Source organism: Paenarthrobacter sp. PAE-2 (assembly GCF_026013155.1).
Taxonomy (GTDB): domain Bacteria; phylum Actinomycetota; class Actinomycetes; order Actinomycetales; family Micrococcaceae; genus Arthrobacter; species Arthrobacter ureafaciens.
Window position 1 is genome coordinate 1 of sequence record NZ_JAPDNV010000013.1, and the last position, 55,964, is coordinate 55,964.

At 62.9% G+C, this 55,964-nt stretch carries 55 protein-coding genes, 1 tRNA gene, 1 pseudogene and 1 riboswitch (1 of these 58 running past the window's edge); of the genes and pseudogenes, 13 read left to right on the forward strand and 44 right to left on the reverse strand.

From position 1 onward, the window contains the following. The 7 genes and pseudogenes from OCL88_RS10190 to OCL88_RS10220 all read right to left on the reverse strand — a co-directional run. Window positions 1-191 (reverse strand): annotated as a pseudogene (locus OCL88_RS10190) (pyridoxal 5'-phosphate synthase lyase subunit PdxS); the annotation flags it as partial. Window positions 192-402: 211 nt separating this feature from the next. Further along, window positions 403-1,029 carry a phosphatidylinositol phosphate synthase gene (gene pgsA, locus OCL88_RS10195; RefSeq protein WP_264962428.1) on the reverse strand — a complete coding sequence of 209 codons (627 nt, stop codon included), beginning with the start codon at window positions 1,027-1,029 and terminating at the stop codon, window positions 403-405. Window positions 1,030-1,033: 4 nt separating this feature from the next. Further along, a complete protein-coding gene (locus tag OCL88_RS10200; RefSeq protein ID WP_021470638.1) occupies window positions 1,034-1,612 on the reverse strand; it encodes an HIT family protein in 579 nt (192 codons plus the stop codon). A 19-nt stretch (window positions 1,613-1,631) separates the two neighbouring features. Continuing rightward, complete coding sequence (thrS, locus tag OCL88_RS10205; RefSeq protein WP_021470639.1) at window positions 1,632-3,641, reverse strand: threonine--tRNA ligase; 2,010 nt, start codon at window positions 3,639-3,641, stop codon at window positions 1,632-1,634. 131 nt (window positions 3,642-3,772) lie between these two features. Beyond that, window positions 3,773-7,300 carry a DNA polymerase III subunit alpha gene (locus OCL88_RS10210; RefSeq protein WP_264962429.1) on the reverse strand — a complete coding sequence of 1,176 codons (3,528 nt, stop codon included), beginning with the start codon at window positions 7,298-7,300 and terminating at the stop codon, window positions 3,773-3,775. Window positions 7,301-7,303: 3 nt separating this feature from the next. Beyond that, a complete protein-coding gene (locus tag OCL88_RS10215; protein ID WP_021470641.1) occupies window positions 7,304-7,672 on the reverse strand; it encodes a DUF6504 family protein in 369 nt (122 codons plus the stop codon). 89 nt (window positions 7,673-7,761) lie between these two features. After that, complete coding sequence (locus OCL88_RS10220) at window positions 7,762-8,817, reverse strand: FAD-dependent monooxygenase (RefSeq protein ID WP_264962430.1); 1,056 nt, start codon at window positions 8,815-8,817, stop codon at window positions 7,762-7,764. 58 nt (window positions 8,818-8,875) lie between these two features. Between OCL88_RS10220 and OCL88_RS10225 the strand changes: the two genes are divergently transcribed. Continuing rightward, a complete protein-coding gene (locus OCL88_RS10225) occupies window positions 8,876-9,415 on the forward strand; it encodes a TetR/AcrR family transcriptional regulator (RefSeq protein ID WP_264962431.1) in 540 nt (179 codons plus the stop codon). Between the two features lie 46 nt (window positions 9,416-9,461). Beyond that, entirely contained in the window at window positions 9,462-9,860 is a 399-nt protein-coding gene (locus OCL88_RS10230; protein WP_264962432.1) for a hypothetical protein, read from the forward strand. An 11-nt stretch (window positions 9,861-9,871) separates the two neighbouring features. Here OCL88_RS10230 and OCL88_RS10235 read toward each other — a convergent pair whose 3' ends face one another. Next, window positions 9,872-10,636: an SOS response-associated peptidase gene (locus OCL88_RS10235; protein WP_413775459.1), complete on the reverse strand. Its 765-nt coding sequence runs from the start codon at window positions 10,634-10,636 to the stop codon at window positions 9,872-9,874. Between the two features lie 164 nt (window positions 10,637-10,800). Between OCL88_RS10235 and OCL88_RS10240 the strand changes: the two genes are divergently transcribed. The 3 genes from OCL88_RS10240 to OCL88_RS10250 all read left to right on the forward strand — a co-directional run bounded on the left by OCL88_RS10240 (window position 10,801) and on the right by OCL88_RS10250 (window position 12,980). Beyond that, window positions 10,801-11,058, forward strand: a complete 258-nt coding sequence (locus OCL88_RS10240; RefSeq protein ID WP_021470646.1) for a mycoredoxin — start codon at window positions 10,801-10,803, stop codon at window positions 11,056-11,058. Window positions 11,059-11,226: 168 nt separating this feature from the next. Continuing rightward, on the forward strand, window positions 11,227-12,312 hold the full coding sequence (locus tag OCL88_RS10245; RefSeq protein ID WP_031215982.1) for an S-(hydroxymethyl)mycothiol dehydrogenase: 1,086 nt from the start codon (window positions 11,227-11,229) through the stop codon (window positions 12,310-12,312). Beyond that, window positions 12,309-12,980 (forward strand): MBL fold metallo-hydrolase, encoded by a 672-nt coding sequence (locus OCL88_RS10250; protein ID WP_264962433.1) that lies wholly within the window; start codon window positions 12,309-12,311, stop codon window positions 12,978-12,980. The genes OCL88_RS10245 and OCL88_RS10250 overlap by 4 nt, the downstream gene beginning before the upstream one ends. Before the next feature lie 6 nt (window positions 12,981-12,986). Here the strand turns inward: OCL88_RS10250 and OCL88_RS10255 are convergent, their stop codons facing one another. From OCL88_RS10255 to OCL88_RS10265, 3 genes are all read right to left on the reverse strand, one after another. After that, window positions 12,987-15,314: an FdhF/YdeP family oxidoreductase gene (locus tag OCL88_RS10255; RefSeq protein WP_264962434.1), complete on the reverse strand. Its 2,328-nt coding sequence runs from the start codon at window positions 15,312-15,314 to the stop codon at window positions 12,987-12,989. 61 nt (window positions 15,315-15,375) lie between these two features. After that, window positions 15,376-16,134: a biotin/lipoate A/B protein ligase family protein gene (locus OCL88_RS10260; RefSeq protein WP_264962435.1), complete on the reverse strand. Its 759-nt coding sequence runs from the start codon at window positions 16,132-16,134 to the stop codon at window positions 15,376-15,378. Continuing rightward, window positions 16,134-16,937: a thioesterase family protein gene (locus tag OCL88_RS10265; RefSeq protein WP_264962436.1), complete on the reverse strand. Its 804-nt coding sequence runs from the start codon at window positions 16,935-16,937 to the stop codon at window positions 16,134-16,136. Before OCL88_RS10265 ends, OCL88_RS10260 begins: the two co-directional genes overlap by 1 nt. A 132-nt stretch (window positions 16,938-17,069) precedes the next feature. On the opposite strand from OCL88_RS10265, the gene OCL88_RS10270 reads away from it, so the two are divergent. Beyond that, entirely contained in the window at window positions 17,070-18,056 is a 987-nt protein-coding gene (locus tag OCL88_RS10270) for a hypothetical protein (RefSeq protein ID WP_264962437.1), read from the forward strand. Here OCL88_RS10270 and OCL88_RS10275 read toward each other — a convergent pair. Beyond that, window positions 18,053-19,564, reverse strand: a complete 1,512-nt coding sequence (locus tag OCL88_RS10275; protein WP_264962438.1) for an FAD-dependent oxidoreductase — start codon at window positions 19,562-19,564, stop codon at window positions 18,053-18,055. The genes OCL88_RS10270 and OCL88_RS10275 overlap by 4 nt on opposite strands. Before the next feature lie 81 nt (window positions 19,565-19,645). Next, a complete protein-coding gene (locus OCL88_RS10280; protein ID WP_264962439.1) occupies window positions 19,646-20,137 on the reverse strand; it encodes a DNA alkylation repair protein in 492 nt (163 codons plus the stop codon). Window positions 20,138-20,197: 60 nt separating this feature from the next. Between OCL88_RS10280 and OCL88_RS10285 the strand changes: the two genes are divergently transcribed. Beyond that, complete coding sequence (locus OCL88_RS10285) at window positions 20,198-21,289, forward strand: PDDEXK nuclease domain-containing protein (protein ID WP_264962440.1); 1,092 nt, start codon at window positions 20,198-20,200, stop codon at window positions 21,287-21,289. 25 nt (window positions 21,290-21,314) lie between these two features. Here the strand turns inward: OCL88_RS10285 and OCL88_RS10290 are convergent, their stop codons facing one another. Then, a complete protein-coding gene (locus tag OCL88_RS10290; protein WP_264962441.1) occupies window positions 21,315-21,629 on the reverse strand; it encodes a hypothetical protein in 315 nt (104 codons plus the stop codon). A gap of 86 nt (window positions 21,630-21,715) precedes the next feature. Between OCL88_RS10290 and OCL88_RS10295 the strand changes: the two genes are divergently transcribed. After that, window positions 21,716-23,053, forward strand: a complete 1,338-nt coding sequence (locus tag OCL88_RS10295; RefSeq protein WP_264962442.1) for an HNH endonuclease — start codon at window positions 21,716-21,718, stop codon at window positions 23,051-23,053. Here OCL88_RS10295 and OCL88_RS10300 read toward each other — a convergent pair. From OCL88_RS10300 to nrdH, 6 genes are all read right to left on the reverse strand, one after another. Next, window positions 23,022-23,363, reverse strand: coding sequence for a YciI family protein (locus OCL88_RS10300; protein WP_264962443.1), 342 nt, complete (start codon window positions 23,361-23,363; stop codon window positions 23,022-23,024). The two genes, OCL88_RS10295 and OCL88_RS10300, sit on opposite strands and share 32 nt — an antisense overlap. Before the next feature lie 80 nt (window positions 23,364-23,443). Continuing rightward, the gene (gene nrdF / locus OCL88_RS10305; RefSeq protein WP_062096967.1) at window positions 23,444-24,418 is read right to left on the reverse strand and encodes a class 1b ribonucleoside-diphosphate reductase subunit beta; all 975 of its coding nucleotides are present in this window, start codon (window positions 24,416-24,418) and stop codon (window positions 23,444-23,446) included. Next, window positions 24,415-25,179, reverse strand: a complete 765-nt coding sequence (locus OCL88_RS10310; RefSeq protein ID WP_264962444.1) for an NUMOD3 domain-containing DNA-binding protein — start codon at window positions 25,177-25,179, stop codon at window positions 24,415-24,417. Before OCL88_RS10310 ends, nrdF begins: the two co-directional genes overlap by 4 nt. Before the next feature lie 45 nt (window positions 25,180-25,224). Next, the gene (nrdE, locus tag OCL88_RS10315; protein ID WP_264962487.1) at window positions 25,225-27,366 is read right to left on the reverse strand and encodes a class 1b ribonucleoside-diphosphate reductase subunit alpha; all 2,142 of its coding nucleotides are present in this window, start codon (window positions 27,364-27,366) and stop codon (window positions 25,225-25,227) included. Window positions 27,367-27,377: 11 nt separating this feature from the next. Further along, window positions 27,378-27,848: a class Ib ribonucleoside-diphosphate reductase assembly flavoprotein NrdI gene (gene nrdI / locus OCL88_RS10320; RefSeq protein ID WP_264962445.1), complete on the reverse strand. Its 471-nt coding sequence runs from the start codon at window positions 27,846-27,848 to the stop codon at window positions 27,378-27,380. A gap of 61 nt (window positions 27,849-27,909) precedes the next feature. Beyond that, window positions 27,910-28,155 (reverse strand): glutaredoxin-like protein NrdH, encoded by a 246-nt coding sequence (nrdH, locus tag OCL88_RS10325; protein ID WP_031215987.1) that lies wholly within the window; start codon window positions 28,153-28,155, stop codon window positions 27,910-27,912. A gap of 393 nt (window positions 28,156-28,548) precedes the next feature. On the opposite strand from nrdH, the gene OCL88_RS10330 reads away from it, so the two are divergent. Next, complete coding sequence (locus OCL88_RS10330) at window positions 28,549-29,514, forward strand: LysR family transcriptional regulator (RefSeq protein ID WP_021470663.1); 966 nt, start codon at window positions 28,549-28,551, stop codon at window positions 29,512-29,514. Window positions 29,515-29,566: 52 nt separating this feature from the next. Then, on the forward strand, window positions 29,567-30,070 hold the full coding sequence (locus tag OCL88_RS10335) for a DUF2004 domain-containing protein (protein WP_217376100.1): 504 nt from the start codon (window positions 29,567-29,569) through the stop codon (window positions 30,068-30,070). A 23-nt stretch (window positions 30,071-30,093) separates the two neighbouring features. Here the strand turns inward: OCL88_RS10335 and OCL88_RS10340 are convergent, their stop codons facing one another. The 7 genes from OCL88_RS10340 to OCL88_RS10370 all read right to left on the reverse strand — a co-directional run bounded on the left by OCL88_RS10340 (window position 30,094) and on the right by OCL88_RS10370 (window position 36,457). After that, complete coding sequence (locus OCL88_RS10340; protein WP_264962446.1) at window positions 30,094-31,083, reverse strand: methylenetetrahydrofolate reductase; 990 nt, start codon at window positions 31,081-31,083, stop codon at window positions 30,094-30,096. Between the two features lie 352 nt (window positions 31,084-31,435). After that, the gene (locus OCL88_RS10345; protein WP_264962447.1) at window positions 31,436-32,173 is read right to left on the reverse strand and encodes a hypothetical protein; all 738 of its coding nucleotides are present in this window, start codon (window positions 32,171-32,173) and stop codon (window positions 31,436-31,438) included. After that, a complete protein-coding gene (locus tag OCL88_RS10350; RefSeq protein WP_264962448.1) occupies window positions 32,170-33,108 on the reverse strand; it encodes a vWA domain-containing protein in 939 nt (312 codons plus the stop codon). Before OCL88_RS10350 ends, OCL88_RS10345 begins: the two co-directional genes overlap by 4 nt. Continuing rightward, complete coding sequence (locus tag OCL88_RS10355) at window positions 33,105-34,106, reverse strand: vWA domain-containing protein (RefSeq protein WP_264962449.1); 1,002 nt, start codon at window positions 34,104-34,106, stop codon at window positions 33,105-33,107. The genes OCL88_RS10350 and OCL88_RS10355 overlap by 4 nt, the downstream gene beginning before the upstream one ends. Beyond that, window positions 34,097-34,552: a hypothetical protein gene (locus tag OCL88_RS10360; protein WP_264962450.1), complete on the reverse strand. Its 456-nt coding sequence runs from the start codon at window positions 34,550-34,552 to the stop codon at window positions 34,097-34,099. Before OCL88_RS10360 ends, OCL88_RS10355 begins: the two co-directional genes overlap by 10 nt. Continuing rightward, window positions 34,542-35,438 carry a DUF58 domain-containing protein gene (locus OCL88_RS10365; RefSeq protein ID WP_264962451.1) on the reverse strand — a complete coding sequence of 299 codons (897 nt, stop codon included), beginning with the start codon at window positions 35,436-35,438 and terminating at the stop codon, window positions 34,542-34,544. The genes OCL88_RS10360 and OCL88_RS10365 overlap by 11 nt, the downstream gene beginning before the upstream one ends. Window positions 35,439-35,449: 11 nt before the next feature. Continuing rightward, window positions 35,450-36,457 carry an AAA family ATPase gene (locus OCL88_RS10370; protein ID WP_062096974.1) on the reverse strand — a complete coding sequence of 336 codons (1,008 nt, stop codon included), beginning with the start codon at window positions 36,455-36,457 and terminating at the stop codon, window positions 35,450-35,452. Between the two features lie 152 nt (window positions 36,458-36,609). Between OCL88_RS10370 and OCL88_RS10375 the strand changes: the two genes are divergently transcribed. Further along, window positions 36,610-36,813, forward strand: a complete 204-nt coding sequence (locus OCL88_RS10375) for a hypothetical protein (protein ID WP_370583580.1) — start codon at window positions 36,610-36,612, stop codon at window positions 36,811-36,813. Between the two features lie 22 nt (window positions 36,814-36,835). Here OCL88_RS10375 and OCL88_RS10380 read toward each other — a convergent pair whose 3' ends face one another. Together OCL88_RS10380 and OCL88_RS10385 are read right to left on the reverse strand one after the other, a co-directional pair. Next, window positions 36,836-38,086 carry an ROK family transcriptional regulator gene (locus tag OCL88_RS10380; protein ID WP_031215991.1) on the reverse strand — a complete coding sequence of 417 codons (1,251 nt, stop codon included), beginning with the start codon at window positions 38,084-38,086 and terminating at the stop codon, window positions 36,836-36,838. A gap of 181 nt (window positions 38,087-38,267) precedes the next feature. After that, window positions 38,268-39,428 carry a class I SAM-dependent methyltransferase gene (locus tag OCL88_RS10385; protein WP_264962452.1) on the reverse strand — a complete coding sequence of 387 codons (1,161 nt, stop codon included), beginning with the start codon at window positions 39,426-39,428 and terminating at the stop codon, window positions 38,268-38,270. 193 nt (window positions 39,429-39,621) lie between these two features. Between OCL88_RS10385 and OCL88_RS10390 the strand changes: the two genes are divergently transcribed. Next, window positions 39,622-39,999 (forward strand): cupin domain-containing protein, encoded by a 378-nt coding sequence (locus OCL88_RS10390; protein WP_264962453.1) that lies wholly within the window; start codon window positions 39,622-39,624, stop codon window positions 39,997-39,999. 69 nt (window positions 40,000-40,068) lie between these two features. Here OCL88_RS10390 and OCL88_RS10395 read toward each other — a convergent pair. The 12 genes from OCL88_RS10395 to OCL88_RS10450 form a co-directional block, all read right to left on the reverse strand. Further along, window positions 40,069-40,141 (reverse strand) — tRNA-Ala (locus tag OCL88_RS10395). A 113-nt stretch (window positions 40,142-40,254) separates the two neighbouring features. After that, a complete protein-coding gene (gene rsfS / locus OCL88_RS10400) occupies window positions 40,255-40,662 on the reverse strand; it encodes a ribosome silencing factor (RefSeq protein ID WP_264962454.1) in 408 nt (135 codons plus the stop codon). A 60-nt stretch (window positions 40,663-40,722) separates the two neighbouring features. Further along, on the reverse strand, window positions 40,723-42,294 hold the full coding sequence (locus OCL88_RS10405) for a hypothetical protein (protein WP_264962455.1): 1,572 nt from the start codon (window positions 42,292-42,294) through the stop codon (window positions 40,723-40,725). Window positions 42,295-42,301: 7 nt separating this feature from the next. Next, on the reverse strand, window positions 42,302-42,925 hold the full coding sequence (gene nadD, locus OCL88_RS10410) for a nicotinate-nucleotide adenylyltransferase (protein ID WP_021470678.1): 624 nt from the start codon (window positions 42,923-42,925) through the stop codon (window positions 42,302-42,304). A 55-nt stretch (window positions 42,926-42,980) separates the two neighbouring features. Beyond that, window positions 42,981-43,217: a hypothetical protein gene (locus OCL88_RS10415; protein ID WP_021470679.1), complete on the reverse strand. Its 237-nt coding sequence runs from the start codon at window positions 43,215-43,217 to the stop codon at window positions 42,981-42,983. A gap of 82 nt (window positions 43,218-43,299) precedes the next feature. Continuing rightward, a complete protein-coding gene (locus tag OCL88_RS10420) occupies window positions 43,300-44,664 on the reverse strand; it encodes a glutamate-5-semialdehyde dehydrogenase (RefSeq protein ID WP_264962456.1) in 1,365 nt (454 codons plus the stop codon). After that, on the reverse strand, window positions 44,661-45,839 hold the full coding sequence (gene proB / locus OCL88_RS10425) for a glutamate 5-kinase (RefSeq protein WP_021470681.1): 1,179 nt from the start codon (window positions 45,837-45,839) through the stop codon (window positions 44,661-44,663). The genes OCL88_RS10420 and proB overlap by 4 nt, the downstream gene beginning before the upstream one ends. Then, window positions 45,829-47,415: a GTPase ObgE gene (gene obgE / locus OCL88_RS10430; protein ID WP_021470682.1), complete on the reverse strand. Its 1,587-nt coding sequence runs from the start codon at window positions 47,413-47,415 to the stop codon at window positions 45,829-45,831. The genes proB and obgE overlap by 11 nt, the downstream gene beginning before the upstream one ends. Window positions 47,416-47,548: 133 nt before the next feature. Then, entirely contained in the window at window positions 47,549-47,812 is a 264-nt protein-coding gene (gene rpmA, locus OCL88_RS10435) for a 50S ribosomal protein L27 (protein WP_021470683.1), read from the reverse strand. Window positions 47,813-47,870: 58 nt separating this feature from the next. After that, window positions 47,871-48,179: a 50S ribosomal protein L21 gene (gene rplU, locus OCL88_RS10440; RefSeq protein ID WP_021470684.1), complete on the reverse strand. Its 309-nt coding sequence runs from the start codon at window positions 48,177-48,179 to the stop codon at window positions 47,871-47,873. A gap of 343 nt (window positions 48,180-48,522) precedes the next feature. Next, complete coding sequence (gene thiD / locus OCL88_RS10445) at window positions 48,523-50,043, reverse strand: bifunctional hydroxymethylpyrimidine kinase/phosphomethylpyrimidine kinase (RefSeq protein ID WP_264962457.1); 1,521 nt, start codon at window positions 50,041-50,043, stop codon at window positions 48,523-48,525. Next, window positions 50,034-50,132, reverse strand: a riboswitch (TPP riboswitch). Its footprint overlaps the gene before it by 10 nt. 151 nt (window positions 50,133-50,283) lie before the next feature. After that, a complete protein-coding gene (locus tag OCL88_RS10450) occupies window positions 50,284-53,655 on the reverse strand; it encodes a ribonuclease E/G (protein WP_264962458.1) in 3,372 nt (1,123 codons plus the stop codon). Window positions 53,656-54,131: 476 nt separating this feature from the next. Between OCL88_RS10450 and OCL88_RS10455 the strand changes: the two genes are divergently transcribed. Then, window positions 54,132-54,803 carry a vitamin K epoxide reductase family protein gene (locus tag OCL88_RS10455; protein WP_264962459.1) on the forward strand — a complete coding sequence of 224 codons (672 nt, stop codon included), beginning with the start codon at window positions 54,132-54,134 and terminating at the stop codon, window positions 54,801-54,803. A gap of 93 nt (window positions 54,804-54,896) precedes the next feature. On the opposite strand, the gene ndk is transcribed toward OCL88_RS10455, so the two are convergent. The 3 genes in view from ndk to OCL88_RS10470 are tightly spaced (at most 42 nt apart) and all read right to left on the reverse strand, a layout consistent with a single transcriptional unit that may run on beyond the window. Then, window positions 54,897-55,313 carry a nucleoside-diphosphate kinase gene (gene ndk / locus OCL88_RS10460; RefSeq protein WP_021470688.1) on the reverse strand — a complete coding sequence of 139 codons (417 nt, stop codon included), beginning with the start codon at window positions 55,311-55,313 and terminating at the stop codon, window positions 54,897-54,899. A 42-nt stretch (window positions 55,314-55,355) separates the two neighbouring features. Next, window positions 55,356-55,808: a DUF4233 domain-containing protein gene (locus OCL88_RS10465; protein WP_264962460.1), complete on the reverse strand. Its 453-nt coding sequence runs from the start codon at window positions 55,806-55,808 to the stop codon at window positions 55,356-55,358. A 2-nt stretch (window positions 55,809-55,810) separates the two neighbouring features. Next, window positions 55,811-55,964, reverse strand: the 3' end of a protein-coding gene (locus OCL88_RS10470; protein ID WP_062096983.1) for a bifunctional folylpolyglutamate synthase/dihydrofolate synthase. 1,208 nt of this gene lie beyond the right edge of the window; 154 of the gene's 1,362 nt are visible here — the last part of the coding sequence; the start codon falls outside the window, past its right edge; the stop codon is at window positions 55,811-55,813.

Sequence of the window (55,964 nt, forward strand, 5' to 3'; positions counted from 1 at the left end):
GCAGGAACACGCTCAAGGGCCATCACGGCGACGGCGCCGGCGTCCTCGGCAATACGGGCCTGCTCGACGTTAACGACGTCCATGATGACGCCGCCCTTGAGCATCTCAGCCATACCCCGCTTAACGCGGTTGCTGCCCGTGACGCTGTTCGCGGACGAACCGGCTTCGTTGCTTACATCTGGTGTAGACACAAAAACCCCTATGGGTAGATAAACGACCTTCTGACCGGCAGCACACAGCAGAGGACCGCAATCAGCGCACACCGGGTTTTCAGGTCAAGGTGACCAAGTACTAGTAATACTAGTCGCACCACGCAGGCGCGCAGTACTTGTATTACCCGGCAGGATCGCCTTAATGGGGCTTCAGCAGGACAGCTGCACAAAAGCCGCAGGCAAGGTCTGGTCAGATGCCAGTTCCCTTGGTGTCGGCCAGCGCTTGCCTGTGAACTGCGGCCATCCTCTGGACGATCGTGATAACGCTTGCAATGGCAAGCAGGACCAAGGTGGCGAAGAGAACCACCTGCGGTAAACCCAGTCCCGTCAAACCGGTGACCAGGAGGACTGAAGCCAACCTTTCAGCCCGCTCGGCGATGCCCACGCTGGCGCTGTACCCGAGCGACTCGGCCTTGGCCCTGACGTAGGAAACCACCATTCCCAGCACAAGGCAGATGACCGCGGCGAAGCCGATGGCGGGATCGCCGCCACCTGTGAAGAACCAGATGGTGATGCCGGCGAAGATCGCGCCGTCGGCCAGCCGGTCGAGGCTGGAGTCCAGGAAGTTGCCCCATCCACCGCTCCTGCCGTGAAGCCGCGCCATGATCCCGTCCACGACGTCGGAGAAGGCAAAGATTGCGATCATCAGCGACCCCCACCACAGATGCCCCAGGGGATAAAGGACCAGGCCGCCGAAAATGACGCCTGCGGTGCCGACAATTGTCACGGCGTCGGGCGATACGCCCATCTTGAGGAGCCAACGGGCGATGGGAGTGAAGAGTGATGTGAAGAAACCGCGCGCATGCCTATTGAGCATTCGACTACCCTGGCCAGGCTTCGGCCACGAGCTTGCGGACTTCATCGAGAGTCTGCGTGATGGCCTTGGTTTGGGCAATGATCGGGAAGAAGTTCCCGTCTCCGCCCCATCGTGGAACCACGTGCTGGTGCAAGTGCGCGGCAATGCCGGCCCCGCCGGTCACGCCCTGGTTCATGCCCAGGTTGAATCCGCTCGGGTTGGAAACCTTCCGCAGTACACGCATTGCCGTCTGGGTAAGCTCTGCGAACTCTGCTGTTTCTTCAACAGTGATGTCCGTGTAGTCAGGCACGTGACGATAGGGGCAGACCAGCAAGTGCCCCGGATTATAGGGAAAAAGGTTGAGCACGACGTAGCACGTCTTGCCCCTGTAGACGATGAGCGATTCCTCATCCGAACGCGTTGGACCAACACAGAAGGGGCAGTCATCCTTGTTCTTGAACTGGTCCTGCCCACCCTTGATGTAGGCCATGCGGTGCGGAGTCCACAGGCGCTGGAAAGCGTCCGGGACGCCGGCGAGCCCAAACTCGTCGGTTACGTTTGAGTCGCCGGGGTACCCGGCTTCCGCGCCTGTGTTCTCCTGCACCGTATCTACATCCGTTCCGTTAGCTCTCGCGGTTCTTCACGGCGTCGACGATCCTGCGGACAGCCTCAGCCACCGGCACGCCGTTGTCCTGGCTGCCGTCACGGAAGCGGAAGGACACGGCGCCGGCCTCGGCGTCCTCGCCACCTGCGATGAGGACAAAGGGAATTTTGTCCTTGCTGGCCGTACGGATTTTCTTCGGGAAGCGATCCGACGAGATATCAACCTCTGCCCGGATGCCGGCAGCCTTCAACTGGTCAACGACGTCGAACATGTAGTCGTTGAAAGCTTCGGCCACGGGAATACCTACTACCTGGACCGGAGCCAGCCACGCCGGGAAAGCGCCGGCGTAGTGTTCCGTGAGCACGCCCATGAAGCGTTCAACCGAGCCGAACAGTGCCCGGTGGATCATCACAGGACGCTGGCGGGTACCGTCGGCGGCCTGGTACTCGAGTTCGAACCGCTCGGGGAGGTTGAAGTCCAGCTGGATGGTGGACATCTGCCAGGTACGTCCCAAGGCGTCCTTGGCCTGGACGGAGATCTTGGGGCCGTAGAAAGCTGCTCCCCCGGGATCCGGCACCAGTTCCAGACCTGAGGCTTCGGCAACCTCTGCAAGGGTCCGGGTTGCTTCTTCCCAAGTGGCGTCGTCTCCAACGAACTTTTCCTCGTTCTTGGTGGAAAGTTCCAGGTAGAAGTCGTCAAGGCCGTAGTCCTTGAGGAGGCCCAGGACGAAGTTCAGGGTGGTGGTGAGTTCGTCCTTCATCTGCTCGCGGGTGCAGTAGATGTGGGCGTCGTCCTGTGTCATGCCACGGACGCGGGTCAAGCCGTGCACGACACCGGATTTCTCGTACCGGTACACGGAGCCGAACTCGAACAGCCGCAGCGGCAGTTCCCGGTAGGACCGGCCGCGGGAACGGAAGATCAGGTTGTGCATGGGGCAGTTCATCGGCTTCAGGTAGTAGTCCTGGGCCGGCTTGCGGACTGTTCCATCCTCATTGAGTTCGGCATCCACCTGCATGGCCGGGAACATGCCGTCCTTGTACCAGTCCAGGTGACCGGATACTTCGTAGAGGTGTCCCTTGGTGATGTGCGGGGTGTAGACGAACTCATAGCCGGACTCCACGTGCCGCTGGCGCGAGTAATCCTCCATGGCCTTGCGGATGATTCCGCCCTTCGGGTGGAAAACGGGCAGGCCGGAGCCGAGCTCGTCCGGGAAGGAGAAAAGATCCAGTTCCACGCCAAGCTTGCGGTGGTCGCGGCGCTCCGCCTCCGCAATGCGTTCCTGGTATGCCTTCAGCGCATCCTTGGTGGGCCACGCCGTTCCGTAAATGCGCTGGAGCTGCTGGTTGTTCTGGTTTCCCAACCAGTAAGCGGAAGAGGAACGGGTCAGCGCGAAAGCGTTCGAGATCAGCTTGGTGTTGGGAAGGTGCGGACCACGGCAGAGATCGCACCAGACGGTATCGCCGCTCTTGCGGTCCACGTTGTCGTAAATGGTGATGTCGCCTGCGCCGACCTCGACGTTGACGCCTTCGGCGGAGTCGCCGGCGTCGTTCTTTTTTCCGAGCAGTTCAAGCTTGTAGGGCTCGTTGGCCATGGCTTGGCGGGCTTCTTCTTCGGTGACCACGCGGCGGACGAACTTCTGGTTCTGGTTGATGATCTTTTGCATCATCTTTTCCAGCTGGCGCAGGTCTTCCGGAGTGAACGGTTCAGCGACGTCGAAGTCGAAGTAGAAACCGTCGGTGATGTAGGGGCCGATGCCGAGCTTGGCATCGGGCCGCAGCTGCTGCACAGCCTGGGCCATGACGTGGGCGGTGGAGTGGCGGAGGACATTGAGGCCATCAGGGGACTCGATGGTGACGCCCTCGACGCTGGCGCCGTCCGCGAGGGGCTGGTCAAGGTCCTTGAGCACACCGTCAACACGGGCTACAACAACATCGCGGCGCTCGAAGAAGAGTTCCGCGCCTGTAGTCCCCTCCGTCACCTTGGTCTCTTCGCCATCGACGATGAGGGTGATCTGCTGGGCATCTGACACGGGTGTCTCCTATTCATAGTGAAGGCTTCATAGCTTGTGGCGTACGGGGACCACAGCCAGCCATCGTCAATCGTATCGGTTCCCGTCGAGGGCGGCCAAAGCAGCACGCCGGTCCCGGAACCAACTGCCGTTCAGCTTCCAAGACCCGTAATGGCAAGGTTTCGACTGATGCCGTCAAGCGGCCCTGGCAGGAATCTTTCCCGTGGATCAACGACGCCGGAACCTGGCTTTTCGGGGAACGGCAGGGTTTCGGGGTGGCTCAGGTCCCAGGCTTTGGTGGCACTGAGGCTGATCCCCTTGGGTCCCGTCCTTCGTGTTGTTCCGCGGATCAGCAACAACCTGGTACCGAACAGGAGGGGTCCTGACTCTTCCTGGGCCTCATGGAAGAAGACGCTGTCAATGCAACCTGTGCCGTCATCAATACTGATGAACACCACACGCCTTCCTCCCCGCATGGGTGGCGTTTGGGTTGCGACCCGGACCCCGGCCACCAGGACTTCCGTACCGTTCCGCAGCCCCAGGAGCTTGTCCGCCGTGGTTACTCCCAGTATGTCCAGTAATGGCCTGTGGCTCTCCATCAAGTGCTCGCTGACGTCCACGGCCATCAGGTCCAATTCAGCGCGGACATTGTCCACCAATGTTGGTGCAGGCAATGCCGCCGGCAGGTTCCGGAGCTCCACATCACCCAGGGGAAGAGCCAACTGCCCGTCGATGACCTTGGGCTTTTTGGCGGGGGAACTTTGCAGGGCCTGCAGATGCTGCACCAGATCGGCCCGGTTGGCCCGGCTCCCCGAATCCTTATGGAGATGGTCGAAGGCACCCAATTGGGCCAGCCTCTTGATGTTGGGCTTGCTGATCCTGGCCCGCGTCCGGAGATCCGCTAACGAATCGAAGGGCTGGCCCGCCACGATCCGCTTCAGCTCCGCACCGGACAAGCCGTAGATTCCGGTCAGGCTCAAGCGGATCCCCAGCCTGCCGGCCTGGGGACCTTCCTGGATTCGTTCAACGCGATACTCAGCCTGGCTTCTGTTGATGTCCAAGGGAAGGATGGGAATGCCGAGTCTCCTGGCCTCTGAAACCAACAGCCGTTTCGGATACATCCCGGGATCGTGTTCCCACAGGCCGGCAAGGAAGGCTTCCGGATGGTGGGCTTTCAGCCACGCTGATTGGTAGGTGGGTACCGCAAAAGCGGCTCCATGCGCCTTGCAGAACCCAAAACTTCCGAAGGCTTTCAGCGTCCCCCAGACCTTGTCCACTACGTCCGGGGAATACTTTTTGATGGCTTCCTTCCGGAAATAGGCTTCAACTCCGGGTTCCCGGGCCTCATCCCCCAACGCCCGGCGGAACTCGTCAGCCATGGCCAGTCCGCATCCCGTCATGACGTCGAAGGTCTTCAGGATTTGCTCATGGAAGACCGTCACGCCGTGGGTTTCCTCAAGAACCGGCTTCAAATCAGGATGCGGGTAGGACTCGGGGGCAAAGCCGTGCCGGTGTTCAAGGAAGGGCCGGACCATATCCGATTTCATGGGCCCGGGCCTGAACAATGAGATATCGATGATGAGGTCGTTGAATTCCCGGGGTGCCATCTTTCCGATGAGTTCGCGTTGCCCCGGAGACTCGATCTGGAAGCAGCCCAGAGTATGGGTGCTCCGGATCAATTCGAAGGTTGCCTCATCATCGAAAGGTACGGCGTTGAGGTCGATTCTGCCGTCGCTGGAAATGTAGTCCGGACCTTCACCCCCAGGTCCTGTTTGATGGCCGCCTGCGGCAACGACTTCCGCCTTTCCGGGATGGATCCTGATGACTTCGCGCACTGCAAACGCCATGGCGCTTTGCATCCGGACACCCAGGACATCCAGCTTCAGCATGCCCATGGGGTCCATGTCGTGTTTATCGAACTGGCTCATCGGCAGACCGAGTCCGCTCGGCTGAACGGGTGTCCTGTCCAGGAGTCCGGCGTCTCCCAGGATCACGCCGCAGGGATGCATGGAGATGTGCCGGGGCAAGCGGTCCAAACGCTCGGTGAGGTCCACCAGCAAATCCAGCTGTTGGTTCGTGTCCAGGGAGCCGTGGTCCCTGCCGGCCTCGATTCGTTGTGCAAACTGGCGCAATTCCGGCTTTTCAATCAATGCTTCCCTGAATTTTCGGGCAGAGAATCTCCACAGCTGTTTGGCGATTTCCCCGACTTCGCCTTCATCCATTCCCAAGGCCATCCCGGCATCCCGGACGGCTCCACGGGCACGGTATCCGTTCTGCATGCTCATCAGGGTCACCCGTTCGGACCCAAACCGGTCAAAGATCTTTCGGTAGACGTTATGGCGTTCGGCGCTTTCCACGTCTATGTCAATGTCCGGCAGGGTGGACCGGTGGCCTGAGAGGAAACGCTCGAAAATGAGGTCGTGACGGAGCGGATCCACCTGACTGATGTCAATGAGGTAGTTGACCAGGCTCGATGCTCCTGAACCGCGTGCTGCCACGCGAACTCCCATGTCCAGGATCATCTTTGAAACTTCGGCGACAGTGAGGAAGTAGGAGGCAAAACCCAACGTGGCGATGATCCTGAGCTCGTGTTCCAACCGCGAGCGCATCTTTTCATGGGCCTTGCCGGTGATTCCCGGATAGCGTCGGCCGATTCCTGCTTCACAGCGTCTGGCCAGTTCGATCATGGGGTCTTGGTCTATGCCAATGATGGAGGCTTCGGGCACCACCGGTTTCTTCCAGCCCATGTCCTGCACCGGATCGATCCTGCATTTGTCTGCGAGCGCCTCGGTGTTGGCAAGGAGCTTGGCCAGTTCGGCGCTTCCTTGCCCTGAGGAGGACATGTTTTCCTTGCCGAGTTTCATCATGTCCCCGGCGGGTTTGAGCCATCCCTGCCCTGTTGGTTGAAGCTGGGGTGTTGGTTGAAGCCGGGGTGCTTCGAATAGTTCGGGAAGTGATTTCAGGGTTCGGGCAGAGTCCAGGACATCTGCCGTTGCTGCGCCGTCGAGTGCGCAGTAGCGGACGGCGTTGGTGAGGATGGCGGGGATGTTGTATTCGAGCGCGAGTTTGAGCATGCGGACGGCGTGGGAGGTGCTGAGGGGTTCTCCCGGGGGGCTGAGGTGGGAGACGGTTTCGGCGACGATGGTGCCTTGGGGCATGGCGTCTATCCATTGTTTGAAGAGGGTCCGGGGGCGCAGGTATTTCCTGCCGCCCATGGCTTTGCCAACGTCCGAATCGGGGCCTATCAGGACAGTGAGGACAGGCTTGAGTGTCTGAGGGTCCAGGGTCCTTGAGGCGAGTTCTGCCCTGGTGACTGCCACGGGGACTGTTCCTCCGGCTTTTCCGGAGGTCCGGGAATGGGCATCGGAGATGAGGCGGCAGAGGGCACGGTAGCCGGCGCCTTGGTTGTGGCCGTGGGCGAGTACTACCACCCTGCCGGCTGTTTGGGTTCGGTGGTCGCCGTCGTCATCGAGGATGGCGAGGTCGACGCCGACGATGGGGTCGATGCCTGCATCCATGCATGCTTTGAGATGTTTGATGGTTCCGTAGAGGCCGTCGCGGTCAGTGCAGGCGAGGGCGGTGGCGCCGTAGGCGGCTGCTGCTTGGGCAAGTTCCTCGGGCCAGGAGACGCCGTAGTGGGCGCTGAAGGCTGTTGAGACGTGGAGGTGGGTGAAGCTCAAGGGTCAGGCCGCTTCCTCGGGTTCCGCTGCACTGCTTGGTGCGGCGTCGTGGATGCGGATGACCCGCCATCGGCCGCTTCCTAGGTGGCGGACGAGGTCGAGGGTGATGTTTTTTACGGTGTCTTCCGGTTGCCTGCCGGGGTGGGTCCCCGAGTGTGGGGCCGGCACCAGTTGGACGCGCCAGATTTCGTGGTCCACGAGCCCGGCTCCTGTGCCCAGTGGCGCCCGGGTCTCTTCGAGCCACCATTGGCGTCTTTCATACCAGCGGGAGGGTTCTGCACAGACCTGGTAGTCGCGGCCTTGCCATCTGACGTCCTGTGGTTGGCCATCCTCAGTGCAGATGACGTTTACGGACTCGCTGAACAGTCCCATGTGCACGCTCCTTACACCGCAAGACAGATAACCGTTATTCGAAAGTATGTTCGAATAATAGCTAGTTTACGACGCCGGAACGGCAAAACCTACTCAGGGGTTGGCACCTTCTTCCGCCTTGTGGCGACTCGTCGTCCTGCGCTTTTGAGCAAGAGGTCCCGCAGCGGATGCATGGTTTCTGCGAGCGCCACCCTCCCCATCAGCGATGATGCGATCCGAAGTTGCTGGGTGGGCAGTACTCGTTGCTTGTTGTAGGCCGCAAGCGCTTGTTTGCGGGGCAGTTCGTTGAGGAGCCTTCCCAGGGTGACTGCGTCGACCAGGGCTTCGCAGGCTCCCCTGCCAAGGTTCGGCGTCATGGCGTGGGCGGCATCCCCCAGCAGCACGATGCCTTCCTTGGCGTAGCGGGCCATCGGCGGGGTTGTCCAGATTCTTTGGGCGAGGGATGTTTCGGGGGTTGCCTCCCTAAGGACGTGCTGCACCGCCGGCGAATGGTATTGGAAGATGTGCCTGGTCAATGCCAGGGCTTCTTCCACGTCAACTTGGTCAGGCCCGAGGCCGGACCGGAAGGAGGCGTACCAGTTGGTCCCCGATCCCGTGGGGGCGAGCCCGAAGAGCGTGCCGCTCCCCCAGTATTCTCCGACGTCGGACGGTGACGGCTGGGAGGGGATGACACCCCTGACGGCCAGGAATGGCGTGGGACGTGCTTGGGTGCGGCTTCCCCAGGCTTTCCGGCGAATGATGCTGTGGACTCCGTCGGCGCCCACCAGCAGCGCGCCGTTGTTCGGCAGCTCTGCCACTTTTCCGGTGATTCGGGTGACCGACGGCGGAACAGCGGAGTCAAGCATGCGGAGCAGGCCGGGCCGTGAGATGCCCATGAGCACGTTGCCTTGCATGGCGAGCATGGGATGGCCCGAGGGGTCGCGGAGGGCGCCTGAAGCCAGCCGGGCTCCTGCCGCCTTCAGCGTTTCCAGCAACCCGAGTTCCGCCAAAGCCGCTTGGGCGCCGGACCACATGGCCAGGGTTGTTCCCACGCCGGGCAGTTCGGGCCGTTGCTCGTGGATGGTGACGTCGAACCGTCCGGGATCAAGCCGGGCCGCGAGTGCCAAACCGGCAATTCCACCCCCAATGATGTCCACTTTTTCCATGGCCACACTCTACTACTACATTTGTAGTAACACCATGGTTCAAGGCTAGACTTCGACCATGCCGGACCGACGCACCGAAATAGCCGACGCCGCCGTGGCAATCGTCGCGGCCAAGGGCCTCAAAGGCCTCACCCACAGGGCAGTTGACGCCCAAGCGGGCCTCGCCGTCGGAACCACGTCCAACTATTTCCGCAGCCGCGCCGCCTTGGTGGCTGCCGCCGTCGATCATGTGGAAGCGCGCGACGCCCGGCTCCTGCGGGATCAAGGAATGGAACGGCTCCCGACGACGGTGCCGGAGTTGGCAGACCAACTCGCCGGCGCGGTCCTGGCGCTTGCCGGTGAACACGCCGATCTGACCCGGGCAAGGTTCGCTTTTGCCCTGGACCGTCCCGAGGTCGTCTCCGCCGGTCACGAACGCATGGTTTCCGGCCTGGAGCACCTGCTCCAGGCGATGGGACTGCACGATGCGAGATCCCGGGCAGAAGCTGTTGCCGATTACAGTGACGGCTTGGCATTGCATCTGCTGACGGCCCGGCACGGACAGGAAATGGAGCGTTCAACCGTGGCGGACAACGTCCGGCGCCTTCTGGAAGGATGACCTGCAAGGGGTGGACGCAAGCCGGTCCGCAGAGCAACATGGTGGCATGAGCACCCAAGACGCACTCCTGAAGCAGGTCAGCATCACCGCCACGGACCAAAACCTGGTGGCGCGTTTCGAACTGGACGGCAACGTCCCTGATTCCGGCGCCTACGTCGTGGGACTGGTAGCCGCCAACGAAGACTACTCCAATCAGCGAAGGCTGGGCATCGAATTCATGAATGGTGAGGCGATCTCGTTCTTCTCCTTCAACCACGCCCTGAGCGCGGAGGAAAACTACGACATCAAAGGTGTGGAACATTCGGGAAACGTGATTACCGGAAGTTTTCCGGCCTCCGCCATCCAAGGGCTTCCCAAAGGGCATGTGATGACTGCCTTCAGTGAAGCCGACGGGCGTGACTTCCAGTCCGGCGTACCCGTCAAGGAAGAGTTCCAGGAAGCCTAAAAGGGCAGTACTCAGAAAAGCGCTTGGACCGGTTCGATAAGTTCCGGTGAGTTGTTTCGGACATTTCCGACGGCGGCGCCCACCGCATCCAGCGTCCAGTCCGCTGCGGCATCATGGGCGCGGAAGCGGACCATCCGGACGAGTTCTTCAGCGTCTTTTTCCTTGGGATCCAACCAGGCTTCCATTGTGTCTTTGCTCATGGGCAACGGGACCCGGTCATGAAGTGCCGTCAATTCATCGAAAACGGAAGCACTGCGCCGCGTTCGCGCTGATTCCGCCGTCGGGGTGTCTGCGGTGATGATCGACATCGACAGCAGCCACCGTGCGGGATCGTCTTCGGGCAGCGACTGATCCCGCCACCACTCATACAGGCCGGCGAAGACCACGCCCCCGCCGTTTCCGGGGTGGACATAGTAGGGCTGCTTGTTCTTGCCCTCGCCCTTTTTCCATTCGTAGTAGCCATCGGCAGGCACTGCGCAACGCCTGGCAACCGCAGCCTTGCGGAATGACGGTTTCTCAAGGAGGGTCTCGCTGCGGGCGTTGATCAGGCGGGCGCCGCCCTTGGCATCCTTCGCCCACGACGGCACCAAGCCCCACTTCGCCACATGCAGCTGGCGCTTGACGGACTCCTCCACCACGCGTTCCAGAACGATCGGGACCGTGTCCGTCGGAGCAACGTTCCATGACTTTTCGAGGGCGACTTCCTTCTCCAGTTCGGCGTCGAACTCGGCCAGAAGGTCACCCACGGCACGGGCCATGACATAGCGTCCACACATGCCACTCAGTCTGCCTTGTCCACGCCCCGCACACCAGCACCGCAGCCGGAGCTGCCCCGTCCGTAACCGGCGTTCGCACGGAGCCGGGAATTATTCGCCGTCACGTTACCGTTGATACCAACGAACCAACCAGCGTGAAAACGACCAATACCTAGGAGAGCTCTGTGGATTTCACCCCCGACTCCGGCACCATCACCATGTTCTCGACCACTTGGTGCGGATACTGCAACCGCCTGAAGAAGCAGCTTGACGCCAAGGGCATCGGCTACACCGAGATCAACATCGAGGAAGTCGAAGGCACCGCCGAACTCGTCGAGCAGCTCAACGGAGGCAACCGCACTGTCCCCACCGTTCTCTTCCCTGACGGCACTGCCGCCACCAACCCTTCAGCTGCCGAAGTCGAAAACCGCCTCGCGGCCTAAAGCCCGCCAGTCGTTGGCCGCGTAGGACCACGCAACAGGCCCGCCACGGAACAATCCCTTCCCTGTCTGCCACGTGTGATAGACAGAATGGGAATCCGTAGCGGGCCTTGCTGCATTAACGTGCCGCATGGGACAGGCTCGCGCTCCGCCAGTCCGAAGGGAATGTTCATGGTCCACGCAGTCAAAGGCGTCGTCGTACGCTCAAAAGGGGCGCCCGCAACCCTCGAAACCGTCCTGGTCCCCGAACCCGGGCCCGGAGAAGCCCTGGTGGACATCCTGACCAGCGGCGTCTGCCACACAGACCTGCACTACAAGCTCGGCGGCATCAGCGATGATTTCCCGTTCCTGCTCGGCCACGAAGCAACCGGCGTAGTCAGCGCCGTCGGCCCCGACGTCACCGACGTCGCACCCGGTGACCGCGTCGTCCTGAACTGGCGGGCCGTCTGCGGCAACTGCCGGGCCTGCAAGCGCGGCGAGCCCCAGTACTGCTTCAACACGCACAATGCCACCCGGAAGATGACCCTCGAGGACGGCACGGAACTCTCTCCCGCCCTGGGCATCGGCGCCTTCATCGAAAAGACCCTCGTGGCCGCAGGCCAGTGCACCAAAGTAGACCCCGACGCCGATCCCGCCGCCGTCGGACTGCTCGGCTGCGGCGTCATGGCCGGCTTGGGCGCGGCACTGAACACCGGCGGCGTCAAGCGCGGCGACTCGGTGGCCGTCATCGGGTGCGGTGGTGTTGGCGTTGCCGCCATCGCCGGTGCCGCGCTTGCCGGGGCCACAACAATCATCGCCGTGGACATCGACCCCAAGAAGCTCGAACGCGCCAAGGACCTCGGCGCAACCCACACCGTGGACTCATCGGCAGGGGACCCCGTGGAAGAAATCCGGGCCCTGACCGGCGGCTTCGGCGCGGATGTCGTCATCGACGCCGTCGGACGCCCCGAAACCTACAAGCAGGCCTTCTACGCCCGCGACCTCGCCGGAACAGTCGTCCTGGTAGGCGTTCCCACCCCGGAGATGAAGCTCGAACTCCCATTGCTGGACGTCTTCGGCAGGGGCGGATCCCTCAAGTCCTCCTGGTACGGGGACTGCCTGCCCTCCCGCGACTTCCCCATGCTGGTGGACCTCTACAAGCAAGGCAAGCTCGACCTCGACGCCTTCGTCACCGAACGCATCACCATCAACCAGGTGGAAGAGGCGTTCGACAAGATGCACGAGGGCGCCGTCCTGCGATCGGTGGTGGAACTGTGACGTCCGGAAGCAACGTCAGGATCGACCGCGTCGTCACCTCAGGTACTTTCTCCCTGGACGGGGGAACCTGGGAGGTGGATAACAACGTCTGGATCATTGGCAACGACACCGAGTGCCTCGTCATCGATCCGGCCCACAACCCCGCCGAAATCGCAGAGGCCGTCAATGGCCGGAAGGTCACCGCGATCCTCCTGACCCACGGCCACGACGACCACATCCGCTACGCCGGAGAATTCCGCGAGCTGGTCAAGGCACCTGTCCACCTGCACCGGGACGACTGGATGCTGTGGCACGCGGTTTTCCCCGACCAGGACCCTGACAAGGCGATCGAGGACGGTGAGGAGTTCACTGTTGCCGGTGCCACCCTGAAGGCTCTCCACACTCCGGGCCATTCCCCCGGATCGGTGTCGTTCCTCCTCCCGGGCCACGGAAAACCGACTGAAGCAGGAGCGAGCGTCAACACTGTTTTCAGCGGAGACACCCTCTTCCAAGGTGGTCCCGGCGCTACCGGACGGTCCTACAGCGATTTCCCCACCATCATCGAATCCATCCGGACACGGCTCCTCTCCCTTCCTGAGGACACCGTCGTTCTGACCGGCCACGGCGAGTCCACCAGCATCGGCGCCGAAAAGCCGCACCTGGACGAATGGATCGCACGGGGTCACTAGCCCCCATCACGTCCGGAGGCCGGCTGCTGCTCCAAACACCGGGGCGGCAGCCGGCTCCAGCCGGATAATCACCGACTTGGAAGCCGGGGTGTTGCTGCCCTCGGCCGTCGACTCCAAGGGCACAAGCACGTTGGCCTCCGGGTAGTAGGCCGTCGCGCAACCCCTGGCACTGGGGTACGCCACCAAACGCAACCCGCGCAGCACACGGTCAACGCCGTCGTCGGCTTCGCTGTGAACGTCAACGTACGCGCCATCCGCGAAACCCAACTCCGCCAAATCCCCGGGATTGACCATCAACACCATGCGCCCCTTCTTGATGCCCCGGTACCGGTCATTCATGGTGTAGGTGGTGGTGTTGAACTGGTCATGGGCACGGACCGTTTGCAGCATCAGCCGCCCCTGGGGCACCGTGATGGTTTCCAAGGCGTTCACCGTGAACATCGCCTTGCCTGTGGCGGTGGGAAAGGTCCGGCTGTCCCGCGGCCCATGTGGAAGGACAAACCCGTCCACCGCGCGGATCCTCGTGTTGAAGTTTTCGAAGCCGGGCACAACGTGGGAAATGTGTTCCCTGACGGAGTCGTAGTCCCGCCGCATGCCGGCCCAATCAACCGGCACTTTGCCGCCCAAAACCGCCTCGGCCATCCTGGTGACGATCGCAACTTCGGACAGGACCTGTTCCCCGATCGGCGCCAGCCGGCCCGCGGAACGATGGACTGCGCACACCGTGTCCTCGACCGTGACGAACTGCTCCACTCCGCCCTGTACATCGATTTCCGTACGCCCCAAGGCAGGGAGAATCAGGGCCTGCTCCCCCGTCACAGCGTGGGAACGGTTCAGCTTGGTGGAAATCTGCACTGACAGCCGCGTCTTCCGCACAGCGTCCTCGGCTACCTCAGTGTCCGAGATCGCATGGACCAGGTTCCCGCCCAAAGCCACCAGCACCCTGATGCTGCCATCCCGCATGCCTTTAATGCTGTCCACCGAATCCACCCCGGGTTTCCGTGGCGGTTCGAATCCGAACTCCTCCTCCAGCGCGTCCAGGAACCAGGCAGGCATTTTCTCCCAGATGCCCATGGTCCTGTCACCCTGGACGTTGCTGTGACCGCGGATGGGTGAAGGACCGGCTCCGGGCTTACCGATGTTTCCGCGGAGCAGCAGGAGGTTGATGATTTCCTTAATGGTCGCAACGGCCTTCTTGTGCTGCGTCAAGCCCATGGCCCACGTGATGATCACCCGCTCAGCCCGGATGTATCTCTGTGCCAACTCGTCGATCTCTGCGCTCGTCAGCCCTGTGGCAACCAGGACGTCCTCTTCCCGCAATGCCGCCAACTGGGCGGCGAAACCCACAAAACCGCTGCAGTGACGGTCAATGAAAGCGCGGTCGAGCACCGTCCCGGGTGCCGCTCGTTCAGCATCCAGGACGCGCTTGGAAACGGCCTGCAACAACGCCATATCACCGGCAAGCCGGATTTGCAGGAACTGGTCGGCCAAATCCGTCCCCCTGCCCATGAGCCCAAGGGGCTTCTGCGGATTACGGAAGTTGATCAAGCCTGCTTCGGGCAAAGGATTGACCGCAACAATCGATGCACCCGCACGCTTTGCCTCCTCCAGCGCGGTCAACATCCGCGGATGGCAGGTCCCCGGATTCTGGCCCAATATGATGATCAGGTCCGACTTCGCAAAGTCCGTGTAGGTGATGGCTGACTTACCCACGCCGATGGTCTCCCCCATGGCCACGCCGGTGGATTCGTGGCACATGTTGGAACAGTCCGGAAGGTTATTCGTCCCAAAAGCGCGGACAAAGAGCTGGTACAAGAACGCAGCTTCGTTACTGGTCCTGCCACTCGTATAAAAGGTGGCTTGGTCCGGATGATCCAGGCCGTTGAGCTCCCGGGCAATGACCTTGAAAGCTTCGTCCCAGGAGACTGGAACATAATGGTCCGAGCCGGCCGCCTTGAAAACCGGCTCAACCAGCCTGCCCTGCTGGCCCAGCCAATACTCAGACCGTGTCTCCAAGGAAGCCAAGGAATTCTCTCCCCAGAACGAAGAAGGAATCCTCAGGGGTTCGGCCTCCCAGCCGATGGCTTTGGCCCCGTTTTCGCAAAACTCGGCGGCTTTCCGTTCCGGCGGATCGGGCCAGGCGCAGCTCATGCAATCAAAGCCGTCCTTCTGGTTCACCGCGGTCAAGGTCTTCCAGGCCCGGGCGGGTCCCATCCCGGCCAGAGCATGGGGCAACGTTTCGCTGAGGCTGGGCAATCCTGCCGCCGAGCGTTTGGGCCGCCCGACCGTCAGTTCAGCGTCGGTGTCCTGAAGTGGGTGCTTCTTCCGTGCCATCGTTCCACCGGAGTTTCAGTCTTGGCGATGTTACGTTTTCAATCTATGCCTGTGCCGTCGTTCAGGCGAGCAATGCGCGGAAGTCGCCGTCGACGATGTGCCCGTAACTTTGGTAAGCCTCGACCACTGCGTCCTCAACTGTCTTGACGTCAAGGCCGGGGAGGAGATCGTTCGCAGCACCCGCCGTCGCCGGGTCCCACTCAAGGCCCAAGGCCGCATAGCTGGCCGTAAGGACCTCACGGATGGGCGCGGAATCCTCCACAACGATCACGGAACTGAACAACCATCCGCCTGAAACCACGCGCTGCGCCGTGCCGATGAGCTTGATGCGGTGCTCCGGCCAATCCAGTGATTGTCCATGGACGCTGAACTCGCCGGGACAGTACTCGCCCGCGATTTCGCCGACGGCGGCATGAACGCCAACCCTGCGCAACGCGCCGGCCAACAGCTCACCGAACTGCGAGAACCGCGCCTTCGCCTGAACGATCGCGTCCGGGTGCGGCTCAATATGGTCAATGACGAGCGTGCCTTGATGATAGGCGGCCGCCCGCCCGCCGGCCTTCCGGACCAGAGGCTCGAAGCCCAGCCGCCGGCAGGAATCTGCTGCCGCTGCGAATCCCGGGAGGTTCGCATCGCGCTGGCCGAACGCCACCGTAGGAAGCGGCCGGTAGAGCCTCAGCAACGGACCCAGACGGCCGCTCCGGGCGCGCTGCAGGAGTTCGAGCGCGAAGTCGAGGTCCTCGGCCGCACCCAGCGATTCAGGCTGCCGGTAGACAGTAAGACGAGGCAGCTGCGGCGTTGAGGAGTCCTGCTCAGTCATCAGCTCTTCCTCAGCGTCAGGATCTGCTCTGCCCTGCCAAAGGGGCCCGAGTGGTCGTGCAGCACCGAGGAAGTCAGGCCGATTCCGTCAGAACCGAAGGACACCCTGTTATCCAGGCCAAGCCATTCACCGGCCGGTTTCCGGTACATATGAATCTGAAGGTCCACGTTGGGGAAAATGTAGCTGTCCTTGCCCGGAGGCACGCGTGCGGCGATGCCGTTGGCTGTGTCCACCAGGCCCATCAGGCGGGCAACATCGGAGCTGTCCTCCCTGTCCGTCAGTGGATGGGCTGTCCGGATCCAGACCCTGCCCGAACCCGGCCGGTGTCCTTCAGCAATGCGCATTTCCAGGGAGCTGATGTACCCGCCGGGCCAGACGCTCGCCCCATCCCAGGGCTTGCATTCATCCGGCGCAGGCATCGGTTCGTCTTCGACGGCGGCTATGGCGCTGGTGTCGCTGGTGATGATCCGCCATGCTGTGGCCCTGATAGCCACCCGGCCGGCAGCCGTCAGCTCTGCCTGGACCAACTCGATGGTCCGCCCCGGGCGCAGGGTTGAGGTGGTGACTTCGAAAGTACCTCCCGGGATCAAACCCAGGATTTCGTAGCTGATGCGGGCCATACGGACGTCGTCGCGCGGTTCGTGCCTCAGGAGGGCATCGGCCATGATGCCGGACGCGGGTGCCATGTGCTGTTCGTGCGGGTTCCAGGCGCCTTGCGCGTGGATCGTTGAACGGTACAGGCCGTTACCCAGCGATTCGTAGTAGAAATCCCCCTGCGCCAGTTCCGGTAATGCAGTAGACAAGCCGAGCCTTTCGCCAATATCGCATGTGAACTCAGACCACTGTATCCGCTGATTGGCCCTGTATCTGCCGCTTGGAGTCCGCACTCGAGTTATAACCGCGGCGCGGGAGTCCGGGGCTCCTAGGATGAAGGCATGGACCTTCGTGATGCCGCCCAGGAGCTGTACGCCGTGTTGCCCCGCGACTTCACCGCCCGCCGTTCGGAACTGGTCCGCGAAGCCAAGGACGCAGGCGACAAGGAGCTTGCCAAGGACATCGGAAAGCTGGGCAAACCGGCCGCCGGCGCCTGGGCAATCAACGCCTTGGCTGTTCACAAGCCCGAGGTGATTGACGGCGTCGTGCGCTTTGGAGCTTCCCTGCGGGCCGCGCAGGAGGACGGCGACGCGGACGCTTTCCGGCAACTGGGCCTGCAGCGTCAGGGCGAGCTGACGGGCGCCGTGCACGATGCCAAAGACCTGGCAGCGGAGCTGGGTTTCCCGCTGAGTGCGGCGGCAGCTGCCGACGTCGAACGGACGTTCCGGGCAGCGATGGCCGACGCCGGTGCTGCCGCCGCCGTTGCCACAGGGCGGCTGGTCCGGGGGCTAAGCGGCAGTGGATTCGAAGAAGTTGACCTGGACGGTGCCGTGGCAGGTGGGGAGTTCAAACCCGAGCCGACGTCCCAACCCGAGGGACAGTCCAAACCCAAGCCTCAGTCCCAACCCGAGGGACAGTCCAAACCCGAGAGCCAGTCCAAACCCGGGGCCCAGCGCGAGCCCAAAGCGAAAGAGAAGAAACCCGGGGAAGAAGCCACCTCTTTGGCTGAGCGTCGTGCTGCCAAGAAGAAGGCAGCCCTCGATGAAGCCCAGGCGGAATTCGACGCCGCAGAGTCCGAAGCGCAGGCAGCTGACGAGGCGGCGGCTCAAGCGTGGAACGCGGTCAAGGAGATCGAGCGTAGGCGCAAGGACGTGCAAGCGGACATCGAAAAGTGCAGGAAGCGCCTTGCTTCCCTGGAAGCCGATCTCATCGGGATCACGAGGGACGCCGAAGCGGCCGAGTCCGACAAGAAGCGCGCGGTACGGGCCGCTACCCAACAGCGACGCGCCGCGGACCAGGCCCGGCGGCGCGTCGAACGGTTGGGTTAGCTCTGCTTCTTGCCCACTGTTTTCTGCAGGTTGTGGGTGGCCGGACCTTCAAGGTAGGTCCCGTCCGGCGTGAACCTTGAACCGTGCAGGGGGCAGTCCCAGGACTTTTCGGCGTCATTCCACGTCAGCAGGCCGCCCAAGTGGGCGCAACTGGCAGAAACCCTGCACACCTTGCCGTCTACCGTGGAGACCGCTGCAGGCTCACCTTTGTACAGGCCGACGACGCCGCTCCCCTCCGGCGGCCGGGTTTCGTCCGTGATCTCCGGGTTGCTCCGCACCTTTGCCTTGTCTTCCACCATGCGTTTGGCTATCCCGGCATTGAGCCGGACCGCCTGGGCCGCACCCTGCGGGGACGTCACCCGGTGGTGGATGACAGTGGCCCAATCCGACTGGCCGCCCAGGATGTCCTGGGTGATGGACAACGCCGCGGCCACCCCGTTGCTCATGCCCCACTTGTTGTAGCCCGTGCCGAAGAAGATCCGGCCATGGCCCCTGGGCAGCTTGCCGAAGAAGGGCATCAGGTTGGTGGCCTGGTAGTCCTGCGCAGACCAGGTGTGCGTTACCTCGGCTCCCGGGTAGTTGTCCCTGGCCCAGCCCAGCAACGCATCCAGGTGCGCTTGGGGAGACTTCGCCCGGCCTGCCGGATGTCCGTACCCGCCGACCAGCAGCAACTCATGGCCCTCGGGTGTTGGATAGGTCCTCTGGGAACGGGTGGGCGGGTCCATGGACAGGTACATCCCGGTGGGAATTGTCGCGTCTCCCGGCAAGCGCAGGGCTGCCGCATAGGAGCGGTTGGGCTCAAGTTTGGCGAAGTACAGGCCGCGGTCCAGGATCGGAGTTCCCGTGGCCACCACCACCGTGTCCGCTGTGAAAGTGCCTTTCCGGGTGGTCACTTCCATGGGCTGGCCGGAACCAACGTTCTGGACCTGGACGCCTTCGACAATCAGGCCACCGTGCTCGCGGATGTCCTTGGCCAGCGTCTCGAGGACGTCCATGGGATTGATCTGGGCCTGGTCTTCGAGTTCCAGTGCCTCCATCACGGGGAACGGCAGGCCGGCATCCTTGCTGAAATGGACATCCAAACCGGCATCCCGCGAAACCGCAGCCTCCTTGCGGAGCCGCTGGCCGCCGTCGTCACTGGTTGCGAAAGTCACCGCCGTCCGGGTCTGGAAGGGGATACTCTGCTGCTCCATGTACTGCGTCAGCCAGGCCTGGCCGGTCCGGTTGGCTTCGACGTAGGCCTGGACCACCTTCAGTGAGTACTGGTTTCTCAGGGCAGACAGGGCACCGCCTTGGAGGAGGCTCAGTTTTCCGGTCGTATTGCCGGTGGTGACGGCACCCAGTGTCCGGGCTTCGAAGACCACCACCTTCTGCCCGGCCCTGGAGAGCAAGAGCGCGGCCACCAGACCGGTCAGGCCGGCTCCCGCCACTATCGTGTCGAAGTGCTTGTCCTCGGGAAGATCATCAGAACGGAATGCGGATACACGGTCCAACCAGAGTGACTTCATCGAACAACCTGCCCCTTCAATTCACAAAAAATTGCCTTTGGCATGCGTTGTTGGAAACGCTAGGCGTGTCCTCATCGCTTATCAAGGGTCGAGGTCACTGGTCACCACGGCGGCCGCCCTCCTCAGTTCCGGGTCCGGATCGGCAGCCCATCGCGCGAGGACCCTCTCGGCTCGGAGGCGGTTCTGTCCATCAAGGCGCTGAACCAGGGGCAGCACGACGTCCCGGGCCAACGGATCCGTCAATTCCTGGCTGCCGGCGTTCCGGAAGAAGCCTTCCAGGCGGGTCAGGTCCGTGTTGTCCAGCAGCGGCGCCTTCGACTGCAGCAGAACCACCGCCGCAAGCCTCCGCTCAAAGACGGGCTCGGCCCAGAGTTCCGAGCTCAGCGCCGTGATCTGGTCATGGTCCAGGTTTTTGTAGCGTTTGAGTGCGTCCCGAACGGTTCCGCGGACAGCACCCACGGAGGCACCGTAGACCTTCAAGCCCGGACCTACCCGCTCACGGATCGCAGAGGCCTTCTCCCACGAGGACTCGCGCTGCAGGGTGTAGTCGATGAATTCACCGGCATCACTCACACGCCTATTCTGTCAGTGCCTCCGCCTAACGTGGTTCCACCAGCCACCGACAGGAGAATCATGCCCTCGCAGGAGCTTGCCGAAACCGAAGCATCCTTCCCGGGAGTACCCCCGGCTTCATCCATGCCCAGTTGGTACCCGGTTCTGTTGCAGACGGTTGCCAAGGAGGTGCACGTTGGGCGTACACGCGCGGCCGCGGCCGCCAACAGTGAACTGCTGCAGTCCTATTGGAGCATCGGGCGGCACCTTGCCGAGCGGGAAACTGAGCAAGGGTGGGGCGCCAAGGTCGTTACACGGTTGTCGGCAGATATCCGCACACGCTTTCCCGAGGCCAAAGGCTTCTCCCCCAGGAACCTGCGATACATGAAGAGCTTCGCCCAGGCCTGGCCGGACTTCCCGATGTTGCAAGCGCCGCTTGCAACATTGCCCTGGTATCACCAGATCGCCCTGCTGGAAAAGCTCGACGACGGCGCCACACGGCTTTGGTACGCGGCGGCAGCTGCCCAACACGGTTGGTCGCGCAACGTCCTGGTCCATCAGATCCAGACGCGCCTTCACGAGCGGTCGGGCCAAGCCATCACCAACTTCGCTGCCACCATGGTTCCTGCTGATTCGGACCTCGCACAGCAAGCCACAAAAGATCCGTACGTCTTTGACTTCCTGGCCATGACGGACAGGCATTCGGAGCGGGAGCTGGAGCTGCAATTGGTGAAGCACGTTGAGAAGTTCCTGTTGGAGCTGGGCCAGGGTTTCGCCTTTGTGGGCGAACAGGTCAGGTTGGAGATCAACGGGGACGAGTTCTTTGCCGACTTGCTCTTCTACCATCTAAAGCTGCGTTGCTACATGGTCATTGAGCTCAAAGCCGTGAAGTTTGAGCCTGGTTTCCTTGGGCAATTGGGCATGTACATGGCAGCCGTTGATGACCTGATGGCACACCCGGACGACAAACCCACCATTGGCCTGTTGCTGTGCAAGGAAAAGAACAGCGTGGTGGCCGAGTACGCGCTGCGGGGATTCAACACCCCCATTGGCATTGCTGAATGGCGCACCTCGCTGGCCGATTCCTTGCCGGATGAGATCGTCTCCAGCCTGCCGAGCATCGAAACCTTGGAGGCTGAGTTGGCCGGCGAGGCCGAGCGGCTGGGTGGCTAGGGGGCTGGCGCCCGGGCTCAGACGATCAGCCGCCCGGAGGCTGGCTGACCTGGCTGAAGTCCGGTGGTGCGACCAGCCACAGACTGCCCTTGATGCAGTCCTTCTCCGTCCAATTGTCACGTGGCGCATTGACGTGCCCGCCGCCGAGCTCAACCTCGGAGCCTGAACGGACCACCGGATGCTTGTCCGCGTCGACGACTTCGAAGGCTTTGCCGTCTCCCTGCGTGGAATAGCCTTGGGGCCACACCAGCGTGTAGACATCGGACTCAATACCGCCGGGATGTGCGTAGACGCAACCATTCGCATCCACGCTCAATGTGCCCGTGAAGGCCGCGTCCATGGCGCTGTCCTGGTGGGACTCTACCCGCCCCTCCGCCTCTCAGCCATCAATCCAAAAATGTCAGTGCCTCGTGTCATCGTAAAGATATGAGCGACGGCCGGGAGTTGGTAACCACACCACCGGGCCTTGTGCTGTCCGATTTTCAGGACTCTCTCAGCACCGGCGTCATCAGCAAAGACCTGATAGATCAGCTTCGTGTTTTGGAGGATATGAAGTCGGCGATCTCGGCGTTGCAGGCCAGAATCGCGGTGGCTTTCGATCTTGCCCAGCGGCAGGAACAAGCCGACGCCGGAGTCCCGGCCAACGAACAAGGCCGCAGCACCGCTGCCCAGGTGGCCCTCGCCCGCCGTGAATCACCCAACAAAGGCTCCCGGCTCCTCGGCCTGGCCAAAGCCCTCGTCACTGAAATGCCCCGCACGCTGGCCGCCCTCCAAACCGGCAAACTCAGCGAATGGCGCGCCACGCTCCTCGTCAAGGAAACTGCTTGCCTCTCGGCTGAGGACCGCTGCGCCGTGGACGAAGAACTCGCCGCGGACACCGGCACGTTCGAGGGCGCCGGGGACAAAACCATCATCAGCACCGCCAGGGCAGCTGCCTACCGCCGGGACCCCCGCTCCATCACCCAACGCGCAGCCCACGCCGCCACCGAACGCCATGTCAGCCTCCGGCCGGCACCGGACACCATGACCTACCTCACCGCGCTGCTGCCAGTCGCCCAAGGAGTTGCCGCCTACAAGGCCCTGACCCAAGCCGCCGCCACTGCCCGCAGCAACGGAGACACCCGCACCAAAGGGCAAGTCATGGCCGACACTCTCACCGAACAACTCACCGGCACACGGCACGGATACACGGGCATCGACCTGCATCTGGTCATGACCGACCGCACACTGCTCCAAGGCGACTCCACCCCTGCACGTCTCACCGGCTACGGCACTGTCCCCGCCGAATGGGCCAGGAACTTGCTCACCACCGAAAGAAGACCCACCGACCAAACCTCCGGCGGAGGGACAAGCAACCCGGATCCCGAATTCAACATCTGGCTCCGGCGCCTCTACACAGCCCCCGCAACCGGCGAACTCCTCGGCATGGACTCACGGGCCAGGTTCTTCCCCGCCAGTATGCGACGCTTCATCGATACCCGTGACCACCTCTGCGCCACGCCCTACTGCGACGCGCCTATCCGCCACTACGACCACATCATCCCGTGGGCCTTAGGCGGCAAAACTACCCTTGCCAACGCCGCCGGGCTCTGCGAAAACTGCAACCACACCAAACAAGACCCCGGCTGGGCCACCGCGCCTGCCAGGGGGTCCAGACACAGCTTCCACATCACCACCCCGACCGGCCACACCTACCATTCCACCGCCCCGCCGCCACCGGGACACGAGGGCGTCAGCTCGCGGGATCGTACTGGAATTCCCTGAGCTCTTGCGGACAGCGGCATGCCACGGCAATCTTCGCTGCCCACTCGATCGCATCTTCGCGGGACGGCAATTCCAGGACGGTGTACCCGCCGTTAGGAACCGTGTGCCTAGGATACGTACCGGGCTCTACCATGCCATCGCCCGAGACCCGCACGGGTTCAACGTCTTCATTGATGCCGCCACCGAAGACGTAAACCCCTGCTGCTTTGGCTTCCTCGATGACGGCGTGGGCAGCATCAGCGACGTCCTGAAACTCCCCTTCCGGAATCATCATGGCTTCGCTTGGGAACGAGATCAGGTACTTGGTCATGTGGACCGCCTTCCTAACGTCAAAGCCCCTCACGCCGGTCAGCGCAAGGGGCTTTGAAACTACCAGAGATCGACAGGAGCCTAGAACTCCCAGTCCTCATCCTCCGTGTTCACAGCCTTTCCGATCACGTAGGAGGAGCCCGAGCCGGAGAAGAAGTCGTGGTTCTCGTCGGCGTTGGGTGACAGGGCGGAGAGGATGGCCGGGTTTACGTCGGTGACGGATGCCGGGAACATGGCCTCGTAGCCCAGGTTCATGAGGGCCTTGTTGGCGTTGTAGTGCAGGAACTTCTTGACGTCCTCGGCCAGGCCGACGCCGTCGTAGAGGTCATGGGTGTACTGGACTTCGTTTTCGTACAGCTCGAAAAGGAGCTCGAACGTGTAGTCCTTGATCTCCTGCTTGCGTGCCTCGGAAACCTTCTCCAAGCCCTTCTGGAACTTGTAGCCGATGTAGTAACCGTGAACGGCCTCGTCGCGGATGATGAGGCGGATGAGGTCGGCAGTGTTGGTGAGCTTGGCGCGCGAGGACCAGTACATGGGCAGGTAGAAGCCCGAGTAGAACAGGAAGCTCTCCAGCAGGGTGGAGGCGACCTTGCGCTTGAGGGGATCGTCGCCCTGGTAGTAGTCCATGACGATCTGTGCCTTCTTCTGCAGGTTCTCGTTCTCGAGCGACCAGCGGAAAGCGTCGTCAATCTCCTTGGTGGAGCACAGCGTGGAGAAGATGGACGAGTACGACTTCGCGTGCACCGACTCCATGAAAGCGATGTTGGTGTACACAGCTTCTTCGTGCGGGGTCAGCGCATCCGGAATCAGGGAGACAGCGCCCACGGTGCCCTGGATGGTGTCCAGCAGGGTCAGGCCCGTGAAGACGCGCATGGTCAGCTGCTGCTCTTCCGGTGTCAGCGTGTGCCACGACTGGACGTCGTTGGACAGCGGCACCTTCTCCGGCAGCCAGAAGTTGTTGACCAGGCGGTTCCAGACTTCCACGTCTTTCTCGTCCTGGATCTTGTTCCAGTTGATGGCCTCGACGTGGCTCAGGAGCTTCACTTTCTCAGTCATTTGTCGTTTTCACTTTCTCGCATGAGCTTGGCTTGTGCTGCATCGTCGATGCAATGCTGACAGGTGGGCTTCACGATGCCCTTGTTAGTGTGATGGCGGGTGTGGGCGCTTCGGCGGCTGAATGGCTTTGGTACACCTCTCCGTGCCGCTGACATCTTGGCTCGCGTTTCGGCGCTGGCTGTCTTTCCGTAGTTTGGGTTGCCTTCACCCGTGAAGGCTTCGGAAAGCGCCTTACGTGCCTCTGCCGGCATGGTGTGCCCGAAACCTGGATGATCCGGACCGAACCTCCCAAAATTAGGATTGTCTGGTCCCACAAACGTGCCCTTGCGCTGCTCTGCCCACTTCTGACGCTGCTCCGGTGAATGCGACATGCCAAAGAATGGATTATCCTCACCGAATCGACTCAGACCTTTGCGCCCTTTGGATCGTAGACGAGCAGCATCACGCATTTCGTCCGTCCAGACCACTCCGGTCGGGCCCAGCCCACCATCTGAGAGATTCAGCAGACGATCACCTTGGCTTCTCAAGTAAGCGATCCAGTCAACCTCGGCCTGTCCAAGCTGATCCAATCCTTCGAGCCAATCGAGTTCATCGGCTATCAGGTCTGCGGGATTCTGTTTTCTGACCCAGTCGTAGAACGGAGTTTTGCGGCCTTGAGCTGCAACCCTGAGATGTTGGTGGAACCGACGGCTGGCGGTCTTGGTCGTGATTCCGACATAGCGGTACTCAACCTCGCGGCGAAGCCTGATGCCATAGACCAAGCCGCCTGTCGCCGTCGTAGTTCCCTTCAACTCAGAGCACCACCGTCATAGCGCACATGAAACACAGCCTTCCACCTCAGTACCCTCAAGGGCCATCTGGCGGAGACGGATGTAGTAGAGCGTCTTGATGCCCTTGCGCCATGCGTAGATCTGCGCCTTGTTGATGTCACGCGTGGTGGCGGTGTCCTTGAAGAACAGCGTCAGGGACAGGCCCTGGTCCACGTGCTGCGTGGCAGCGGCGTAGGTGTCGATGATCTTCTCGTAGCCGATCTCGTACGCATCCTGGTAGTACTCCAGGTTGTCGTTGGTCAGGTACGGAGCCGGGTAGTAGACGCGGCCGATCTTGCCTTCCTTGCGGATTTCGATCTTGGCGGCCACCGGGTGGATGGAGGACGTGGAGTTGTTGATGTAGCTGATGGAACCGGTAGGCGGAACTGCCTGGAGGTTCTGGTTGTAGATGCCGTGCTCCATGACCGAGGCCTTAAGCTCGCGCCAGTCATCCTGGGTGGGGATGTGGTGGCCAGCGAAGAGTTCGCGCACGCGCTCGGTAGCCGGAAGCCATTCCTGCTCCGTGTACTTGTCGAAGAACTCACCGGAGGCGTACTTGGACTTCTCGAAGCCGCCGAACGTCTGGCCGGTCTCGATAGCCAGCTTGTTGGAAGCACGGAGGGCGTGGAACAGCACCGTGTAGAAGTAAATGTTGGTGAAGTCCAGGCCCTCTTCGGAGCCGTAGTGGACCCGCTCGCGGGCAAGGTAACCATGCAGGTTCATCTGGCCGAGGCCGATCGCGTGGCTCTGCGCATTGCCCTGGGCGATGGACGGCACGGAGTTGATGTAGGACATGTCGGACACGGCGCTCAGTGCACGGATGGAGGTCTCGATGGAGAGGCCGAAGTCCGGGGAATCCATGGTCTTGGCGATGTTCATGGAACCGAGGTTGCAGGAGATGTCCTTGCCGACGGTCTCGTAGCTGAGGTCCTCGCCGTAGATGGACGGGGTGGAAACCTGCAGGATCTCGGAGCAGAGGTTGCTCATGGTGATCCTGCCGTCGATCGGGTTGGCCCGGTTCACGGTGTCTTCGAACATGATGTACGGGTAACCGGACTCGAACTGGATCTCCGCGAGGGTCTGGAAGAACTCGCGGGCGTTGATCTTGGACTTCTTGATCCGGGAATCGTCCACCATCTCGTAGTACTTCTCCGTGACGGAGATGTCGGAGAAGGGCACGCCGTAAACGCGCTCGACGTCGTACGGGGAGAAGAGGTACATGTCCTCGTTCTTCTTGGCGAGCTCGAACGTGATGTCCGGAATCACGACACCCAGGGACAGGGTCTTGATACGGATCTTCTCATCCGCGTTCTCGCGCTTGGTGTCCAGGAAGCGGTAGATATCCGGGTGGTGGGCGTGCAGGTACACAGCACCGGCACCCTGGCGGGCACCGAGCTGATTGGCGTAGGAGAAGCTGTCTTCGAGAAGCTTCATCACGGGGATGACGCCGGAGGACTGGTTCTCGATCTGCTTGATCGGGGCACCGTGTTCACGGATGTTGGTCAGGGACAGCGCAACACCGCCGCCACGCTTGGAAAGCTGCAATGCGGAGTTGATGCCACGGGCAATCGACTCCATGTTGTCCTCGATGCGCAGGAGGAAGCAGGAGACGAGCTCGCCGCGCTGGGCCTTGCCGGCGTTGAGGAATGTGGGGGTGGCCGGCTGGAAGCGGCCGTCGATGATCTCGTCCACCAGGCGCGTGGCGAGCTCTTCGTTGCCCCGGCCGAGGTGCAAGGCAACCATGCAGACGCGGTCTTCATAGCGCTCAAGGAAGCGCTTGCCGTCGAAAGTCTTCAACGTGTAGGACGTGTAGAACTTGAAGGCGCCAAGGAAGGTCTCGAAGCGGAACTTCTTCTTGTAGGCGCGGTTGAAGAGGTCACGGATGAAGTTCATCGTGTACTGGTCGAGGGTTTCCCGCTCGTAGTACTGGTTCTTCACCAAGTAATCGAGCTTCTCTTCCAGGTCGTGGAAGAACACGGTGTTGTTGTTCACGTGCTGCAGGAAGTACTGGTGCGCGGCTTCGCGGTCGGCTTCGAACTGGATCTCTCCGTTCGGGCCGTACAGGTTCAACATGGCGTTGAGCTCGTGGTAGCCCAAGCCCTTATAAGCCTCGGGCAGTGGCTTCTTGGCCGATTCCACGGCGCTTCCGGCTACATCTGTTTCTGCGACAGTCGTGTCCAAAACTTTTCCAATCCGTCGTTGACACGGATGACGTCTTCCGGCGTCCCCATGAGTTCAAACCTGTAAAGATGCGGCACCTTGCATTTGGCGGCGACGATGTCCCCGGCTGCGCAATAGTTGTCCGCGAAGTTGGTGTTCCCCGCACCGATAACTCCGCGGATCAGTTCCCTGTTCCGCGGTGTGTTCAAAAACCTGATGACCTGCTTGGGCACAGACCCCTCGCCGTTGGTACCGCCATAGGTGGGCAGCACCAGGACGAAAGGTTCAAGGGCTTCGAGCGGGGCGTCCTGGGCATAGAGGGGAATGCGCGCCGCATCCCTGCCCAGCTTTTGAACAAAGCGTTTAGTGTTTTCCGAAGTGGAGGAGAAGTAGATGAGGTGACTCCTCGTGGTGACAGCTTCCGTCGCTTTGCGTACGGTTGCCGCTGCCAGCGGTGCCATGGGAGTCACCTCGACTACATAGGAATTCTTAGTGTGCTGCAGTGGTGTGGGTCAAAGACCTTTAGGCCACGGAAGAGGAAACGGACTGGGCCAGTTCCTCGATCTTGTCCGGGCGGAATCCGGACCAGTGGTCCTGTTCGGTGACCACGACCGGAGCCTGCATGTAACCCAGTGCCTTCAGGCGCTCCAGGGCTTCTGCATCCTGTGAGATATCGACGCTCTGGTAGGCGATACCCTTCTTGTCGAGCGCACGGTACGTCGCGTTGCACTGAACACAGGCCGGCTTCGTGTAAACCGTAACGGTCATGATCACTGTCCCCTTAGTTAAAGTCTGTTGCTTGGGCTGGCTTCCTGCTCAATCCGTAAATCGATACTACATGTAGTGCATGCGCCCCACCGGGACCCCAAGATGATGTATTACAAGTATGTCATTCAATCCACCGGTAGTCCACAGGCAGAGGCCCTCAAAATGTCCGGGATTCCGCCGAAGTGAGAGATGAAATCCACAAGCTGTGGAGTACTTAGCCACATTCAATCTCCAGCGTGTCGCCGCCACACGGCGTGTCGTGACACTTTGAAAACTGTGGTCCGGATAACAGCAAGCTTTGCTGTCGGTAGACATCGGGAGTACGGTGTCCGAGGTGCCCACAGGCGTGCACTCCCCAGCAAAGCCGGGGCAGAACGAGCAAAAGGACAGCTGATGGTCAACCTTCTCCATCTCCGAACGCTTTTGGAGGTCACCCGGCTGGGTTCGTTCGCGGCAGCAGCAGCACAGCTCGGCTACACAGCCTCCGCCGTGTCCCAGCAGATGGCGGCGCTGGAACGGGACACGGGAGTTGAGCTCTTTCAGCGGTCAGCCCGCAGCGTAGTGCCGACGGAAGCCGCCCTGACCATGACCCGCCATGCTTCCAAGGTTCTGACCGACGTCGAGGCCTTGATGGCTGCCGCATCCCGGACCAACGACTCCCCCGCACAGGAACTGCGGCTTGGCATTTTTCCCAGCCTGGCCACCTACGTCCTGCCCGACATCCTCCGCAACGAACGTTGGAACGGCCTGGGCATCGAACTCAAAGTCTCAGTAGCCGAGCCCGCCCAAACCATTCAGGGTCTCAGGAGCGGGGGCGAGCTGGACGTTGCTTTGGTCTATCAAGTGGGCCAGTCCGGCCTGGCCTGGCCGCATTCGCTGGAACGCCAATGGATCGGCGACGACGACTTCCGCGTAGTCCTTCCGGCCTCGTGGAAAATCCGCGAGGACGCCGACATCGAAGCCGCGCACCTTTCCGATATGCCGTGGATCGTGCACCACCCCGGAACAAGTGACGCGTTGGTGATTGAGCGCTTGTTCGCAAGCTGCAACCTGCACCCGCGCGTGGTGGCCTACAGTGACGACTTCCACGCCAGCCTCGAAATGACAGCTGCCGGACTTGGTGCGTCGCTGGTTCCGGAACTGGCGCTGCGCAACCGGCCGTCCGGCGTCGTGGTCCTCGACGTCCCGGACATCCGGCTGGCCCGTAACGTTTTCGCTCTGCTGATCAACGAAAAGCGGACGGCGCAAGTGCAACTCTTCACCCAGCTCCTCGCCGATACTCTTCGCGGGACCACCGGCAGGAGCGGGTTGGCGCCGTTGAAATCCGTACCGGCCAAGGCATCCCCGCGTCGACGGTGAAATATCCACAAGTTGCTGGAACCCTCTGCTTAATCGGGGTTAGATTGATCACATGGGCAAGGTAGCGAGCAAATATTTTGGGGAGATAGAGCTCAACCACGGGCGGGAACACTGCTTTGAGGCCAAACATGACCTGGGTGGCGCTCCGCTTCGGCTGGACTTGAATGTCACGGCGCACGACCATTTCGACGAGGCCGCGCTGCGCAAAATGGACTACCGCCTGAGGTTCCTGCCGGAACTGGTGGACCAGGTCCGGGAAATGATCGCCGAGGAACTCGACCAGGACGGAACCAACCCCCAGCAGTTCCTCCACTTCCACTGCTCCCAGCTCAAGGAAGAACAGTTGGAGTCCGTCTTCGGCGTGCGCGACAAGTCCCAGCTCACCAACGACGTTTTCCTCAAAGCCCTGAAACTGGGCCATGTGGCCATCTATCCGGGTCAACCCGAGCGCTATTTCGTGCTTGATTTCACGCTGGGCTCGCACTTCACGGATGAAGTGCTGGTAGTGGCCGCGGATGAGGACGGCGTGGTGGATGACGAGATTCTTTGGGAATAAGACTGCTCACCGCGAAGGGTGTGTCAGATAGCGAATTCCTCGTGGCGGACCGGCTCAGGGGTACGTGACACCGGCTGCGTACGGATCGTCGGCCTCGCGGGTCGTGGCAAGGCGAGCTTGTCCAGGACGTCCAGCGCGTGGGCGTGCTCGTTGAAGGTGTACAGGTGAATGCCGGGCGCACCAGCGTCCAGTGCCGCATTGGCAAGGTCCACCGTGGCGGCCACACCGATCCGGCGTTGCTCAGCTCCGGTGTCCGCGGCGGCCAGGCGGTCCATCAAGTGCGCTGAAGGGTCGACGCCGGCCAGCTCACCAAGGCGCTTCAGGCGCCGGAGGCTCGTGAAGGGCATGACCCCGGGAATGATGGGAATGGTTACCCCCGCCCGCCGTGCCCTGCTCACCAGGTTCGAGTACTCATGTGCTTGGAAGAACACTTGCGTGATGGCAAAGTCCGCGCCGGAACGCTGCTTGGCCAGGAGTACTTCAACATCGTGTTCAACGCTGGGCGACTCGGGATGTTTGGCGGGGTAGGCAGCAACCCCCACGGCGATCTTTCCCGCACAGAGCAACGCGGTGCGGCGTTGCTCTACGTGGCGGACGAGTTCAATGAGATCTTGCGCGTACCTCAGCGAACCGCTGGGCGGAAGCGTGCCGTCCTGGGGCAGGTCCCCCCGCAACGCGAGGATTCCGCGAACGCCGTGGTCAAGAAGTTCGGCAATGATGTAGGCCAGCTCGGCCGGGGTGTTGCCCACGCAGGTCAAGTGAGCCAAGGGCCGAAGCGTGGTTTCAAGCAGCAGCCGGTTGATCAGGTCAACGGCGGTGTCCCGGTTGGAACCGCTGGCACCATAGGTCACCGAGACGTAGTCGGGATCGGTGGCTTCCAGTTCGCGGATGGTGGTCCACAGGGTTTCTGCGGCTTTCGGGGAACGCGGCGGGAACAGCTCGTAGGACAGTGCGACGGGAGCCGTTGCTGCGGAAAGGTTTGAATGAGTGTCGGTAAGGCTTGGTGGCGACATTTGCGTCCTCGGCTGTTCGTCCACGAACGTCTACCCCCGGGCCCATGGGCCGTCGGTAGATGTTCGGTGAATTGAGTTTGGGATACACGAAAAGAGCCCCAGCAGGCCGCAGCCGCGACTGTTACGCCTGGAGAAGCTTTCCGTGTGCAAATGTCAGGCCCACATGGGGGCACCCACACCCTCCTCACCACCCTTGCGGGGCGGATCCAACGGAGGATCGCTGACACGTTACCGCGGTAACTTGATGACGACTCTAGGACGGCAGCCCGGGACTCTTCAACTCGGGCTCCGAATTAAGACGCACTTTTACGCCTCACCCTTGATACTTCGTGAACTTTATTCGCCGAAATGGTCACCACGGCCTGTCCACTCCCGGATTGTCGGGACCGTTGAGGTACCTGTCCCGGTCCTGGCCCTCCTGTCGTTCACGCTGTGCCTGCTCAGCGGACTCCTGCAGCTTCCGAAGCTGTTCCTGTTGCGGAGGAGACGGCGACTGCCCCGGTGGAGGAGACGCAGCCGCCTCCGATGCGCCGCTGCCCGCTTTCTTGCGCACCAGTCGCGCTTCGGCCGAATCCAAGGCATCGCCCTCACCGTCGGCGTTGGCCGGTCCCTCGTGGCGGCACGCCGGCGGAGACTCCTGCACTACCGCCAGCGCTTCAGCGAAAAGCGTCCCGGCATCCGGCGTCTGCGCTTCGGCTGCCGCATCTCCCAACTTCTCAATACTCAAGGCAAGGTTCACCCGGACCTTGCACTCATCAATTCCGGGATTCGCGGACAGCGCGGACGCAAAGTCCTTCCTCGCCGCAGCGAAGTCACCAGCCAAGGCATGGGCGTCACCGGATGCGACATACGCCTTATGCGGTTCGAGCACGTTGGCGTAAAGCAACCACCCGGAAGCCCTGCCCAGGCTCTCCTCCTGTCGGGCGGCAAATGCTTCGGATGCGCTTCCGCCCAGCACACCCACGCTCAGAAGCTTGGCGGCCACGGCGAGCGCCGCAACGGCCGGTACCGCGGACCACAGCGCGAGCCGCCTCTTCCGCCGTCGGGCATTGTGGCGGCTTCCTTCTCGGGTGCCGGCGACACGGGTCATTGTGTCCTCCCGGGGCGCAGGCTCCGCAGGGCGGCGGCGTGCCGCATGGGTTCGTGAAGGAGGAGCAGGAATGCCCCGAGGGCCATCAGCCAGTACAGCTCCGCCCTGCCCGGGCCGTCTTCTGTTGTGCCTGCGAGCGCTCCCGGCTCTACTTTGGTGAGCAATTCACCGGTACCTTCGTCCCCGCTGCGGTGGGCGTACGGCAGGTTGAGCTGCGCGGCGATGTTCCTGAGGGCGCCTTCGTCGAGCCGGGAGACGCCGTCGACGTCTTTCATGCGCCCGCCCTGGGCGGTGCCGTAACCGAGTACCGCTCCCCCGTTGATGCCGGCGGCGTCAACGGGGAGCCGTTCGGGGGGCGTGGCGGACGTGTTTTCGCCGTCGCCGGCGTAGAAGACCAGGGCGGGCCTTCCGGGTTGTTGCATCTGTGCGGCGGCCAGCCTGTCCTTGAGCAGCCTGCCAGCGCTGGTGATGCTGCTGCCCGCAGCGAATCGGGGCGCTTGGGGTTGCAGGGTGGCCATGGCGGTTTGGAGTGCGGTGGTATCCCGGCTGAGTGGCATTCGGACGGTTGCCTGATTGTCGAAGGTGATGAGGCAGAACCTGGCTCCGGCCAGTTCCTTGGCGATGCTTGCCACGTCCTGTTTGGCACCGGCCAGCCGGGTTTCGCTGCCGTGGTAGTCCTCGGCGGCCATGCTGGTGCTTGTGTCCACCAGGATGAATACGTCCAGGTCGGCGGCCGCCGTGGTGCCTCCTGCCCCGGCCCACCCCGGGCGGAGAGCAGCAAGGAGCAGGAGTACGACGGCGGCGGTGCGGGTGATGGTGGACCGCACCTGTTGCTTGGGTTGCTTGCCGTACATAGTTAACCAGGTACCGAATGCGAGGACGAGGAGCACTGCGGCTGCGAGGTAGGGCCACGGAACGATGGGGGCAAAGGTCATAGCCCGTGCCTCCATCCCAGTACCAGCAGCCCCATGCCGGCGAGCGCTGCGATGCCGAGGGGCCAGGCGGGGTTGTCCGTGATGATTGATATGGGGGCCGCGCGGTAGCTTGTGGCTTCGGTTTCCTGGACCTTGGTGACGATGCCGGGCACGGCCTCCGGGCTGTCCAGGGTGTAGTAGCCGCCGCCGGTGGACTGGGCTGCTGCCCTGAGATGGGCACCGGGTTGATCGGCGTCGTCACCGTAGTCGAAATCGCCGGGGTTGATGGCGTGGACTTTGATGTTTTTTTGCTGCGCGAGGGCGCTTGCCTCTTCGAGGGTGAAGATGGGGTTCCCGGAGAGGAAGTTATCGGTCGCCAGGACTACTGACCGGGAACGCTGTGCTTCGCCTGTCCGGGAGCTTGCGCCGGGGTCGGCTTCAGCGTCGGGGAAGCTTTGGACGCACGAGGCCAGCCCGTCACCGATCAACGATGAGCCGCCCCTGTTCCACGTGCCGTCAAAGAAGGCTCCGGCTCCGCTGTCCAAGGCTTTGCGGGCTTCGCCCAGTTGTTCAACGGCGTAGTCGTAGTCGTCGGTCAATGGAAAGAGCTGGACGCTGCTGCTGTCGAAAATGACCATGCCGATGCGCTCGCCGTCGAACTCTTCCGCGAGCCGCTGGAAGACTCCGACCAACGCGGCATCCGTGCTGGTCATGGATCCGGAGACATCGAGGCACAGCACAATGTCGCGGTTCCGTACTTCGGGTTGGTCGGTGGTCCGCTGTGTTGGCCTGGCGGCGGCGGTCACCGCGCCGGCAAGGAAGATGGCGCTCAGTACCAGCGCACTGGTGAGTGCGCGTCGGTGGTGGCGCAGCGCCCGCTGGTATTCGGGCAGGGCGGTGAGTCGGTCCGTGTGCGCAACGGGCCGGACCTTTCCGGCGCGCCGGCGCCGGTGCAGCAGCCAGGCCACTGCCGCGGCAACTGCGGCCAGCGGCAGCATCCACCAGAATGTCAGTTCCATTCCAGCACCGCCCGGCGCGCTGCGTCCGCGGATTCACGGATGGACGCACTGATTGTTGGTGCGAACTCCGCCGGGTAGATGCCTGCAACCGCCCTGGTGAAGGGCGTGAGGCCGCGGCGTTCCAGTTCGGCCAGCGTCATGTGCGTGGCCGGTTGCTTCGTGACCGCTGATGCGAAGTCGCGCACCAGAAAGCTCAGCCTCTGGTGGGCGTCGCGCTCACCGAGGGTTCCGGCGTCGACGTCGGCTGCCACGGCGTCTATGGCCGCAAGGCACGATGCACGCAGCCCCTCCACATCGGGAAGCGCCGCTGCGGTTGCGGTCCTGCGTCGGGAGGGCAGGAACAGCCAGGCGTACCACGCGGCCACCACCACCAGCAGCACCACACCCAGCCACAACCAGACGTCCTGGTAGAGGAGCGGCCCGTAGAAACCGGAGTCATCCTGCATGTCTCCCCCTTCCGGCCTTATGGCGTTCCAACAGCGAGAAGACAGCAGCAAGGACTTCCCCGCTGCTGCCCGCTTGCTCCTCGGCAATTCCAAGACGTCGGAAGACCTCCCGGCGCTCCTCCTCCCGCCGGAGCATGGCAGCGGCGTAGGCGGCCCTGACCTCCGGTTTTGCGGCGAGGCCGGCGGGGATGGTGGACCCTTCCTCCACGTCCCTGCTCGTGGCGGCGGGCCCCTCGACGGCAAGCACAGCGTCCTTGACGGTGAACCACAGAACCTCATGCCGGGCCGCCAGCCGTCGGAGGAGGTCCTGGGCACGGGCATCGGGCATGAACTCATCAGCCACCCCCACAATGAGCAGGCGCCCTTTCAAGTACCTCAGTGCGTAGTCGAGCTGTTGTGCCATGGCGCTCGCAGGGGCGTCCGGGGTCACGGCGTCGTACACCCGGCGGAGGAGGCGTTCCAGCTGGTCTTCGCTCCTCTTGGGCGGCACGTAGTGCGTGCCTTCCGCTGAGCCGTGCAGCAGGCCGACGTCGTCACCGTGGCGCACCGCGAGGTATCCCAGCACGCCGGCCGCATCCACCGCGATGTCCCGTTTGGTTTCGCCCGAGGCGGCCTCGGCTGCCATGGCCCGGCCTGTGTCCACCAGCAGCAGGACTGAATGCCGGCGCACGGCCGTGTACCGCTTAACCAGCGGTGATCCGTGCCGGGCAGTTGCCTTCCAGTCGATATCCCGGATTTCGTCTCCCGGGACGTAGGATCGCAGGTCATCGAAGTCGAGGCTTCGGCCCTTGAACACGGAGCCGTATTCTCCGTCCAGGAGGGTCATGGTCTTGCGGTGGGCGAAGATGAACATCTTCGACTTCACGCGTTGAAGCAGGCTCGGCACCTTGTTGCCCGCTAAGGGGTCTGCACAGCAGCGAGGACGGCGTCGATGACCGTCTCAACGGAGACTGCCTCCACAACCGCGTCGAAGCCCAACACAATGCGGTGGCGAAGGATCCGGTGCGCCAATTGCTTGACGTCCTCGGGTAGGACGTGGTCACGTCCGTTGAGGAGGGCCAGCGCCCTTGCGGCCTGACTGAACGCAATGCTTGCCCGGGGGCTCGCGCCGAACTCAACCAGCCGGGCCAGCCTGGGTTCAAGATATTGGGAAGCGTTGCGTGTGACGTACGCCAACCCGACGATGTAGCGGACGATCGCGGGGTCGATGTAGACGCGTCCCACCAGCGTCTGGAGCTGAACCACCGAGTCAAGGGACGCAGCGGCCGGAGGTTTGCCTGCGGGGTCGAACACGCCGGCGTCTATCCGCCGGATAATTTCGGCTTCTTCAGCCGGAGAGGGATAGTCCAGGACATCCTTGAGCATGAAGCGGTCCATCTGGGCTTCGGGCAGCCTGTAGGTCCCCTCCTGTTCAATCGGGTTCTGGGTGGCCAGTACCAGGAAGGGCTGCGGAAGGGGGTAGGACTGGCCGCCGATGGACGTCTGCCGTTCCTGCATGGCCTCCAACATTGCACTCTGGGTTTTGGCGCTTGAGCGGTTGATCTCGTCGAGCAACACAATATTGGCGTGCACCGGACCGAGCTGCGTGATGAAGGTTCCCTTGGCGGCATCAAAGATCTGGGTCCCGGCGATGTCGCTCGGCAGGAGGTCGGGGGTGCACTGGATCCTTCGAAAATCGGCGCTGACGGCGTCCGCCAAGGCCTGCGCTGCGGTGGTCTTGGCCAGTCCCGGGACACTTTCCAGGAGTACATGGCCGCCCGTCATGAGTCCGATCAGAAGGGTCTCACGGAGCCGTTCCTGGCCCACTACCTTGGCGTCGAAGCTGCGGCTTATGCTGCCCGCGAGTTGCTGTGCCCGGGCCATTTCCGGTGCTTCGATTCCGGCCGTGGCTGTGTTCTGAAGCACGCGTGGTCCCCTCATTGGCATTCAATGTCCGTACCGGGTCCCGGCGTAACGCCACGGGTCCCGATATTTGGCCACTCTATCCAAGCCGCCGCGCTGATTGCTTGCAATGGGGACCCCTCCCCATGCGGACGCCGGAGGTCTATCCTTTTGCCATGCATCAGCTACCAGCCGCTTACCAGAGGTACCTCGACAGCCAGAACCAGCACGTCATTGATGCCGTGCGTCCCGTGTTGCTGCAGTCAGCCGCCGACCAACGGCACGGGGTCCGCATCACGTACAACCACGGCCCAACCGGGCACCAGGCCCATTTGGACGAGTCCATCCCCTACGGCGAAATCGTCGAGGACATCGACTAGTTTCCTGACGCTGCGGCGGGCATCAGCCTTCCAGCAACAGCCTCTGCGCCCTCGGGGCCAGCGTGTGCTCGAGGACCAGGCACGCCGCTCCAATGGCGCCCACGTCCTCACCCACGCCCGAGCCCACCACGTCAATGCCATGGATCATCCGGGCAGCGCTGTTCTCGGTAATAAGGGCAGGTACCCGGTCCAGGAAGTACTTGGACATCCTCCCCCAGAAAGGTCCGCCGAAAACCACACGCTCGACATCGAGGGTATTGGTCACCACGGAAACGGCCCTGGCCACCAGCACCGCCGACTTCTCCAGGATGGCCACAGCCCGCTCATCGCCGGCATCGGCTTTGTCGCACAACATTGCATAGCGTTCCTGCACGGCCGGAGCGTCCGCGCCCTCAGCGTGCCCATCCAGCACACCCTGCGCTTCAGCCTCCGCCACCAGCACCTGCGGTATGCAGGATGATTTCACGCACCCACGGAGTCCGCAGTCACACTCAGGACCATCCGGATCCACGATGATGTGGCCTATTTCGCCGGCGTTTCCGGACGTGCCGCGGACAACTTCGTCGTTGAGCACCAGCCCGCAACCGATGCCGGTTCCCATGTACATGAACACGAAACTGCCGGCGCCACTGACCCCGCCCGCCCAGGTCTCGGCCACCGCGGCACTGGTGACGTCCTTGTCCACGAGGGTTTCCAGGCCTGTGGCTTCAGCGAGGGCTTCGCGGATGCTTACCCTGTCCCAGCGGGTCAACAACGGCGGTTCCACTACGGAGCCTTCATTGAGATCGATCGGGCCAGGAACGGCTACGCCCAGGCCGGCTATCTTGGACTCATCCACCCCGGACTCATCGATGAGGCCCCTGATCTGCTCCGCGATCCCGGTGATCACCAGGGCCGGGTCGCCGCCGGGGGTGGCCATCCGGGAGTGCCGGACAACATCACCCAAAAGATCCAGCACAACGAACGTGATGACTGCGGGGTCCAAGTGGACTCCCACGGCATACATGCCGGAAGGATTCAGCCGCAGGATGGTCCTGGGCTTGCCCGGGCCGGAGCCTTCCTTGCCGGCTTCGACAATGAGTTCCTGGTCCAGCAGGCGCCGTGAAATGTTGGAGATCGTCTGCGGGGAAAGGCCCACGACCTTGGCCAGTTCCACGCGGCTGAGCCCGCCCGGGGAGCGTCGGATTGCTTCAAGGATGACCGTCAGGTTGAAGTCGCCCATGCGGGGTAGGTTCGTTCCGCGCCTCGGTGCCGGCGTCCGGGTCTCAGTCACGGATTTCCCCTTGTCTAGAGAAACAACTCATTGATGTTGACGTTTGTCAGAATCGTACGTCAGCCCCCTTCAGAGGGATATGCACGCCTTGAACTGAATGGGAAACGGGGTACGACGACATTGAATTCTATGTGACGTCCCCCGCACTCCTGTGTTTCATGACACCGCCGGGCGCGGCGAACTACCCCTTCACGCTGCGGGTCACCGTGAACTTGGGATTGCGGCCCACCACCACCGTGTCCCCGATCAACCGCTCCAAGGCAGCGCGGTACTGCAGGTGGGAGTTATAGACGGTCCACAGCTCCCCACCGGGGGCGAGCACCCGTGCGGCGGCCTCGAACATCTTCAATGCCGCACCGGCGTGGACGCTCGTTCCAAGGTGGAAAGGCGGATTAAGGAGGATGAGCTCGGCACTGGCCGGTTCAAAGGTGGACATGGCATCGTCGTGGATGACCGTAACCTGGCCGCCGACGGCGTTCGCCTCAACGGTTCCCCGCGCCGAGGCCACTGCTGCGGCCGACTGGTCCGTAGCCCGCACGCGGGCCACCGGGTGCTTCCGGGCGTACATCGTGGCAAGGATCCCGGTTCCGCAGCCCAGGTCCACCACCCTCGCCGCTTCCGGCATTTTGTCCAGGAACGTCAAGAGGTACCGCGTGCCGATGTCCAGCCGCGCTCCGGAGAACGCAGCACCATGGGCGCAAACGTCTATGCCAAGTTCGGGGAGGTGCTGCATCACGGGATACGGCGCAGGTCCTGCCGGGGGTTTGGGGTCCGTAGCCAAGAGCACCCGCGACTTCCGGCGCGCCAATTGGGGCTGGACACTGGAGAAGTACTTCTCCAGCACAGCGTTCATCGACAGGGACATGTGCTTGACCCTTCCGCCTGCGAGCAAGACCGCGTTTTTGGCTGCATGGCGCGCAACGGCGTCGACGATTTCCTCCAACTCAGCCAGCGACTTCGGCAACTGCAGAAGTACCAGGCCGACCCCGGCGAACAGTTCGGGAACGAGCTCGAAGGTTTCGTAGCGGCCTTCCAGTCCGGCCGCAGCGGCGTTGCGTTCCAGGGCCACCCTGCCCGTGTACAGGTCCTGATGGACCCTGACGTGCCCGACGCCGGGTCCCGCCACAGCGCCGAGGGTCGCCACTGCACCCAGGGTCAGGGCCCCGTAGCGGTCGCCGATGACGGCGACGTCAATCCCCTCGCCCCCGAACTTAGCAGCGTGATCCAACAACAGCCTGTCAGTAGCGTCATACGCCAAGAGGTTGGGCGCTTCCACATCCGGAAACCTGCCAAGGCTGCTGAACAGTGCCTCGAGGTCGGCCACGGCCACGTCCTTACCCACTTTCCTTCATGATTGGTCCTGCAGTTGTTGAACAGGAAATTCCTGTGCCAAGCCCCTCGACTTCGACGCCGGGCGGGAGGATGGTTGGTTCTGCAACCGACTATCGCCCAGCATTGGGCACTGGTCCCGACCAGCCCGCGAGCCCGGCACCGGGTCCATCACCAAAACGGCTCCTCTCCCCTGCGAGCAAGCCATGAGTGTCAATGTTGTCACGCAACTCCAAGTGAAATCCCACAACTCGCCCGACGAATCACGCCGGCCTGACAAGACTACGGTGGACGTCGTTACTGTTGGCGACTACACAGTCGGAAGATACACGTTCGAGCCGGGGTGGACCTGGGCCGAATGCATCAAACCCGTGGTGGGGACGGACACCTGTCAAATGAGCCACGTCGGGTATTGCGTCTCCGGGACGCTGGACGTCGAGACTACCGACGGCGGGAAAATCAGTATCTCCGCCGGTGATTCCTACACCATTCCCCCAGGCCACAACGCCCGGGTGGCAGGCGACCAGCCGTTCCAAGGCATCGAGTTCCTCAGCGCAGCCGACTTCGCACGCCCCTCGGAGTGACGAACCGTCCTGTGTATCCGGCACGAACGAAAAAGGCTCCGCTCAAATGAGCGGAGCCTTTGTCCGAAGTGGAGCTGAGGGGACTCGAACCCCTGACCCCCTGCATGCCATGCAGGTGCGCTACCAGCTGCGCCACAGCCCCATATTCGCGTTGTTCGGTTTCAGGCCTTTCAGCTCTTCCGGCCGAAGCAACTCAAATATCTTAGAACAGCGTTTTCGGTAATTCCAAATCGGGCATATTCCGAGGTGAAAGCGTTAGCTGAGCTCGGACTCGTCGCCCGATGCAGCCTTAGCCGATGCGTCGTCGCCGAGTTCAAGGTCAACCGCAGGGCAGTCCTTCCAGAGGCGCTCCAAAGCATAGAACACGCGGTCTTCGGCATGCTGGACGTGGATGACGATGTCCGCGTAGTCGAGCAGCACCCAACGGCCTTCGGAACGGCCCTCGCGGCGCACCGGGCGGAGATCCTGCTTCAGCAGTTCCTCTTCGATGCCGTCAACGATCGCATTGACCTGGCGTTCCGTGGGCGCGGAAGCGATCAGGAAGATATCGGTCAGCGCCAGGCGCTCACTGACGTCCAGGGCAACGATGTCCTCGGCCAGCTTCTCAGCCGCGGCGCGCGCAGCGTGGCGGGCGAGGGTAATGGATTGTTCGTGTGCAGACAAAGGTACTCCTTGTTGTGGCCGGACGGCCGCGATTTATGGCAAACGCCGTTGTCAGCGGGTCTAGCCGCTGGTGATCATGATGATGCCGACAATCAGGGCGATGAGCCCAGCCGCCAGGACGCCGTACTGCAACAACCTGTTGCGCTGCGCACGGGCCAAACCTGCGGTGCCGGCATCGAGGGGGTCGAGCCCATAGGCCGTGCTCGCGGACACTGGCGCCCGCTCGGCGTCCTGCCCGGATTCGACGACGGAAGTACGCTTGCGGGCGTTCCGCGCCACAGCTTCCGCGCGGGCCAGAACACCTGCACGGCCCCGGGGATTCCGGGCGGGCCCCTGCTTGGTTTCGGTCGTCGGGTTGGGAGAAGTCACGAGCGGCACGAAGGTGGTACTCGGCCGCTTCATCACCGGACGTTCCACTCCCGGAACCTTCACGAATTCCAAAGGGGTGACCATGGCCAGGTTGTTCGCCGTCGACGGCCCGGAATCGAGGGTCGAAGACTTCGCCGCAGATTGCTTAGCTGCGGCAGGTTTGCCTTGGTCCCCGGATTTCTCCTGCCGTGCCTGTTCAGCCAGCTTCTGCTTGGCGGCGGCACGCTTATTGAGGATGGCAGCCCGCTCCGCCAAAGCGATCTGCTGCGCCAGAACCTCAGGATCCACGGCAAGGGGGTCCTGCTCGGCGATGTGCTCCAGTTTGGACGTCTGGTTCTGCACCTGCGCGGCAATCAACTCGCGGACGGCGAGAGCCTGTTCGACCGACATATCCGCCTCGGCCGGCGACGTGTGTGCGGCATCCGCGCGGTCACCGCCGGAGCCGGGCTTTTCGGACGCCGGAGCGGATCCGGGCTTTTCAGGCGCTGATTTTCCAAGCCCTGGCTTTTCCTGGGCCGGCCTCGCAGCGCCCGGCGTCGCAGTTCCCGGCGTCGCAGCGCCCGGCTTGGCGGCGCCCGGCTTGGCGGCGCCCGGCTTGGCGGCGCCCGGCTTGGCAGCGGTGCCAGGGGCCGAAATGCCCTTCACGTCTTCCTTTGCTACGCCTGCGGACGTAGAACCCGCAGCGGGAACAATGGGGTTGGCCGACGTCGCCATCTCGGCCTGCAACTGCTGCAGGCGAAGCTGCCTACGCGTGGGCGGACCACCGCCGGAAAGCTGTTCTTCCTTGTCAGCGAGTTCCTTGATGGCGCGCAACGCCGCGCGGTCGCGGGCGCGAATCTGCGAGGAACGTTCGGCCGCGGCCGACGAGACGGCATCAACCGGGGCATCGGCAGCGCGACGGTTCCGTGCGACACCTGCCGGGCGCTTGGCCTGTTGCTGCTGGGCGGACTTCACTTCAGCGGACTTCGCTTCAGCGGACTGGGCCTGGGCAGGATTGGCTCCGGCAAGCGTGGTTTGGGCAGCGTTCGCTTGAGCGGGCTGGGCCTGGGCAGGACTGGCTTCGGCAGCCCTGGCTGGGGCAGGTTTCGCTTGAGCGGGCTGGGCTTGTGCCGGCTTTGCCTGAGCCTGCTGCTTGGCTTCAGCCGACGCAGCGGACCCGGCGTCGTCAGTTCCGACAGCCGGCGCCGAAGCTTGCGCCTGCTCTTCCCGGGCACGTCGAAGTTCGCGCCTGCTGCGGATGGGTCGCTGTTCCTGGCTGCTCATTAAAAACTCATTCAGTACGTGCTTGGTCGTCTGATCCGGTCAGTGCTGGTGCCAACTCTGCTGCGTCCGGGTGCGGTGCGTACAACCCGTACTTGGCGATGTACTGTACAACCCCGTCAGGTACCAGGTACCAGACCGGGTTGCCCTCGTTCACGCGGTTTCGGCAATCGGTGGACGAGATGGCCATGGCGGGTACCTCAAGGAGGCTGACATCCTCATCCCGTCCAAGGTTGTGCAACTCGTGCCCCGGCCTGGTGACGCCCACGAAGTGCGCCAGGGACCACAGTTCGTCCACATCTTTCCAGGACAGGATCTGCGCCAGTGCGTCCGCGCCGGTGATGAAGAACAGGTCGGCATCGGGGCGCTGCTCGCGGAGGTCACGGAGGGTGTCAATGGTGTACGTCGGACCGGGCCGGTCAACGTCCACCCGGCTCACCGTGAAGCGGGGATTGGATGCCGTGGCGATCACCGTCATCAAGTACCTGTGCTCAGGCTTGCTGACCTCTTTGTTCGACTTCTGCCACGGTTGTCCCGTAGGCACGAACACGACTTCGTCCAAAGCGAACTTGGCCGCAACCTCACTGGCAGCCACAAGGTGGCCGTGATGGATGGGATCAAACGTTCCACCCATCACGCCCAAGCGGAGCCTGCGCTCCGAATCCCCGCGCGGTGTTGCAGCGATGATGTTAGTGGCCTGCGTGGTGGGTGTGCTTGTTGGGGTGCTGGCGGTGAGGATCCGCGTGCTCCTCGACGGCCTCGTGGCGGTTGCCGAGGTTGGTGTAGGAAAGAGTCACAAACATGAGGACAAGCAGGATGGCGAACATCACGATCCCGAAGACCCACGGCTCGGCCCAGAGCGGAGCGGGCTCGTGGCCGCCTTCAGTTTGGGCGGCAATGGACGTGGCGATCTGCTGAAACAGCATCTTCTCCCCTAGTTGGTTCTCAAGAAATGACGACGGCGGGCGTTCCCGCCGTTCCGGACTTCTGTTCTATGTTACAGCGTTGCTAGCTGCGGACCTGGCCCTCGCCTTGGACGATCCACTTGGTGGTGGTCAGTTCCGTCAGGCCCATGGGTCCGCGGGCGTGCAGCTTCTGGGTGGAAATGCCTACCTCGGCACCAAGGCCGAGTTCCCCGCCGTCGGTGAACCGCGTGGACGCGTTGACGATCACTGCAGCCGAGTCCACTTCCGCAATGAACTTCTCGGCATTGGCGAGGTTATTGGTGAGGATGGCCTCCGTGTGCCCGGTGGTCCAGGTACGGATGTGCTTGACCGCTTCGTCCAGGGAGTCCACCATGGCAACGGCCAGGTCCAGGTCCATGTATTCGGTGGCCCAGTCCTCGTCGTCCGCGGGCACCGTTTCGACGTCGGGACCCAAGGCAGCAGCAATGCGTTCGTCAACGTGAAGCCTGACGCCGGCTGACCGCAGCGCCTTTGCGACGGCAGGGAGCACAGTGGCACTCGAATGGACCAGCAGCGTTTCCACCGTGTTGCAGACGCTGGGCCGCTGGGTCTTGGCGTTCAGCAGGATCTCCACCGCCATCTTTTCCGAGGCGGATTCGTCGATGAAAATGTGGACGTTCCCTTCACCCGTCTCAATGACAGGCACGGAAGAGTTGGTCACCACGGTCTGGATGAGGTCACGCCCACCACGCGGGATGAGCACATCCACCTTGCCACGGGCACGCATCAGGACGTTGGCGCCTTCGCGGCCGAACTGGTCCACGGTTTGGACAGCATCCGCCGGAAGCCCTACGGAATCCAGGGCTTCACGCAAGATGCGGACAAGCGCCTCGTTGGTATGGGCAGCGGCCGAACCGCCGCGGAGGATGACGGCGTTGCCGCTCTTGAGGGCCAATCCGGCAATGTCCACGGTGACGTTCGGGCGGGCCTCGTAGATTGCGGCCACAACTCCCATGGGTACGTTCACCTGGCGCAGGCGCAAGCCGTTGGGCAGGGTCTGGCCGCGGACCACGTTGCCCACGGGATCAGGGAGGCCTGCGAGGTTCTCCAAAGCCGCAACGAGTCCCTCAATGCGTGCAGGCGTCAGTGTAAGCCTGTCCAGGAGGGCAGCGGAGGTGCCGTTGGCCTTGCCTGCGGCGACGTCTTTGGCGTTGGCCTCCAGGACCTGCTTCTGCTGCTCCAACAAGGCTGCTCCGATGGCACGGAGCGCGCGGTCCTTCCAAGCCCGGTTGGCTTGGCTCATGCGGCGGGCAGCCTTGCGGGACCGGTCGGCGATCGCGTAAACCGCGCTTTGGACATCTTCGGGTGTAACCGGGACAGCGCCTGCCACGGGGCTTGCCGGCGTCTGGCCGGAAGCACCGGAAACGTCGGAAGTCACAAGGGCATCAGGGGTCAGCGCTTCAGTCATGCTCCAAGTTTAGATGAGCGGGGCGCGCGTACGAGCACCAAGTCATCAACATGAACAACTTCACGGTCATAGCCGCGGCCCAAGGCTTGGCCCAGCTCCTGCGTGGTGCGCCCGAGCATGCGGGGAAGCTCCTCGGAGGAATAGTTGACCAGGCCACGGGCGACGACTGTTCCGTCCAGGCCCACCATCTCCACGGGGTCGCCGGCTTCGAATTCGCCTGTGATGTTCGAAATGCCCGCGGGTAGGAGTGACCTGTGCCTGTCGCGCACGGCCTTCACTGCGCCGTCGTCGAGCACCAGGCGTCCCCGGACAGTCGCAAGGTGGGCCAGCCACAAAAGCCGGACCGGTTTGCGGTTGCCGTTCACCGCGAACCAGGTTCCAACGTCCTCGCCCGCGAGGGCGGCTGCGGCGTTGGCGGTGGACGTCACCAAGGCATGTATTCCGGAGCTTGCGGCGATGGAGGCAGCCTCAACCTTGGTCATCATCCCGCCGGTACCCACTCCGGCTTTGCCGGCCTTGCCGATAGTGATGCCTTCCAGGTCCTGCGCTCCGCGCACCAGGGAAATGCGCTTCGCACCGTGGGCGGGCGGCCCGTCATAGACGGCGTCGACGTCGGACAGGAGCACCAGGGCATCGGCGCGCACCAAGTGGGCCACCAGGGCCGCAAGGCGGTCGTTGTCGCCGAAGCGGATTTCGTGCGTCGCGACGGTGTCGTTCTCATTGACCACCGGAACAACTCCGAGGTTCAGCAGCCTGTTCAGGGCACGGAAAGCATTGGTGTGCTGGGTCCGGCGCATCAGGTCGTCTGCGGTGAGCAGGACCTGGCTGACGGTGACTCCGTGGGCGTTGAACGCCTGCGTGTACCGCGCCATCAACAGCCCCTGCCCAACACTGGCGGCAGCCTGCTGGGTGGCCAGGTCCTTGGGACGCTTGGCAAGGCCCAGGGGCGCCAGCCCGGCCGCGATGGCACCGGAGGAAACCAGGATGATCTCCGCACCGGCATTGCGCTTCCCTGCCAGGGCATTCACCAAAGCCGTCAGCGACTTCTCGGAGATACCGCCCTTGATGCTGGTCAGCGACGAGGAACCCACCTTTACGACAATGCGCTTGGCTTCGGCAAGCTCGCGGCGCTGGTGGAGGCCTGCTTCCGGTGCTTCGAAAGTGCTAGTCGTCATCACCGTTGTCCAGGTTGCTTTCCTTGACGGTTTGGGCACGACGGCGGCTGGCGGATTCCGTCCAGATGCCCGCCTTGCGCTCGGCTTCCAGTTCGGCGCGCGCGGCAGCCTTGGCCTCGCGGCGCTCAAGCTGCTCCTCACGCTTCTGGGCACGGGTGGGACGATCGCCGATGTCGGCGATGCGGATGTCCGTGCCGCGCGGAGTGGCAAGGAGTTCGGCACCGGCCATCATGGTGGGTTCCCAGTCGAAGACGACGCCGTCGTCTTCGCCGATCACCACGGTGTCTCCGGGCTTGGCCCCGACCTTGAAGAGTTCGGTTTCCACGCCCAGCTTGGCAAGGCGGTCGGCGAGGTAGCCGATAGCTTCCTCGTTGGTGAAATCAGTCTGCTTGACCCAGCGCACGGGCTTTTCACCCAGGACGCGGAAGAGCGGCTCGAGGTTCTTCTCCTCGCGGCGGATCCGGAAACCGGCCTCGTTGACGGCGCGCGGCCGCAGGACCTGCGGGGCAACCTTGGGCGGTGCAGCCTTGACGGCGTCACGGGCAGCCTTGACGATCTCTGCCATGGCGAAGCTGAGCGGGCGCAGGCCCTCGCGGCTGGTGGCCGATACTTCGAAGACGCGGTAGCCGCGGGCTTCGAGGTCCGGCCTGACGAATTCGGCCATGTCCTTGCCGTCCGGCAGGTCCACCTTGTTGAGCACCACCAGCTTGGGGCGTTCGTTCAGGGGAACCACTTCCCCGTCCACTCCCGCGTAGCTCATGTCAACGGCGTACTTCTCAAGTTCCGCTTCAATGATGGCGAGGTCGGACAGCGGGTCGCGGTCCGATTCGAGCGTTCCGCAGTCCAGCACGTGGACCAGCGCCGCGCAACGCTCGACGTGGCGGAGGAAGTTGTGGCCGAGGCCGCGGCCCTCGCTGGCGCCTTCGATAAGCCCGGGAACGTCCGCGATGGTGAAACGCACGTCGCCGGCCTGTACCACGCCCAGGTTAGGCACCAACGTGGTGAAGGGGTAGTCGGCAATCTTGGGCCGGGCTGCCGACATCGCGGCAATCAGGCTTGATTTTCCGGCGGAAGGGAAACCGACCAGGGCGATGTCGGCGATGGACTTCAGCTCCAGGACGATGTCGCTGGATTCCCCCTCGATTCCCAGGAGGGCGAACCCCGGAGCGCGGCGCTTTTGCGAGGAGAGTGCTGCGTTGCCCAGTCCCCCGATGCCGCCGGCGGCCGCAACGAACTCGGTGCCTTCTCCGACCAGGTCTGCAAGGACCTTTCCGTCCTTGGTCTTGACTACCGTGCCGTCAGGAACGGGAAGAACCAGTGTTTCCCCGTTCTTGCCGTCACGCCAATCACCCATGCCAGGGCCGCCGTTGGTGGCGTGGCGGTGCGGGGCATGGTGGTAATCAAGGAGCGTGGTGGTCTGGCTCGAGACACGGAGGATGACGTCGCCGCCATTGCCGCCGTTGCCGCCGTCGGGCCCGCCCAGCGGCTTGAACTTCTCGCGCTTGACGGAGACACAGCCATGGCCGCCGGTACCGCCTGATACGTGCAGGACTACCCGGTCTACAAAGCTCGCCACGTGAATCTCCTCTATTGCTGTCAACAGCGCGAACGCCTTGCCCAGTGCGCCTGGCGCCCTGAACGATTGTAATGCGGTTAAAAGAACAGTGGAGCGGACCTGTTGGCCCGCTCCACCGGTTCAGAAAGTGTTGTTACTCTGCGGCAGCAGCAGCAACGATGTTCACCACGCGACGGCCACGGCGAGTACCGAACTCAACCGCACCGGCTTCGAGGGCGAACAGGGTGTCGTCGCCACCGCGACCGACGCCTGCACCGGGGTGGAAGTGGGTGCCACGCTGGCGAACGATGATTTCGCCTGCGGAAACTACCTGGCCACCGAAACGCTTGACGCCGAGGCGCTGTGCGTTGGAGTCACGACCGTTGCGAGTGGAGCTCGCGCCTTTTTTGTGTGCCATGTGAAATGCCTGCCTCTAAATTTCTGGGGAAACTGAAATCTGAACTACGTAACGGACGTTACGCGATGCTCGTGATCTTGATCTTGGTCAGTTCCTGACGGTGACCCTGGCGCTTCTTGTAGCCGGTCTTGTTCTTGAACTTCTGGATGACAATCTTGGGACCGCGGAGGTCTTCCAGGATCTCAGCCGTGACCTTCACCTTGGCCAGGTCCGCAGCAGCGGAGGTGACCTTGTCGCCGTCAACCAGGAGCAAGGCGGGCAGCTCAAGCGTGCTGCCGGCTCCACCGGGGACGCGGTTCAGAGTTACGTAGTCTCCAACGGAAACCTTTTCTTGGCGGCCGCCTGCGCGGACAATCGCGTACACCACTTGGGTACTCACTTCTCTCGACGTTTCTTACTAAATTTGCGTGCGGAACCCCGAACCGGAATCAGGCCTGGTTCACGCTGTGCCTCAACGCCGTGGACTTCAGATCGAAGCCCGCGAGTCATCCCATGAACAATTCCAAGGGGCATAACCCAAGTGTTGGCGTAAGCACCGAAGATCAAGATTACGCTAGTTTGACCTTCAGCTGCAAATGAGGCCGGGTCCGGAAGCCACCACGTGACGCTTGTCACCAGTAGGAACGGACGTTCCCGGCACCGTGCCCATACAGCTTACAGCCTCTACGTGGCCTTGCCGTTGATTTCCCATCCGACGCGCGGAGTCCGGGTTACGAATGCAGTCTTGGCGCATCAAAGAACGCGGTCTCGTAGCGGCATGACTGGACGAAGGCTTCCTTCATGGCAGCCCGTTCACGGCCGGATGCCGCAGCTGCTGCGGCATCCGTGAGAGCAATCGCCTTCCTCGTCGCCTCCGCAAAATCCTCGTCTGCATAGGTCCTCAGCCAATCCGCGTAGGGATGGTTCTCCGGGGAACCGGCTTGGACGAAGTTGGCATGCAATTGCTGCCCCACTTCCGCATACAGCCAGTAGCAGGGCAGGACCGCAGCAAGCAGGACGCCGTAGCTTCCCGAAGCAGATGACGCCACCAGATGGTCCACATAGGCCTTGGTGACGGGGCCGCTCTGCGTCGTCGCTTCACGGCCGCTCAGCCAATTCCGGTGCAATTCGGATTCCACGTCCAGGCACTGTTGGGAACCCCGGGCCCAGAACAGCTGCTCTTCTTCCGTCGGAGCGAGGGCACCCGCCCGGGCAAGCACCCTGGAATACCCGTTGAGGTAAAGGGCGTCCTGTGCCAGGTAGTAGCTGAACTCGGACTCCGGCAACTCCCCGGACCCCAAGTCCCGTATGAAGGCAAGCCCGTGGATGGCTTCCAGCTCCACAGCGGCTTCCTTCCACAGGAGAGCAGCGAAGGCTCCGGGCCGGGATGATTCCCCGAGGTGGTGGAAATGGTGGATCGGACCGCTCCCCTGGCCCACTTCAAGGTCGTCAGCCCTCATCAGCGCCTCGCGCAACCAGGGCTTGACTTCGCGCAGGGACGCCTCCCAATCTCCTGTTCTTGCCTGGACAGTGGCCAGGGCCGAGGACAACGAGCAGCCGGTGCCGTGGCTGTTCCGTGTCTGAACGCGCGGGCCCCCGACTTCGATCACGTCCTGACGCAGCAAACCGCTGGTATTGATAAGCGCATCCGGACACTGCGCCCCCGGCAAGTGGCCTCCCTTGACCAGCACCGTATTGCCGCACTCCCCGGCCAACCGTTTGCCCTGGTCCAGCGCCGCAGGCCAGTCCTCCGCTTCGGGTTCCCCCAGCAGCATGGCCAGTTCCGGAAGGTTGGGTGTAATGAGGTCCGCCATCGGCAGAAGGTCACGCAACGCTGCCTCGGCTGATTCCCGCAGCAGCCGGTCACCGCTGGTGGCCACCATCACCGGGTCCAGGACCACGACGGCGGGACGTACCTTGGCAAGCCAGGTCCGGACCTCGTTGATGACGGCGGCATCACCGAGCATCCCGATCTTCACGGCGTCGATAGCGACGTCGCTGCTGACGGTTTCCAACTGCTGGCGGAGGAATTCCACCGGCGGCACATGCACACCGCTGACGCCCCGCGTGTTCTGGGCCGTCAGCGCGGTGATGGCGGCCATACCGTAGCCGCCGTGCGCAGCAATGCTTTTAAGGTCCGCTTGGATCCCCGCCCCGCCGGAGGGGTCCGAACCAGCAATGCTCAACACCCTCGGATGTGTACGGATGACCGCTGGCAACGGATAAACAGCAGAAGACGACATTGAAGTCATGGAGACATCCCTTCGCCGGTGCTAACCGGACAGGTTCAACGGGTCTGGATCTCAGCCCGGCCCAATGCCCGGCACCCCGTGTCAGTGTCCTAGCCTAGCCCGGAAGCCCCTCACGCCGGGAACCCCGGCGGCTAACGGCCTGGATATGACCCCAGCGGGCGGATGATGACCCGTTGCACGACGAAGGCCGCACAGCATGCGCTGCGCGGCCTTCGTTCCACCTGTGTCTTCAGTGCCTGTTTACAGCTCCGACGCCGGAACACCCACCCCCAGGATGATCGGCTCCGATGCTGCAGTTGGCTTCTTTGCCGGCTCAGCCGGCGCCTTCGCTTCGTGCGAGGTCCCGCCACCTGTGGCGGCCCGAACGTCGTGGTGCTCAACGTTGGTCTCGTTGGCAGCGCCCTGGGCCCTGCTGGCGCTGCGGTTCCGCCTGCCGCGCCGGCCACGGGCGCCGGACCGGGACTCCACGGGTTCGGTACCAGCGGACGTGACTGCCAAGGGGTCGGCGCTCCCGGGAGCCTCAGCAGATTCAACATTCCCGGGCGCGTCCTGCCCAGACCCGGCAACCTCAGACCCGGGGACAACCTCAGGTGTGCCACCCAAGTGCGAGAAGGCCTCAGCCAGCAGATCCAGGCTCATGGCAGGCTTCTTGGCAGGTTCGTCGTGATGCTCCACGAAAGGCAGAGCCACTTCCTCTCCGCCGAAGCGCAGTACCGGAGCCGGACGGCCCTCCCTGGCCGCAGTTTCTGCCGGGGTGGAGCCCTGCGTCTGCCCGCCCTGCTCAGGGGCCTGGGCGGCATCCCCTTGGGCAGGAGCCGACTGCGCAGGAGCCTTCCGGGCAGGATCCGCCTGGGCGGGACCCGACTGGCCTGCTTCCGCCTTACCGGCGGCGCGGGCTGCTTCCTCGGCGCGGTGCACCTCGTCATCGTGCAGGTGTGCAGCGTGCGCAGCAGCGGCGATCGTCGCCAATGCGGCCCGGGTAGCCTCTGCCTTGGCTTTCTGGGCGGGATCCACGGACTCAGCCGGAGCGGGTGCCGTCGGGGCAGCGGCCGGCTGGACCGGCGTCGTAGCTTCCGGTGCCTGGTTGCCCCCCTTGCCGCGGCGACGCTTACGCTCACTGCGCTGGGACGGCTGCTGTGCTTCGGTGTGGGACCGGTGCTGCTCGGCAGCCACCACATTCGCGCGGCGGTGCTCCACGGGCTCGTCGTGCGTCACCACGCCGCGGCCGGCACAGTGCTCGCATTGCTCACCGAAGACCTCCAGCAAGCCTGTGCCCATGCGCTTGCGCGTCATCTGGACGAGGCCCAGGGACGTCACCTCCGCCACCTGGTGCTTGGTGCGGTCGCGGCCAAGGCACTCCACCAGCCGGCGCAGCACCAAGTCCCTGTTGGACTCCAGGACCATATCGATGAAGTCGATGACGATGATGCCGCCGATGTCACGGAGGCGGAGCTGGCGAACTACCTCTTCGGCCGCTTCCAGATTGTTCTTGGTGACGGTCTCTTCCAAGTTGCCGCCGCTGCCGGTGAACTTGCCGGTGTTGACGTCCACGACAGTCATGGCCTCGGTACGGTCGATCACCAAAGAGCCGCCGGACGGCAGGAAGACCTTGCGTTCCAGAGCCTTGTGGATTTGTTCGTCAATGCGCCAGGCAGCAAAGATGTCCTGGTCCTTGGTCCACTTTTCCAAGCGACCCACCAGGTCAGGCGCAACGTACGTAACGTAGGCCTCAATGGTGTCCCAGGCTTCGTCGCCGGAAACAATCAGCTTGGAGAAGTCCTCGTTGAAGACGTCCCGAACCACCTTGATGGTGAGGTCCGGTTCGCCGTACAGCAGTTCCGGGGCAAGGACCTTGGTTGAGGATGCTTGGCTCTCGATGCCTTCCCACTGCGCCCGGAGGCGGTTGATGTCGTGGGTCAGTTCCTCTTCCGACGCGCCTTCGGCGGCCGTGCGGACAATCACGCCGGCGTTCTCCGGCAAACGGTCCTTCAGGATCCGCTTGAGGCGGTTCCGTTCGACGTCGGGCAGTTTCCGGGAGATTCCGGTCATGGAACCGCCCGGGACATAGACGAGGTAGCGGCCAGGCAGGGAGATCTGGCTGGTCAGGCGCGCACCCTTGTGACCCACGGGGTCCTTGGTGACCTGCACCAGGACGGAGTCTCCGGACTTGAGCGCGTTCTCGATCCGGCGCGGTTGGCCCTCAAGGTTCACCGCGTCCCAGTTCACCTCGCCGGCATAGAGCACCGCATTGCGGCCGCGTCCAATGTCGACGAACGCTGCCTCCATGGACGGCAGGACGTTCTGTACTTTGCCCAGGTAGACGTTTCCGATGAGGGAGTCCTGCTGGGTCTTGGAAACAAAGTGTTCAGCCAGCACGCCGTCTTCCAGGACGCCGATCTGGATTCTGTCATCGCGCTGGCGGACGATCATCTGGCGGTCGACGGACTCACGACGCGCCAGGAACTCGGCCTCGGTGATGACCTGGCGGCGGCGACCGGTTTCGCGCGATTCGCGGCGTCGCTGCTTCTTGGCTTCGAGCCTGGTTGAACCCTTGACGCTCGCCACCCGGTTGGAGGCAGCGGTCTCGGTGATGGGGCGGGGCGCCCGGACCCGGGTGACCGTGTTGGGCGGATCGTCATCCGATCCGCCGGTCAGTTCGAGGTCCTGGTCCCCCCGACGGCGCCGACGGCGACGGCGCGAAGTGACGCCCTCTTCCAAGGCCTCCGCAGCCGGAGCTTCGTCGTCTTCGGTTTCGCTGCTGCCCTCGGCATCGTTGTCATCGCGTTCGTTGCCGCGGCGTCCGCGGCGTCCCCGGCTGCGGCGGCGGCGGCGGCTGCCGGCATCTTCCGACTCAGCTTCACCGCTGGCCTCGGTTTCATCGTCGGCCTCGGCGTCTTTTTCTTCGGCCGGGCGGACAACAGCACTGAGGTCGGGCGCCTGGAAGATCATCGAGGTGATGGAGACCGGCTCAAGGAACAAGGAGGACGAACCGGCAGCGTCCGTTTCAGCCTGCTCCTCCGCTGTTGCGGCCGGAGCTTCCTGGCTGGTTTCTGCGACGGGCTCTGCATCCGCGGCACCGGCTGTGGCTTCGGCAGCGGCTTCGGCGCTTTCGGCCTGCTGAGCTTCAACCTTTGCTTTTGCAGTACGACGACGGCGGACCGGCTTTTCCGGTGCAGCCTCGGCTTGCGCTTCTGCGGGCTCAGCGGCGGTTGCTGCTGCGTCTGCGGCCTCAGCGGAAGATCCTGCCGGTTCTGTGGCCACTGCCGGTTCTGTGGTCTCTGCCTGCGCGTCCGGCGCAGGGGTCCCATCGAAGCCGGGAAGGGGCTCAGCAGGCTCAACCTTCTTGCGGGCACGGCTTCGACGTGCCGGAGCCTGCGCAGCTGGTTCTTCAGTAGCCGGTGCGCCGGCAGCGGCATCGGGGGCCTGGACAGCCGCAGCGGCATCGGCAGCTTCTTCGGCGGTCACCGGCTCTGCCGCACTGTCGGCAGCTGCCTTGGCGGCAGTCTTGCGGGGCGCGCGGGCGGTCCTGGCGCGGGTGGTTTTCTTGGGCGCCTCCGCTGCTTCCGCGGGTTCCGCCCCATCATTTACGGCTACAACCTGGTCATTATCCATATGTGGCAACACTCCTGCCCCGGAAGCGCCGCCACATCCGGCACCCAATGGGGCAAATATTGTCAAAACCCGCAGGCGTTGACAGAAGTCAGTAGTATGCCTTCCGGTTCGCACCATCCTTGGGGTGCGGCAGCCCTGGAAGGCCAGTGCCTTGGTTCTAAAACCCGTTGTTCAGCTGCCACAACCAGGTGCCGTCCATTGTCATGGCGGGCCTGTAGCGGATCAGTCGATCCGTGCAGGCCCTGCTCATGCTGGCGGTCTTGGGAACAAGTCACCGGACCGGATGACGAATGTGGATCGGCTTCCAGCCATGTCCATTCTCTCACACCCCCGCACATTCACGGGGTAGGAACCGTGTCGCCTACCGGTTGTGGAAGGGAAAGCTGGGCGCAGGGTTCAGCATGCGGCGTTAGAATCCTCCAAAGAACCCATCCCGGCCAGACCGGGGCCACCCGTTGGAAGAGGATGCATCCGCGATGCCAAGCACTGCCAGGGGAAACCTGGACCACCATGCCCCGCCCCCTGCTGCCGGACCCGCACCGCACAGGGATACGCTGCCTGCAGCCGTACGGGACAAGCCGTTTGCCTGGCTCCTCTTGGTGACAGGCGTCGTCGGTTGGCTGGCCTCGGGGGCATTGGTGCTGGAAAAGCTCCAGGCGCTCCAGGACCCCAACCACGTCACTGCATGCGATGTAAATCCATGGGTCTCCTGCGGAACAGTGATGAAGACGTGGCAAAGTTCCCTCTTCGGATTCCCGAACATGTTCATCGGCATCGTCGCCTTCGCCGTGATCATCACCACGGCCATGGGAATCCTTGCCGGTGCCAGGTTTTCCCGGGGGTACTGGCTGGGCCTACAGGCTGGAGTGACGCTCGGTTTCGCGTTCGTGGTCTGGTTATGGTCGCAGGCTTTGTACGCGATCAACGTCCTGTGCCCGTTCTGCATGGTGGTCTGGGCAGCCATGATTCCCATGTTTGTGTGGGTCACCATCCGCAACATCAGCCACGGGGTCATTAAGGCGCCTGCCAGGCTGACCAAGGTGCTGGGCGATTCGGGGTGGATCATCGTGGCACTGCTTTACGTGGCAGTCATCGCGACGATCTTCTTCGCGTTCCTCCATGTTTTCGCCGGAACGTCCGGCTACTAAGCACTTTCTCAAACACCGCGGGATGACAGTTAAGGCCAATGTTCGTGATGAACATTGGCCTTAACTGTCATTTCGCTGTAGGTGCGCCAGGTCTTACTCGAACCAGATCTTGATCTCGCGCTCGGCAGACTCCACCGAGTCGGAGCCGTGGACCAGGTTCTGCTGGACAGCCAGTCCCCAGTCACGGCCGAAGTCGCCGCGGATGGTTCCGGGCGCCGCCGTCGTCGGGTCCGTGGTTCCCGCCAGCGAACGGAAGCCTTCAATGACGCGGTGGCCTTCAAAGACAGCTGCCACAACCGGCCCGCTCAGCATGAACTCAACCAGCGGCTCGTAGAACGGCTTGCCGACGTGCTCCTCGTAGTGCTGCTCCAGGAGCTCCCGGGTCGCGTTGACCTTCTTCAGCTCCGCCAAGGTGTATCCCTTGGCTTCGATCCGGGCGAGGATGGTTCCGCTCAGGTTGCGGGCGACGCCGTCGGGCTTGACCAGGACGAGGGTCCGTTCAATGCTCACAGTTGCTCCAATGTGGTTTCTTGGTGGGGTTTCCCTGCCAGTTTACGGGGTTGGGGCGCCGGGCTCGTCACGGTGCGCAGCATCCCACTCGGCCTGTACACGGTCGCGCTGGGCAACCTCCCGGTCAATCCGGATACCCGTCCGGATGCCGTACCACCAGCAGATGGCGAACAGGATGCCCACAATGAACATCGTCGGTTCGGCCAAGCCCGTGAGGATGAGGACTATCTGCAGTCCCCAGCCCAGCCCGATGCCCCACGGCTTGGCGAGCACGGCGCAGGTGAGGACCAACACGACGCTCAGGGCAATGCCAACGCTGAGGATGATCGCGGGAGGAACCTCTCCCCGCTTCAGCCCGAAGACCACCAGCGTGCCGAAGAAGGCGACGAAGGCCTCCAGCAACAGCACGGTTGAACCGAACATCACTTTGGTGGAACGACGCTTCTTGGGCATGCCGGGACGCCACTCGCGTTGTGCCTTGGTCAGCTTGGCCATGGTCAGGCACCGGCCTTTCCGAGGAGGATACGGGCCTCGGCTACCAAGGTGATGGAGCCTGTCACGAGGACTCCCCCGGCAAGGTCGTCATTGGATTCCGAACGTTCGACCGCCCATTCGAGGGCGTCGTCGAGCTTCTCCGCAATGTGGACGTTC

What these genes read in the sequence shown, in the direction of transcription:
- OCL88_RS10375 (WP_370583580.1), top strand. Translation starts at nt 36,610, where the DNA reads ATGCATCAGCTACCAGCCGCTTACCAGAGGTACCTCGACAGCCAGAAC.
- OCL88_RS10340 (WP_264962446.1), bottom strand. Translation starts at nt 31,083, where the DNA reads ATGTCGCCACCAAGCCTTACCGACACTCATTCAAACCTTTCCGCAGCA.
- OCL88_RS10285 (WP_264962440.1), top strand. Translation starts at nt 20,198, where the DNA reads ATGCCCTCGCAGGAGCTTGCCGAAACCGAAGCATCCTTCCCGGGAGTA.
- OCL88_RS10255 (WP_264962434.1), bottom strand. Translation starts at nt 15,314, where the DNA reads ATGGCACGGAAGAAGCACCCACTTCAGGACACCGACGCTGAACTGACG.
- proB (WP_021470681.1), bottom strand. Translation starts at nt 45,839, where the DNA reads ATGACGACTAGCACTTTCGAAGCACCGGAAGCAGGCCTCCACCAGCGC.
- OCL88_RS10300 (WP_264962443.1), bottom strand. Translation starts at nt 23,363, where the DNA reads ATGACCAAGTACCTGATCTCGTTCCCAAGCGAAGCCATGATGATTCCG.
- OCL88_RS10450 (WP_264962458.1), bottom strand. Translation starts at nt 53,655, where the DNA reads ATGGATAATGACCAGGTTGTAGCCGTAAATGATGGGGCGGAACCCGCG.
- OCL88_RS10290 (WP_264962441.1), bottom strand. Translation starts at nt 21,629, where the DNA reads ATGGACGCGGCCTTCACGGGCACATTGAGCGTGGATGCGAATGGTTGC.
- OCL88_RS10345 (WP_264962447.1), bottom strand. Translation starts at nt 32,173, where the DNA reads ATGACCCGTGTCGCCGGCACCCGAGAAGGAAGCCGCCACAATGCCCGA.
- OCL88_RS10215 (WP_021470641.1), bottom strand. Translation starts at nt 7,672, where the DNA reads ATGGGACTGTTCAGCGAGTCCGTAAACGTCATCTGCACTGAGGATGGC.
- nrdH (WP_031215987.1), bottom strand. Translation starts at nt 28,155, where the DNA reads ATGACCGTTACGGTTTACACGAAGCCGGCCTGTGTTCAGTGCAACGCG.
- OCL88_RS10415 (WP_021470679.1), bottom strand. Translation starts at nt 43,217, where the DNA reads ATGCTGTTTCAGCAGATCGCCACGTCCATTGCCGCCCAAACTGAAGGC.
- OCL88_RS10330 (WP_021470663.1), top strand. Translation starts at nt 28,549, where the DNA reads ATGGTCAACCTTCTCCATCTCCGAACGCTTTTGGAGGTCACCCGGCTG.
- nadD (WP_021470678.1), bottom strand. Translation starts at nt 42,925, where the DNA reads ATGGGTGGAACGTTTGATCCCATCCATCACGGCCACCTTGTGGCTGCC.
- OCL88_RS10360 (WP_264962450.1), bottom strand. Translation starts at nt 34,552, where the DNA reads ATGCAGGATGACTCCGGTTTCTACGGGCCGCTCCTCTACCAGGACGTC.
- pgsA (WP_264962428.1), bottom strand. Translation starts at nt 1,029, where the DNA reads ATGCTCAATAGGCATGCGCGCGGTTTCTTCACATCACTCTTCACTCCC.
- OCL88_RS10295 (WP_264962442.1), top strand. Translation starts at nt 21,716, where the DNA reads ATGAGCGACGGCCGGGAGTTGGTAACCACACCACCGGGCCTTGTGCTG.
- OCL88_RS10225 (WP_264962431.1), top strand. Translation starts at nt 8,876, where the DNA reads ATGCCGGACCGACGCACCGAAATAGCCGACGCCGCCGTGGCAATCGTC.
- OCL88_RS10455 (WP_264962459.1), top strand. Translation starts at nt 54,132, where the DNA reads ATGCCAAGCACTGCCAGGGGAAACCTGGACCACCATGCCCCGCCCCCT.
- OCL88_RS10260 (WP_264962435.1), bottom strand. Translation starts at nt 16,134, where the DNA reads ATGACTGAGCAGGACTCCTCAACGCCGCAGCTGCCTCGTCTTACTGTC.
- OCL88_RS10230 (WP_264962432.1), top strand. Translation starts at nt 9,462, where the DNA reads ATGAGCACCCAAGACGCACTCCTGAAGCAGGTCAGCATCACCGCCACG.
- OCL88_RS10335 (WP_217376100.1), top strand. Translation starts at nt 29,567, where the DNA reads ATGGGCAAGGTAGCGAGCAAATATTTTGGGGAGATAGAGCTCAACCAC.
- OCL88_RS10390 (WP_264962453.1), top strand. Translation starts at nt 39,622, where the DNA reads ATGAGTGTCAATGTTGTCACGCAACTCCAAGTGAAATCCCACAACTCG.
- OCL88_RS10420 (WP_264962456.1), bottom strand. Translation starts at nt 44,664, where the DNA reads ATGACTGAAGCGCTGACCCCTGATGCCCTTGTGACTTCCGACGTTTCC.
- nrdI (WP_264962445.1), bottom strand. Translation starts at nt 27,848, where the DNA reads ATGGCACCGCTGGCAGCGGCAACCGTACGCAAAGCGACGGAAGCTGTC.
- rpmA (WP_021470683.1), bottom strand. Translation starts at nt 47,812, where the DNA reads ATGGCACACAAAAAAGGCGCGAGCTCCACTCGCAACGGTCGTGACTCC.
- OCL88_RS10405 (WP_264962455.1), bottom strand. Translation starts at nt 42,294, where the DNA reads ATGAGCAGCCAGGAACAGCGACCCATCCGCAGCAGGCGCGAACTTCGA.
- nrdF (WP_062096967.1), bottom strand. Translation starts at nt 24,418, where the DNA reads ATGACTGAGAAAGTGAAGCTCCTGAGCCACGTCGAGGCCATCAACTGG.
- OCL88_RS10350 (WP_264962448.1), bottom strand. Translation starts at nt 33,108, where the DNA reads ATGACCTTTGCCCCCATCGTTCCGTGGCCCTACCTCGCAGCCGCAGTG.
- thiD (WP_264962457.1), bottom strand. Translation starts at nt 50,043, where the DNA reads ATGACTTCAATGTCGTCTTCTGCTGTTTATCCGTTGCCAGCGGTCATC.
- OCL88_RS10235 (WP_413775459.1), bottom strand. Translation starts at nt 10,636, where the DNA reads ATGTGTGGACGCTATGTCATGGCCCGTGCCGTGGGTGACCTTCTGGCC.
- OCL88_RS10465 (WP_264962460.1), bottom strand. Translation starts at nt 55,808, where the DNA reads ATGGCCAAGCTGACCAAGGCACAACGCGAGTGGCGTCCCGGCATGCCC.
- OCL88_RS10275 (WP_264962438.1), bottom strand. Translation starts at nt 19,564, where the DNA reads ATGAAGTCACTCTGGTTGGACCGTGTATCCGCATTCCGTTCTGATGAT.
- OCL88_RS10270 (WP_264962437.1), top strand. Translation starts at nt 17,070, where the DNA reads ATGGACCTTCGTGATGCCGCCCAGGAGCTGTACGCCGTGTTGCCCCGC.
- OCL88_RS10220 (WP_264962430.1), bottom strand. Translation starts at nt 8,817, where the DNA reads ATGGAAAAAGTGGACATCATTGGGGGTGGAATTGCCGGTTTGGCACTC.
- OCL88_RS10355 (WP_264962449.1), bottom strand. Translation starts at nt 34,106, where the DNA reads ATGGAACTGACATTCTGGTGGATGCTGCCGCTGGCCGCAGTTGCCGCG.
- OCL88_RS10245 (WP_031215982.1), top strand. Translation starts at nt 11,227, where the DNA reads ATGGTCCACGCAGTCAAAGGCGTCGTCGTACGCTCAAAAGGGGCGCCC.